The following is a 57,671-nucleotide window of genomic DNA, read 5'->3' on the forward strand; positions in this document are numbered from 1 at the left end:
TTCTTGATGAAATAGTAGCATGCTTTACTAATTTTGAGGAAAGAACAGAAAACGGAGATTATCTGCAAGCTCGTGAGGTTGTGCTTTTAATTCAGTCAAAGACAGATGAATTGAGCAAAAAGATGGATGCTATTCCAAATTTACTCATAGAATGCCAATCGAGTATTCCTTCAGAAATCGAGAATCTGAGAGACGGATTCCGTGAGATGTATAATCAAGGCTATCCTCTAGAACATCTTCATTTTGAAGAGGAGTTAGAAAAACTTCATACAGAAGTAAATGAATGTTTGGAGTTAATTGAACAAACCGAGATTGATGAGCTTCAAAAGAAAATAGATGAAGTAAAGGAAAAAATTGAAGTTATTTATGATCTATTGGAACAAGAGGTTAATGCCAAACGGTTTGTTATAGAAAACGAAGAGCCAACGAGAAGCATGTTATTTGCATTAAAAGAAGAAAATAATGTACTGAAGTATGAAGTGCAGGAAGTGCAGCAAAGTTATCACCTTGAAGAGAGCGAAGTAGAGGGGCAAGCGCAGTTTGAAAAGAAACTTGCTCAGTTAATGAAACGCTTTGAAGTATTAGAACACAAAATTGTAGCTGATGAAACGGCTCTTACGATACTAAAGGATGAGCTAGCTGAGTTAAAGCTAGAGCTTGAAAAATTAAATCTAGAGCAAAAAGAATACGCTGAAAGACTACAAACACTTAGAAAAGATGAAATTGCCGCACGGGAGACAGTAGTTGAACTTTCCAAAAAAATTGCTGATTGCATTCGTCTTGTAAATAAAAGCAATATTCCAGGTCTTCCAGAAGAATATCGTTATTTATTAGAGGATGCAAGAGAGAGCATTTCTAATGTAAAAACAAAGCTAGAAGAAAAGCCATTAAATATACCTACCGTTCAAAAATATTTAGAGGTGGCTGTTATGACGGTAGATAAAGTATATGACCATACCTCTCAGCTCATTGAAACGGTTCTCCTATCTGAAAAGGTTATACAGTATGGCAATAGATACCGGAGCAGTTATCCGGCTGTACAAAAAGCTTTGGTAGATGCGGAAATTGCTTTTAGAAGCTATGATTATCAAGCGGCACTGGAAGTTGCTGCAACCTCCATTGAGGAAGTGGAGCCTGGTGCATTAAAGCGAATTGAAGCTTTATTACAAGAAAAGGTAGAGGTTTAAATGGAAAAGACCGCTTTTTTTGAAGCGGTCTTTTCCTATTCGTTTTCCTGATTGGCATTTATATGATAACATAATTAGTTGAGTTTACCCGTGAATGGTAAGATAAAGGGGTCTTCAGACATGATTTATTTTGATAACAGTGCAACAACAAAACCATTTCCAGAAGTTGTGGATTCATTTGTAAAAGTTTCAAGTGATTTTTTTGGCAATCCTTCGTCTATTCATCGATTAGGTGTTGAAGCGGAAAGTCTGTTAGCTCAAGCTAGAAAACAAATAGGTGAACTATTACAGGTAAATCCGAGCGAGGTTTATTTTACATCCGGAGGTACGGAGAGCAATAACCTAGCAATTAAAGGTACAGCTCTTATGTATCGAAACAGAGGGAAACATATTATTACATCAGCGGTTGAGCATGCTTCCGTAAGAGAGGCGTTTCAACAGCTGAAGGAACTAGGGTTTCGAATAACGGTCATTCCAGTTGATGAGGAAGGTAGAGTTTCTGTTTCCGAAATAGAAGATGCCATTTGTCACGATACGATATTAGTGTCGATCATGCATGTAAATAATGAGGTTGGGACAATTCAGCCTATTGAAGAAATCGGCAATATACTAAAAGGCTATTCAAAAATATTATTTCATGTGGATTATGTACAAGGGGTTGGAAAAGTAGCTCTCGATATTCAAAAACATCATATTGATCTGTGCTCGATATCAGCACATAAATTTCATGGGTTAAAGGGAACAGGAGTGTTAGTGGTTCGTGAGGGGGTCCAAATTTCTCCACTTTTTTCAGGAGGAAATCAAGAATGGAAGCTCCGAAGTGGGACGGAAAATGTTGCTGGTGCTGTTTCAATGGCAAAAGCATTGAGACTAACTTTACAAAGTTACGAAGCAAAGTTAAGTCAAATATTAGAAGTTCAAAGTTATCTTCTTAAAGAACTACAAACGCTTGAAGATGTCGTCATTCATACTCCAAGCAGGGGGCGAGCTCCTCATATCATAAATTTCTCTGTAAAAGGTTTTAGAGGAGAAGTATTTGTACATGCATTAGAAGAGAAAGGGTTAATCGTCTCGACGACAAGTGCATGTTCTTCAAAGAAGAAGGCCGTAAGCCATACGCTATTGGCTATGAATGTCTCAAAGGACGTCGCAGAAAGTGCGATTCGCATGAGCTTATCGTATGAAAATACTCTTGAAGAGGCAAGCAAGGCGATTTCAATCATACAAACAACAGTTACTGAACTAAGAGAGGTTATGCACTAATGAATTACGATCGAATTTTAATAAGGTACGGTGAAATATCAACAAAGGGAAGAAATCGTACGAAGTTTGTTGAAAAGTTGAAAAGAAGTGCAAAGCGTGCACTAGCAGAATTTCCTAACATCATTATTGAGACAACTAGGGACCGTATGTATATTTTGCTAAATGGGGAAAATGGTGAGGGAATTATTGAAAAGTTAAAAATCCTTCCCGGCATTCAATCCTTTAGTCCAGTCATTAAGACTAGCTTGGAGCTTGAGGAAATTAAGGAAGCGGCTTTACAATTATTCTTAAACAAATATAAAGTAGGAGATACTTTTAAAATTTCAACTAGACGAGCGAATAAGGAATATCCTCTTGATACGGGGCAACTAAATTATGCTCTTGGTTCTCATATTTTACAAAATGTCCCTGATCTAAAGGTAGATGTTAAAAATCCAACCATTGACGTTCAGGTTGAGGTACGTACAGAAGCTGTTTATCTCTCAATCGAAACGATTATGGGGGCAGGTGGAATGCCTATCGGATCTAGCGGGAAGGCCATGTTGATGCTATCTGGTGGAATAGATAGCCCAGTTGCTGGCTATATGGCAATGAAAAGAGGGGTTGAAATAGAGGCTGTTCACTTCTTTAGTCCCCCTTTTACAAGTGAGCGTTCCAAACAAAAGGTAGTTGAATTGGCAGAAAAGTTGTCATTACTAAATGGCGGGTACTTTACTCTCCATATCGTTCCTTTTACGGCTATTCAACAGCTTATTCAAAAGCAAATACCTGAAAACTATACAATGACGGCAACAAGACGGATGATGCTTCGTATAACAGATGAAATTCGCCGCAAATTTGAAGGGTTAGCCATCGTTACGGGAGAAAGCTTGGGCCAAGTAGCAAGTCAAACCTTAGAAAGTATGCTAGCGATTAATGATGTTACATCTACACCGATATTAAGACCTTTAATCACTATGGATAAATCCGAAATAATTAATATCGCAAAAACGATTGATACCCATCATATTTCGATTCAGCCTTATGAGGACTGCTGTACCGTCTTTGTCCCTGCTGCTCCCAAAACAAAACCAAAGCTTGAAAAGGTTCAATACTACGAAAGCTTTGTAGACTTTGAGCAGTTGATTCAAGAAGCGGTTGATAAAGTTGAAACCATTCAAATAAAACCAGATCACAATATAAGGGATCAAGTATTTGGAGAATTATTCTAACGTAATTGTGAACAATTTCCAAGTAATTATTTGAATGAAGGCCATGTGTTTGACACATTCTATACTCACAAGGAGGTGATTCACATGGCAAACAACAACAATTCAAATCAATTACTTGTAGCAGGTGCTCAACAAGCTATCGACCAAATGAAGTACGAAATCGCTACTGAGTTTGGTGTTAACTTAGGTGCTGAAACAACTTCTCGTGCTAACGGATCTGTTGGTGGAGAAATTACAAAACGCCTAGTTTCTTTTGCTCAACAATCTATGAGCGGAAGACAATAATCACTCCAACTAAATAGAGAAATGGCTACAGAGGCATTCCCTTAACCGGGGTGCCTCTTTTATTTGTTATAAAACAATTTTAAATTTTTCAATAATTTTGTATAATAACATGTGTGACATCAGGGACATTACATAGAAAATATTTTAGGGGGAGAGGCAGTGAAACGGGAAAATTTACTAGCACCTGAAAAATATAATTTAGTAAGTGAAATGGAACAATTTTCTGACGATCACGAAAGAGTTGCTCTTATTTGGGAAGATGAGCAGGGACGTAAACAGCAAATCACTTATCAACATTTATTAGTGAATGCAAATAAAATTGGAAACGTTTTCTTGGATGAGGGTTTAAAACAAGGCGATGTTGTTCTCATTGTTGTGCCTAGATTAATTGAAGCCTATGAGGTATATATTGCGGCACTTAAAGTTGGACTTGTCGTTATTCCAAGTTCTGAAATGCTGCGTACGAAGGACCTACAATACCGTATTCAACATGGAGACGTAAGGGCAGTTGTAAGCTATTATCCTTATATTGACCAATTTAGTGAGATAGATGAGTGTAGCGGTATCCCTCGTTTTGTCATTGGTGGAAAAGCGGATGGGTGGAAGACGTTAGAAGAAGAAATGAAGACGGCTTCTGCAGAGCTCAAATTAGCATCTACAAGAAGTGATGATATGGCTTTCTTATCTTATACTTCAGGAACGACGGGGAATCCAAAAGGGGTTGTTCATACGCATGGCTGGGCTTATGCTCATCTGAGAACTGCAGCTCCTAACTGGTTATGTATTGAAGAAGGAGATCGTGTGTGGGCAACGGCAGGACCTGGATGGCAAAAGTGGATTTGGAGTCCGTTTTTATCGGTGTTAGGCTCAGGAGCAACTGGCTTTGTTTACAATGGAAAGTTTGATCCAAGCAAATACTTGACCTTATTGCAAGATTATAAAATAAACGTCCTCTGCTGTACTCCGACTGAATACCGGCTGATGGCGAAGGTAGAAAATATTCATGAGTATCAATTAAGTAACCTTCATAGCGCGGTGTCTGCTGGTGAGCCATTAAATAGAAATGTGATTGACACGTTTAAAAAGCATTTCGGGCTTGATGTTCGTGACGGATATGGTCAAACGGAAAACACATTACTTGTAGGAATTACAAAAGGAATGACGTTGAAAGCTGGATCAATGGGGAAACCGACCCCAGGAAATAGCGTGGAAATTATTAATGAATACGGTGAGATTTGTGAGATAGGAGAAGTTGGTGATATTGCAGTCCATGTCGATACCCCAGCCCTATTTAAAAATTATTACAAGGACGCCGAAAGAACCGCTATGCAGTTCCGTGGGAATTACTATATAACAGGTGACAAAGCTAAGAAAGATGAAGACGGGTATTTCTGGTTTGAAGGCCGAGGCGATGATATTATTATCAGCTCTGGATATACGATTGGGCCATTCGAAGTTGAAGACGCTCTTGTGAAGCATCCTTTTGTGAAAGAATGCGCTGTAGTAGCAAGTCCAGATGAAGTACGAGGAAGTATCGTAAAAGCGTTTGTCGTTCTAAAGGAAGGGATAGATGAAAAAGATCCACAGCTTATTAGCACCCTTCAGAACCATGTCAAAGAGTTAACAGCTCCATATAAATATCCAAGGAAAATTGACTTTATCAAAGAATTGCCGAAAACAACCTCTGGAAAAATCCGCAGAGTCGAGTTAAGAAAGAAAGAGCAAAAGCTGGCAAGTCAAAATTAAATAATAAGTAAGAGAGAAGAATCCAAGTTCTTCTCTTTTTTTTGAAAAAAATGTATAGCATGATTTGAATTTTCCCCTTATAATAAGTAAATGTTTCGAGTCTAGAAAGAATAGAGGGTACTCATGGAGAGAAATGAAATAAAAACAGGTGCGTTTCAAGCGGGCCTTTCGTATTTATTATGGGGAATTCTACCGATTTACTGGAAGCTACTTGACCATGTGTATGCAGAAGATATTTTAGCCAATCGTATCTTTTGGTCCTTCGCATTTATGATGGTGGTTTTATTTTTTTCAAAAAAGATCGGAAATTTATTTTCCGTCCTAAAAAGCTTTAAGCAAAATCGCAAAGAAATGTATGCACTAATTATTGCATCCTTTTTAATTAGTACCAATTGGTTTATCTATATATGGGCAGTGAATCATCATCAAATGATTGAAGCGAGTCTTGGCTATTATATTAATCCATTGGTTAGTGTATTGTTAGGAGTTATTTTCTTAAAGGAGAAGCTTTCTCCCGCTCAGACCGCGTCCTTTATTATCGCTGGTGTTGGAGTTCTTATTTTAGGTCTTTCATATGGGGAATTCCCATGGATTTCGATCGTTCTAGCTCTTTCGTTCGGAGTTTATGGACTAGCGAAAAAAATGATTAAAGTAGACTCTGCTGTTGGGCTAACACTAGAGACAATGGTTGTTACCCCGTTTGCCTTAGCTTATATGGTTTTTCTATTTTTTAATGGGGAGCATGCGTTATTCTCAGGTTCTGTTTCAACCGATATATTACTAATTGGAGCGGGAGCGGCTACTGCTCTGCCACTACTGTATTTTGCAAAAGGTGCCCAAAAGATTCCGCTATCCATGCTTGGTTTGCTCCAATACATTGCGCCGACAATCACTTTATTGTTAGGTGTTCTTGTATACGGAGAGCACTTTACCAAGCACCACTTACAAGCATTTATCTTTATCTGGTCTGCCTTAACGATATATTCACTATCCCGCACCAAACTATTTGCCAGCACCCCAGGATCATTCAGGAAACGATTTGGAGCATAAGAGGAGAAGAAGGAAGCTGACTGCCTTGGCAGTCAGCTTTTTTGTGTGAGACGGTGGCTTCTTCAGAGCAAATGGGGGGACGAATAGTGATAGGTTCAAATGTGACAGACTAAATGCCCGCTGAGATGGAAAAAGTGTGCAAGCGGTCAAATAGACGGTCTCTAATTGCCCGTTAAAGAGGTAAGAGTATGCCAGCGGTCAAATAGACGTTCTCTAATTGCCCGTTAAAGAGGTAAGAGTATGCCAGCGGTCAAATAGACGGTCTCTAATTGCCCGTTAAAGAGGTAAGAGTGTACCAGTGGTCAAATAGACGTTCTCTAATTGCCCGTTAAAGAGGTATGAGAGTGCCAGCGGTCAAATAGACGTTCTCTAATTGCCCGTTAAAGAGGTAAGAGAGTGCTAGCGGTCAAATAGACGTTCTCTAATTGCCCGTTAAAGAGGTATGAGAGTGCCAGCGGTCAAATAGACGTTCTCTAATTGCCCGTTAAAGAGGTATGAGAGTGCCAGCGGTCAAATAGACGTTCTCTAATTGCCCGTTAAAGAGGTAAGAACACGCCAGCGGTCAAATAGACAGATCCTAATTGCCCATCAAGAAGAAAACAATGATCAAAGGTTAATTAGCTATGGTTTATATAAAGTAGGTATGTCTTTTTGAGCTTTGAATTTGGAAATTTTTCTTTAGGATCCGTCTAATCGTCTTTTCTGACACTATTCCCCGACACCATTCAAAAATTGCACTAGTAGTAAGCAATCCCTCTGGAAATAGCTTTTTGTATTCTGCAATATTTCTTAAAATCGCCTTCTCAAGATGTTCCTTACAACCGCAAGAGTTACATACAATATATGCTTGATTCAATAGATCAACAAACTTTCCACAACAACCACAACGAATCCCCTTCTCTAAGTCCTCATAGCTATAGGAAGGTAATCTAATGTAGGGTGATTTTTCAATATGGCATGCTGCAATTTTTTCAGCAATGATTTGACCTTTATTGGTCATTTCGTGGGTTTCCTGCTTCATTTTCTGAAGAAATCGCTTGAGCTGACTTGAGAGTAAGATGGAAGGATGAAATGGTGCGTTAAAAAGGGTGAACTCGGGGTTTACAAAAACGACATAAGCTTCCACAGGGATGTGAATGCCAAGATCTTTTAATAGGCGGCGGAAGCCGGTTTCGGTTCGTTGGAGTTGGATGAGGGGATTTTGGATTTCGGTTTTGGTGATGCTATACCATCTATCGTTTTCTAAAAAGTATTCACCGTCGTAATTTTTCACTTCAAAGATGGTAAATTTCTTTCTCAAAAACAAAGAATCAATCTGAAACATTTGTCCACCACTACTAGTGAGTAATAAATCATTTAACAGTAGGTAGCTAGAAGTGGTAAGTGCGTCTATAACAAAGGAGTCCCACTGCAACTCTCCAGCAAATCCTTTTTCTAATATCTTTAAGTGGTCTTCATCTAAATCTTTCAGCCGTCCCTGTAAGTACCTTAGTATCAATAGCTCCTCCGGGATGGGGCGTTGCTTCAAAATCATCTTTATCATCCTTTCTAAAACTAGGGGGCATGTCCACCAATTGACAAACACGCCCCCATTAAAAATTATAAGAATGTTCTCTTTACTTTTTCCCAGAACGAATTGTCCTTTAGTTTCACCGTTTTAATTCTCTTTTCACTAAGTTGGATATCCACTCTCTCAACATGTTGTAAGCTGAGGGCCTCATTGTCCATGCCCATTGTTGGGTGATCGTTTCCATCTTGTACGACTCTTAAAGAAAGTTTTCTTTCTCCGCTTAAGATAAAGGGAGATCCTAATGTGCGGTAATAATTCGTATTTAAGGACGCTAGCTCACTTACTTGCATCGACGGCAGGAATGGGTCTACAACGGCTCCATTGACCGATTTGCTGTATGCTGTACTTCCTGTCGGTGTGGAAACGATCATCCCGTCTCCACGGAAGGTTTCGAAATGAAGATCATCAATAAATACTTCTAGAACGAATGTCTTAATAATAGATGAGCGAATACTAAACTCGTTCAAACATTGGAACGACATTTGTCCATCCACCAAAACATCAATGGTTGGATAGCGTCTTACTTCTATTTGTTCATTTGTCATAGCCTCAATCATTTTATCTGTTTCATTGATATGGAAGTCACAATAGACTTTTAAACTTTCACTTGTGGAAATACCTGCATATAGGCAGTCCTCACGAAAGCCAGTCTTTCTAACAGCTTGTAGGAATGTTCCATCTCCACCGACACTTACGATAATATTTGCGTCTTTATGGTCTTTGACTACCGTAAACCCTTGTTTGGCTGCAAGCTCATAAAGTGGTGAAACCGTTTCTAACATATCCGAATCTTTTTTGTGATATAAAAAAATATTTCGACGGTTAGGCATTGTAAATTCCTCCAGACAATTTTTAAATTTACCATTATATCTTTATTTTGTTAAAATGTAGGCTATGGAATTTAGTTTACCTGTTTTTGAAACATTTTAAAAGGAGAACCGTAATAGTAGAGGAAGTGGAAAAAGGAGGATCATAGATGAATGGAAAGCGTTGGGCAGCACTCGGTATTGCTGTAGTATTATTAGTTTTTTCTTGGGTGACAAATGCACTCTCCTCGGTTGCTTTTAGCAACATCGAGAGCTCATGGACAGAGGTGTTTTCGGCCACAGAGGAACCTTTTATCGAGGAAGTAATTGAGGAAGGAAATGCAGCAAAGAAAATTGCTGTACTAGAAGTAAATGGAGCAATTCAAGATACAGGCGATGTAACGTCATTTTTCCAGTCACCTGGATATAATCATTCAGCTTTTATGGAGAACTTGGAACACGTGAAAGAAGATAAAGATGTGAAAGGTATCATTTTAAAGGTCAATTCACCTGGTGGCGGCGTGGTTGAAAGTGCAGAGATTCATGACAAGCTCGTTGAAATCTCTGAAGAAACAAAAAAACCAATCTATGTATCGATGGGTTCGATGGCAGCTTCAGGCGGGTATTATATTTCTGCCCCTGCTGATAAAATTTACGCAAGTCCTGAAACGTTAACGGGCTCATTAGGAGTAATTATGCAAGGAGTTAATTATGCGGGATTGGCAGAAAAATACGGTGTGGAATTTGTAACGATCAAAAGTGGTGAATTTAAGGACATTATGAGTCCTTCAAGAGAGATGACGGAAGAGGAAAAAAATATCCTCCAAACGATGATTAACAACTCATACGAAGGCTTTGTGGATGTGATTGCATCTGGTAGAGGATTGTCTGAAGAAGAAGTAAGAACGATTGCAGATGGTCGAATTTATGATGGAAGGCAAGCGAAAGAAATTGGTTTAATTGATGATTTTGGATATTTTGAAGATGTTACAGAAGCTATGAAGAAAAATGAAAAATTAGCTGGAGCACAGGTAGTTAGCTACAGTGAGAACTTTGGTTTTGGTTCATTATTCAGTATGGCAGCTAGTAAAATGGTTGGGAAAGATTTAGAGATGACTGGTCTAATGAAGCTATTGTCACAGCCTAATTCTCCAAGACTGATGTATATGTATGCGGAATAAGGAGGGTGACAATATGGATAACAATCAATTAGATAAGGAACGAATGGAATGGGAGGAACAACCAGCTCCCTCTCAAGCAGGCTATACCCTATTCTCGAATGCACGGTTCGCAGGCTTTTGGATGAGATTTTGGGCATACTTATTAGATCTACTTGTGATTGGAAGCATCGATCGAATCCTCATCAATCCGATCTTTCGCGCAATAGGGCTAGACTTGCATAGTGGTAACTTTTTTGCTCCAATTACAATCGCCACGGCTCTCACGTTTTATGGATATTTTGTATTAATGACAAAATTCTTCGGTCAAACATTAGGAAAAATGGTTTTTGGTTTACGGGTGATTCATTTACACGGTGAAAAGCTAACGTGGAGCACGGTGCTTTTTCGGGAGTGGATTGGTAGATTTATTTCCACGTTTATTGTTATTTTATATGTGCTTGTAGCGTTTCTTCCTAAAAAGCAAGGAATACATGATTTATTTGCAGATACCACTGTTGTTCACGAAAAATAATTAATAAACCTGTCAGCAAATCTGTTGGCAGGTTTATTTTTTTGTATATTGTCGATAATGGTAGGCGGAAGGGTGTGAGAGTAATGAAGTGGCTACTTTTAATCCTAATCATACTATTGCTTTTATTTTTGCTTATCATTTTTTTAAAACTAAAGGTGTTTATCCACTTCTATCATGGACAAGACGATGACCATTTAAGAATTAAATTCAAAGCTTTATTTGGTCTTATTCAATACAAACTTGAAATTCCAGTCATTCAAATAGATGATGATTCACCAACAGTTGTTGTAAAAACAAAAAAAGAGCCGGGTGCAAAAGAACAAGTGAAGGATGAAGAAACCAGTAAATATACACCAAAAGAGATCTTGAATAGCTTTAAAGATTACGAAACTTTAATAAAGCATGTTGTGGGGTTACATAGAATTGTTCGTAAGTTTCTAAAAAAAGTAACGATTACAGATATAAAATGGGACTCCGTTATTGGTGTTGGAGATGCTGCATTTACGGGGATGATTACTGGTGCATGTTGGGCAGCAAAAGGCAGTCTCATCGGCGTTCTAAGTACCTATATGCGAATGAGGAATCTTCCGCGTATAACAGTTACCCCTCACTTTCAAATGCCGATATCTCAAACGACCTTTACATGTATGATTCAATTTCGTATCGGGCATGCTATGTTAGCAGGAATTAAACTGATTAAATTTTGGAAGGGTGGACGGCCTAATTTTAAAACAAAGCCGTTATCTACTTTATCTAATGAAAAATCTAAATCCATATAAGGAGGAGTTTATATGTCTGAGCATCCAATACAAGGGTTAATGACAACAGCAATGGAAAATCTAAAGGAAATGATTGATGTAAATACAATCATTGGTGACCCAGTTGAAACCCCTGATGGCAGTGTAATCTTAACTGTTTCAAAGGTTGGCTTTGGATTCGCAGCAGGTGGTAGTGAATTTACTCTTGATAACGGGAAGGAAGAAGCTTCAAAGCACCCATTTGGTGGAGGTAGCGGTGGTGGAGTTTCTATTACTCCAATTGCTTTCTTAATTGTAAATTCCAAAGAGGTAAAAATGGTTCACCTTGATGAGAGTACACATTTATATGAAAAGATTTTGGATTTGGCTCCTCAAGCAGTAGACAAAATTCAACAAATGATGTCAAAAAATAAGGATCAAGGTCAAGGCAGTGGTGATAACCAACAGCCAAATCCGGATGAATATAACGGTCCTAAGCATGATTTACAAATATAAGATTAATGGGTTAACTTCCCTGATAGGGAGTTAACTCTTTTTCTTTGAAAAATGAGCGTAATTATTTGCAAAATTAAGTTGAACGGGCTATGATTTTTGTGTACATATACTGGAAAGGGAGGAATTTTTTTATGGCATCAATTACATTTAAGGGGAATCCTGTTACACTATTAGGTCAAGAAGTTAAAGTGGGTGACACGGCACCTGATTTCACAGTTTTAGCTAATGATTTATCACCAGTTACATTAGCTGATAGCAAAGGTAAAGTTCGTCTAATCAGTGTCGTACCATCCATTGATACAGGAGTATGTGATGCTCAAACTCGTCGTTTTAACGAAGAAGCAGCGAAGTTAGATAATGTACAAATTCTAACGGTTAGCGTTGACTTACCTTTCGCACAGAAGCGTTGGTGTGCTTCAGCAGGTATTGATAAGGTACAAACTGTTTCTGACCATAGAGATCTTTCTTTTGGAGAAGCATATGGCGTGGGAATCCAAGAGTTACGCCTTCTTGCTCGTGCTGTTTTTGTTATTGACTCTAATGACAAAGTAACTTACGTGGAGTACGTAAGTGAAGCAACAGATCATCCAAACTATGAAGCAGCAGTGGAAGCAGCGAAAGCAGCACAATAATAAAGATAAGAAAGCCTCGATCACATTCGAGGCTTTTTTACATCTCTTTAAAATTGCCTTCTTTCCTTATGCTAGATACAATAGAAGATATGAATTTTTCAGGAGGAAGAAATATGTCACCTTCTACTTTAGAAGATTTATTTACTTTGTTTAATGAGACGGCTTCTATTTTACAGGAGGAGCTAAATTGTACATACCTAGAGGCATTAGCTGAAACGGGTGAAAACCTATTTCAACAATCAGTATTACAAGAAGAATTAAGTGAATTAACACTTAAGAGATTAAAAAAAAGCTACGAAGCGTTTCGTCCAGATAAGTATTCAGCTGAAGAATTACGTAAGGCGTATCAATTAGCTATTTTAAAAGGGATGAAGGAAAGTGTACAACCAAACCATCAAATGACTCCAGATGCAGTAGGAATGTTGGTAGGTTATTTAGTGGATAAGTTTGTCCACTCGACAAACTTCCGATTGCTTGACCCAGCGGTTGGTACAGGGAACTTACTTACAACGGTGATGAATCATCAAGTGAATAAAAAGGTAACTGCGATTGGAGTAGATATAGACGATTTATTAATCCAACTTTCATTCGTGAATGCAAACCTTCAAGAACATCATATTGAATTGTTCAATCAGGATAGTTTAGAGCCGCTATTTATTGATCCTGTTGATGCAGTCGTGGCTGATTTACCAGTTGGCTATTATCCAAATGATGTTCGAGCACAAGATTATCAGTTAAAGTCATCTGAAGGGCATTCATACGCTCATCATTTGTTTATTGAGCAAAGTGTGAAACATACGAAAGCTGGCGGATATTTATTTTTTATTATTCCCAATGGTTTATTTGAAAGTGAAGAGGCGCCTAAGCTTCATGCTTTCTTAAAGGAACACGCTCATATCCAAGGAATCCTTCAATTACCAATGACAATGTTTAAAAATAAACAAGCAGCAAAAAGCATTTTAATCCTGCAAAAACTAGGTGGGGACATTTTGCCGCCTAAGCAGGTACTTCTTGTAAACATTCCGACACTTTCTAAAGGACAAGATGTGGAGCGAATGCTTAGAAACATTGATATATGGATAAAAGAGAACAAATAATAGGGAACCGATAGCTGATAAAAAGGCTATCGGTTTTTTGCCTTATTTTCAGAATATAATTACTTTATTCTGTAACCGATACCAAAATTAGCTTGTTCTTGAAATGTATGTGAGGCAGTGATTAAATGGGGAATGGAGAGATAGAAACGAACGTCTTAGTGCAAAATATATTTGTATTAGCGTATTGAGAGTTTCTTTAAAAAAGGAGCGGTACTTATAATATGTCAAAGGTAATTGCGATTAACGCAGGAAGTTCATCACTGAAATTTCAATTATTCGAAATGCCGAATGAAGATGTTATCACAAAAGGGTTAATTGAGCGTATTGGTCTTAAGGATTCTATTTTCACGATTTCTGTAAATGGTGAAAAAGTTGAAGAGGTTACAGATATTCCTGATCATGGTGTTGCAGTTAAAATGCTTTTAAATAAGCTAACTGAATCTGGAATTATTAAGTCACTTGATGAGATAAATGGTATTGGTCACCGTGTCGTACATGGTGGGGAAGAATTCAATGACTCTGTTTTAATTACAGATGAAGTGTTAAGTAAGATTGAAGACTTATCAGAGCTAGCACCTCTTCATAATCCAGCTAATATTACTGGAATTCGTGCTTTCCAACAGGTACTGCCAAATGTACCGGCGGTTGCTGTTTTTGATACAGCGTTCCATCAAACAATGCCAGAAAGCTCTTTCTTATACAGCTTGCCTTACGAGTATTATAAAGAATATGGCATTCGTAAATATGGTTTCCACGGTACGTCACATAAGTATGTGTCAGAGCGTGCAGCAGAGCTATTAGGTCGTCCACTTGAACAGCTTCGCTTGATTTCTTGTCACTTAGGAAACGGTGCAAGTATTGCAGCCATTGAAGGTGGTAAGTCTATTGATACATCTATGGGCTTCACTCCACTTGCTGGTGTAACAATGGGAACTCGTTCAGGAAATATTGACCCAGCGCTAATTCCTTTCATTATGGAGAAAACAGGAAATAGTGCTGATGAAGTATTGGATATCCTTAATAAAAAGAGTGGAATGTTAGGAGTATCAGGATTCTCAAGTGACCTTCGTGATATCGAGTTGGAAGCTGAGAAAGGGAATGAACGTGCGGAATTAGCGTTAGAAGTATTCGGTAACCGAATCCACAAGTATATTGGTTCTTATGCATCTCGCATGTATGGTGTTGATGCAATCATCTTTACAGCAGGTATTGGTGAGAACAGCCAGGCAATTCGTGCCCGTGTACTTCAGGGCTTAGAGTTTATGGGTGTATATTGGGATCCAGCTCTAAACAAGACACGTGGAGAAGAAGCGTTTATTAACTATCCACATTCTCCAGTAAAAGTAATCGTCATTCCTACGAATGAAGAAGTTATGATTGCACGTGATGTTGTAAAATTAGCTTAATAATATTCTTATACACAGGCAAATGCTGATTAGGCATTTGCCTGTTGCTTTTTTCTCCAAAAACAATGAGTATGCTATACTTAAGCTAGTTAAGAAGGAGGGAAGGCAATGGCTTTAACAAGTCGTGAAAAACAAGTGATGGCCTCGATTAAAGAATGGGAAGAGAGTCTTTACAGCTATTCTCCTAATGATCTTGAAGTAACGTATGATAAATACGTAGAGCGAGTTTTTTCCCTATTACCAGAAGAAACACAGAAGCAGTTTTACATAGCCTTAGATAGCTGGTTATTCCATTTACATGCATTAATACAAGGAAGTCAACTTCAGTTCGATGCAAAAGAGCGAATCCTATCTGCTGGAAGAGTATTCGACCAAAGTATTACACAAATTGAGGATTTAAAACATTTAAGCATTGATCAACTCCAGTACATTGCTGAACAACAAATTTCGAGACATAGACTATATTCCTTTGCTCAAGGAGGAATGTCTGGAACTGGTGGGGCTCTTTTATTAGGTGTGGATCTTCCTGCAGTTACAGTCATCAATCTTAGAGTGATTCAACTAATTGCTATGACCTATGGATACGAAGTTAATACTCCATTTGAAATGATGAATTCATTGAAAGTATTTCATGCGGCAATCCTTCCTGTCCGAATGCAGGTGTATAGCTGGGAGGAATTAAAGCAGGATATCGGGAAACATAGAGAATACTTTTATGAGGGAAAAGAAGAACTTACAAATATTACATGGATGGAACAACCTCTGAAGCAGATCTTTAAATCGATTGCGATTCTTTTCTTTAAAAATAAGACCCTTCAAGGAATTCCTCTCCTATCCATGGCCATTGGGGCAGGAAGCAATTATCAATTAACACGAAAAGTTACGGATTTTGCTCACTCCTATTATCAATTGCGTTATCTAGCAGAAAAGGAGAATACATACGATGAGTAAAGATGAGCATAAGCAAACTGCACCACGCTCTGTAACATGTAAAGTAATTACCGTGAGTGATACAAGAATAGAGGAAACTGATAAAAGTGGTCAGCTCATGATATCCTTATTGAAGGAAAATGGTCATGCGATTGGAGATTACGTGATTGTTAAAGATTCACGAGAGGAAATTACAAGGGAAGTTCTTCGGGGCTGTATCGATGACAGGGTCGATATCATATTAACAAATGGCGGTACTGGTATTGCAAAACGTGATGTAACGATAGAAACGGTTCAAGCGCTTTTTGAGAAAGAAATAAGTGGGTTTGGGGAATTGTTTCGAATGCTTAGCTATACAGAGGACATCGGCTCTGCTGCTATTTTATCTCGAGCGATTGCTGGTGTTATCCAAAATAAAGCGATCTTTTCTACTCCAGGTTCAACAGGGGCAGTGAGGCTAGCGATGAATAAGTTAATCTTGCCTGAGCTCGGCCATATAGTGAGAGAATTGAAAAAAGATTTGTGAAAAAGTGAGACGTTAGTTCTCACTTTTTTTGGTTAATTGAAGGGCACTTTGGGAAGAGTAATAAATCAATCACTTCTTACAGTAGAAGGTGGGTAGATGAGAAATTTATTCTTTTTCGTTATTTTTGCCTTTCTTATTGCATCACCTGCTGAGCAAATGATGGCAATAGAAGAGCCAGTTCCTCCGTCAATCGAGCTACGTATTCTAGAGACGACAGATCTACATAGTTATATGATGGATTATGATTATCGAAACAATCAAGAAACAGTGGAATTCGGATTTGCAAGGACAGCAAGTTTAATTAAAGAAGCAAGAAAGGAAGCAAAAAATGCGCTTCTATTTGATAATGGTGATTTAATTCAAGGAAGTGCATTAGGTGAGCTTGCTTCTAAAACGTATCAATTTGACCAAAGCTTTATACATCCAGCATTTAAGGCGTTAAATCGCCTCCGATATGACGGGGCAACACTTGGAAATCATGAGTTTAATTTCGGATTAAACTTCTTGCAAACGAGCTTACGGGGAGCTGATTTTCCATATGTGAACGCTAATATTTATGTGGAAGACCATAATTTACAATCATTTGATGATATCAACTATTTTAATCCGTACATCATATTAGATAAAAGATTTACAGATACAATGGGGGTTGAGCAAAATATCAAGGTTGGTGTACTTGGGTTGATTACTCCTATTGCAGCAAAGTGGGATGAGGAGCATTTTAAGGGGAAAATAAAAATAAAAAGCATGGTGTCATCAGCTAAGCATTTCATACCGATTATGAAGGGGAAAGGTGCTGATATCATTATTGTTCTAGCCCATGCTGGTCTGGCTGCCGATGAGGGTGTAGTAAACAAAAGTGAAAATAGTGTAATGGCATTAACAGAAGTGGAAGGAATTGATGCCATTCTATATGGTCATAGCCACTCTCTATTTCCTAACGATGATTATTTTTTACAGCAACAATTTATCAATATTGAAAAAGGCACCATCCATAATACTCCATTAGTTCAAGCTGGATATTGGGGGAATCATTTAGGGATTATTGATTTGTCAATCAGGAAGGTAAATGATGTGTGGAAGGTAGTAGACTCTCGATCTGAGGTGAGATCGATTTATAAAAAATCAGGAAAAGAAAAGGTGCCTCTTGTCCAGCCTGATGAGGAAATTATTGATGCATTGAGAAACGATCATTCAAACACGTTAGAGTATATAAAAAATAATAAAGAATAAAAGAGCCTTCAGGCGTCTGAAGGCTCTTTTTAATGGTGAACTTTCCCACCGATATCCTGGTTTGTTCGATACCATAGCCATAAATCATTAATTATGGAAGCGAGTTCAGCGATTTCGGTATTTAATTGGCATGATTTCTGAAAATCACTTTCATCTGATAAAGAGGCTTGCTTCTTATTAATATGTTCTTCTAGTTCTCTTATTCGATCAGGAATATGTCCCCTTATTTTCTCCCACTCCAACAGAATGCTTTGCTGTGTATGAAAGGTATAATCCTCCCAGTTTTTATGCAAAGTAGGGAGCTTGATTCCTAATCTCTCATTTAATTCAAAGTGTTTTTCCATTGAAAGCTCCTCCGTTTCATCTAATAACCATTCTACTACAGTCCATTCATGCCTTCCAGAAGGAAGCTGTATAAATATTTTAATAAATTTTTATACATTTTTAAGAATAAGTATTGAAAATAGGAAGAAAACTTGTTACATTTGTATACATATTATTAAAGTATAAAAATATAAATCATTTGAATATTTATTCGATATTAGGAGGATTACCATGTCAGTTCAAAAAGTTGTTCTTGCTTATTCAGGAGGATTAGATACATCAGTAGCAGTAAAGTGGCTTCAAGATCAAGGGTACGCAGTAGTTGCGTGTTGTTTGGATGTAGGAGAAGGTAAAGATTTAGATTTTATTAAAGAGAAAGCATTGCAAGTGGGTGCGGTATCATCGTACGTGATTGATGCAAAAGAAGAATTCGCGCATGAATATGCATTAATTGCACTGCAAGCACAAGCGATGTACGAAGATAAGTATCCTCTTGTATCAGCGCTATCTCGTCCTCTAATTGCGAAAAAATTAGTAGAAGTTGCTGAGCAAGAAGGAGCAGTTGCGGTAGCGCATGGTTGTACAGGAAAAGGAAACGATCAAGTTCGTTTTGAAGTATCCATTTCTGCGTTAAACCCTGACTTAAAGGTTCTTGCTCCAGTACGTGAGTGGAGCTGGTCTCGTGAAGAAGAAATTGAGTATGCAAAGAACAACGGAATTCCAATTCCGATTAACTTAGATAGCCCATATTCAATTGACCAAAACCTTTGGGGTAGAGCAGCTGAATGTGGAGTATTAGAAGATCCTTGGGCAGCACCTCCTGAAGGTGCATACGATATTACATTGCCTCTTGAGCAAACACCAGATCAAGCGGATGTCGTTGAAATTGAGTTTGTTAGCGGAGTTCCAGTTAGCCTAAACGGAAAAAGCTACCCACTTTCAGAGCTTATTTTAGAATTAAATGGATTGGCTGGTAAGCATGGTGTTGGTCGTATTGACCATGTGGAAAACAGACTCGTGGGTATTAAATCACGTGAAGTGTATGAGTGCCCAGGAGCAATGACATTATTAAAAGCACACAAAGAGCTTGAAGACTTAACACTTGTGAAGGAAGTAGCTCATTTTAAGCCAATTATTAGTAAGAAGATTGCTGAAGTGATTTATGATGGACTTTGGTTCTCTCCACTAACTACTGCTTTAAAAGCATTCCTTAAGGAAACACAAAAGTATGTAACAGGTACCGTTCGTGTGAAGCTATTTAAAGGCCATGCGATTGTTGAAGGAAGAAAGTCAGCGTACTCCTTGTATGATGAAAAATTAGCAACGTATACAGCAGAAGATCAGTTTGACCATCAATCTGCGGTTGGTTTTATTCAACTTTGGGGACTGCCAACTAAGGTGCAATCTCAAGTACAACAAAAGAAGGTGACTGTGTGAAAAAGCTTTGGGGAGGACGCTTTACTAAAACAGCAGAGGAATGGGTAGACGAATTTGGAGCCTCCATTTCCTTTGATAAAGAGCTAGTCCTAGAAGATATTCAAGGTAGTTTAGCACATGTAAGTATGCTCTCTTCGTGCGGTATTATATCGCACGAGGAAGCAGCTCAAATTACAGATGGGCTGAAGGTTTTACAAGAAAAGGCAATCAATGATGAGCTTGAATTCTCCGTAGAATTAGAGGATATTCACTTGAATCTTGAGAGTCAGCTTATTCAATTAATTGGTCCTGTTGGTGGAAAGCTCCACACGGGAAGAAGCAGAAATGACCAAGTGGCAACAGATATGCATTTGTACTTACGAAAGGAAACTTTGCATGTTGTTGAACTAATTGAAGGGCTGCAGCAAAGTCTGTTAGTACAGGCTGAAAAGCATGTGGAAACCGTCATGCCAGGCTACACACACTTACAAAGAGCGCAGCCTATCTCATTTGCTCACCATTTGCTTGCTTATTTTTGGATGCTTGAGCGTGACAAAGAAAGATTCCAGGAAAGTCTTAAGAGAATTAATAAATCTCCACTAGGTGCAGGGGCATTAGCCGGAACTACATTTCCTATTGACCGTGAACTTACAGCTAGCCTTTTAGAGTTTTCAAGTATTTATGAGAATAGTTTAGATGCTGTTAGTGATCGAGATTTTATATTGGAATTTATGTCTGGAAGCTCAATCTTGATGATGCATTTATCAAGACTTGCTGAGGAGTTTATTTTATGGTCAAGTCAAGAGTTTCGCTTTATTGAGCTTGATGATAGCTTTACGACTGGATCGAGCATTATGCCGCAAAAGAAAAATCCTGATATGGCTGAGTTAATCCGTGGAAAGACAGGAAGAGTATATGGCAATCTCTTTGGTTTGTTAACGGTTTTAAAGGGTCTGCCGCTTGCTTACAACAAGGATATGCAGGAAGATAAAGAAGGCATGTTCGATACGGTAAAGACAATTACTGGCTCGTTAAAGATTTTTGCTGGAATGGTTGAAACCATGAAAGTGAATGAGAACGAAATGGAAGTTGCTACAAAGCAGGACTTCTCTAATGCGACAGAGCTTGCTGATTATTTATCAGGGAAAGGTATTCCGTTCCGTGAAGCTCATGAAATCGTAGGTAAGCTAGTTCTTACATGCGTTCAAAGTCAATGTTATTTGGCTGATTTACCACTCGAGCAATATAAGGAAGCAAATCCATTATTCGAGAATGATATATATGAGGTGTTAAACCCAGTCACTGCAGTGAAACGTAGAAACTCAGCAGGTGGAACAGGGTTTGCTCAGGTCGAAGAGGCCATCGTTAAAGCAAAATCAAAGATAAAGCAAGAAAAGCACGCTAATGACTAATAGCGTGCTTTTCTGCGTTATTTATTCTTTTTCTGTACGTACAACCAAAACATCACAGCGTGCATAACGGGTAATATGTTCGGAAACGCTTCCGATTAAAAATCGTTCTACCGCATTCAATCCTGTTGCTCCACAAATAATTAAATCTACTTCATGCTTTTTCGCTAAGTCTTTAGGGATTTTCACCTTTGGAGAACCATAATCGATCTCGTAGGTTACATGTTGAACTCCTGCATTCAATGCCTGCTCTTTGTAGCTTTCCATTAGCTCCGTAGCAAACTTGTCTGCTCTTTCCGCAATCGTACGGTCATATGCTTCAACGGTTGCAAAAGTTCGAGTGTCGATGATGTGAGCTAATAAAATAGTTGCATTGTTCCGTTTGGCCACTTCGATTGATTTCTTAAAAGCCCATTCTGCTTCTTTAGAACCGTCCACAGCAACTAATATCTTCTTATACGTAAGACTCATGTTCATCTCCTCCTTTACTTTTATTATACAATACCCAATTCATGTATATCTGTAGCAAATTTTCGAAAAATAATATAGGCGGGAAAATACACTTTAAAGGAGCTCATAATCAATGAAAAAGGAAGAGATTAAAGGGCAATCGCATTATATTTACGACCAGCAAGGCGAGAGCAATGTTAGTGCACAAATCATGGATGCCTATAATAGTGGTGTCATTGATCAGCCAAACGGTCAGTTTGACAATGAAAAGTATGACAGCATGTTTGGGAATGACTCTGAATAAGCAATGAAAAAAGGAAGCTCAGCGCTTCCTTTTTTAACACAATTTACTGTTTAAGTTCTTGAAGTCTGTCTTTTAGTAATCCTCCGACAGTTTTTAAGTCTTCTTTCATTTTATCTATCACTTGGCTCCATTTTGAGCTCTCTTCTTTAATGACTTGCTCAATCTTTTCAGCTTTTTCCTTAATTGCTTCTTGGGTTTCTTCTGCGTCTTGTTCGCCTTGCATTCTAGCATTTACAGATTTCACCGTAAAGGAGGTTTGATCCGTATATGGAATGGCCGCCTCCATAATCTTCTTAAAGATTGGAACGACTGTTTCTGAACTTGAACCGGATAAATAATGGTCTTGGTCGGTTTGATCATAACCAATCCAAATGGCACCCACCAGGTCAGGAGTATACCCGACAAACCATTGATCCTTTGTACCATCAACGCCTGAAAAGCTTAGCTGGGTAGACCCTGTTTTCCCACCAATAGGTGATCCGTTAATTTGTGCAGCAGTACCCGTTCCTGATTCCACAACATTTAATAGCATGGAGGTCATTTCATTCGCAACTTTTTTGGTTGTCACTTGTACGACCTTATTTTTATGTTCAGCGATAATATTCCCTGTTGGACCTTCTATTTTTGTTATGAGATGATCATCAGCGCGTTTTCCTTTATTAGCAAAGGCAGAATAAGCGGCCGCTAATCGGAGTGGAGAGGTACCTTCGTTCATTCCTCCGAGTGCAATCGCCAAATGTTCATCCTCTTCCTGGAGTGGAATGCCAAATTTATTTAACGATTCTATTCCTTTGTTCAAACCAATTTGATCTAAAAGCCAAACGGCTGGGAGATTCAGAGATTCCTGCATCGCAACATACATAGGGACTTCACCTGCATATGTTTTATTATAGTTTTCAGGTTGGTAGTCACCAAATGCTTGTTGCTTATCTTCTAACACGGAGGATAAGGCATATCCTTCTTCTAGTGCAGGGGTATAAACAGCTAATGGCTTTAATGTTGATCCTGGCTGAGCCTTTAAATGGGTCGCTCGATTAAATCCACGGAAAACAGATTCTCCACGTCCTCCAACTAGGGCTCTTACCCCACCAGTCGACGGATCTAGAAGTACAGAACCACTTTGAACAATCGCATCATTCTTGCCTCTTGGGAAATTGTTGTTATTTGAATAGATGGTTTCAAGAGAGGATTGCAGGTTTTGATCCATTTCCGTATAAATTTTGTACCCTCTAGTTAAAATTTCTTCCTGTGTTAAACCATATTTTGATATCGCTTCGTCAAGAACTGCATCCGTATAGGAAGGATATATTCGATTTAGGAAGCTGCCGCCACCTTCTTCAAGAACAATCTTTTCTTCTAGGGCTTCGTTATACTCCTGCTCAGTGATAAATGTATTTTCCTTCATTTTTGCGAGTACAACATCCCTACGTTCAATCGCAGCATCGTAATTTTGAAATGGATTACGTGCAGAAGGTGCCTGAAGAAGTCCAGCAAGCAATGCGGATTCGCTAATAGTTAATTCACTAGCACTTTTATTAAAATATTTGGCGGCAGCTTGATCAATCCCCCATGCCCCATGTCCAAAATATACTTGATTAATATACATCTGAAGGATTTCTTCTTTTTCGTATTTTTTTTCGATTTCAAGGGCAAGAAATAATTCCTCAATTTTTCTTTTATACGTTCTCTCAGGGGAGAGTAGGGCATTTTTTGTTAATTGCTGAGTTAATGTACTACCGCCTCCGGTAATACGACCAGCCAGTAAATTTTTAAAGAATGCTCTAGTAATACCTTTCAAGTCAAATCCATTATGCTCATAGAAGCGGTGATCCTCTATAGCAACAACTGCGTTGCCAACATAATCAGGGAGATCTGAAATCTCCACGCCTTTGTTTCGATTTGTGCTAATCTCTGTAGCCACGTCTCCGTCTTTGTCGTAAATAACTGTTGATTGTTTTAACCCTTCCTTTAAGGTTTGTACATTTGCTTGGCTTGCGACGAAAGCAAAATAAATAATCGCAAATAATACAAAAACTAGAAGAAGTAATAATAAAAATTGGGTAATATGTGTGTTTCTCCAAAACCGAATGATTGCATTACGAAATGTTTCGAATCGTTCCATTGAATACCTATCCTTTAAAAATGAAATTATGACCATTATAACAGGAAATTATGTCAAAGGATGACAGAAATCTCTTTATTCCTATAATAAAAAAGTGGTATATTTATTATCGGCTTCATGATCACTGATTACATATTTTGGAGGGTAAGGCATGCGTATTGGAGTTCCTAAAGAAATAAAGAATAACGAAAATCGAGTCGCAATGACTCCTGCTGGTGTTATTAATTTAGTGAAGTTTGGGCATGTAGTACATATTGAAACAGGGGCTGGTCTTGGATCAGGTTTTAGTGACGCTGATTATGTGGATGCAGGTGCAATCATTGTTGAAAGCGCTTTAGAATCATGGTCGATGGATATGGTAATGAAAGTTAAAGAACCACTTCCAGAGGAATATCAGTATTTCCGAGAAGGATTGATATTATTTACATATTTACATTTAGCTCCAGAGCCAGAATTAACAAAGGCATTAATCGAAAACAAAGTAGTTGGAATTGCCTATGAAACGGTCCAACTTTCCAATGGAAGCCTTCCGCTATTAACTCCAATGAGTGAAGTAGCTGGACGAATGGCTACACAGATTGGTGCTCAATTCCTAGAGAAGGTACATGGCGGGAAAGGAATTCTTCTTGCTGGTGTGCCAGGTGTGAATAGAGGAAAGGTAACCATCATTGGTGGTGGAGTTGCAGGAACAAATGCAGCAAAAATGGCGATTGGGCTAGGTGCAAGTGTCACGATTATCGATCTTAGTCCTGATAGACTTCGTCAGCTTGATGACATTTTCGGCAGTGATGTGACGACTCTTATGTCTAACCACTACAATATCGCTGAAGAAGTAAAAAGCTCTGACTTAGTCATTGGTGCTGTGTTAATACCAGGAGCGAAAGCACCTAAGCTTGTTACAGAAGAAATGATTCAGTCGATGTCACCAGGCTCGGTTGTAGTCGATATTGCCATTGACCAAGGTGGTATTTTTGAAACGACTGACCGTATTACCACACATGATAAGCCAACATATGAAAAGCATGGCGTTGTGCATTATGCAGTAGCAAACATGCCTGGGGCAGTACCACGTACTTCAACGATGGCTTTAACAAATGTAACGGTACCTTATGCACTTCAAATTGCAAACAAGGGCTACAAAAAAGCTTGTCTTGAAAATGAAGCATTATTAAAAGGAATCAATACCCTTGAAGGGTATGTCACATACGAAGCTGTGGCGGAAGCTCATGGATTAGAATATGCAGCTTCTCGTGAACTATTAGAAAAATAGAATACAAGAAAAACTCCTTGAAAAATGTTCAAGGAGTTTTTCTTTATCTTATTATTTGTAATTCCTTTGGAAACTTTGTTAAAATCTCAACCCCATTGGAGGTAACAAGCACGTCATCTTCAATTCTGACACCCGCTACTCCAGGAACGTAGATTCCTGGTTCGATCGTAAAGACCATGCCTTCCTCAAGCTGAAGCGAATTCGTTTCTGTGAGAGATGGATATTCATGAACACTTATTCCTAGCCCGTGACCGAGTCGGTGAGGAAAATATTCACCGTAACCGGCATTTGAGATAATATTTCTTGCTGTAAGGTCGATCGATTGACAAGTGACACCAGGCTTACTAGCTTCGATAGCTGAGGCTTGAGCTTTTAATACGGTATCATAGATGTCCTTTTGCTTGTCACTAATATCACCTAAAGCAACGGTACGAGTAATATCTGAGCAATATCCGTCAACAATGACTCCTAAATCAAAAAGAACGAGATCGCCTTTTTTCATTTTAGTCAATCCAGGGTTTCCATGTGGAGAAGCTCCATTTTTCCCCGTCAAAACCATGGTAGAAAAAGACATCTCTGAAACACCTTTTTTCTTTAATTCATATTCAATGGCCGCTAATACTTCCAGTTCTGTTTTCCCTTCCGCAATTTCGGAACAGCCTACTTCAATTGCGTAATCAGCCAGGGAACATGCCTCGCGAATCGCAGAAATTTCGCTCTCGCTTTTTACCATCCGTAATTTGCGGAGCTTTTCCTCTGCAGAAAGAAAGGTAGCTTGTGGAAATAGTGAACGAATAAGCTCGTAGCGCTCCACATTCATATGTTCTTTTTCAATTGCTATTTTTTCTACAGAATTCGTTCGATCGTTACAAAGCTTATGTATCATTGTCCATGGATTTTCGATATCCGTATATCCGATAATATCATAGCCCCAGCCTGCCTTCTTTGCATCTTCCTTCTCCATGGAAGGACAAACAAGAAATGGGTCTCCACTTTGGAAAATACCTACACCTAGTAGTCTTTCATGGGGATCGCTTAAAAATCCACTTACATAAAACACGCTGTCAGGGTTCGTTAAAAAGCAAAAGTCAATTTGTTCTTGTTTAAGCCACTCTGCTATTGTGTTCAGTTTACCAGTCACAATTATTCCCCCTTTACTATAAATTTAGAGTAACAACAATACTTTTGAAAGTAAACTTATATTGGTAGTAAAATATGGGTATAAGGAAATTGAAAAGTCAAAAGGAGTGTGGAGAAATAAATGAAAATTAGCTTTCATGGACATTCAGTTATTTTAGTTGAGGCAAACGGAACGAGAATTCTTTTTGACCCTTTTATTAATGGAAATCCAGCAACCGATTTAAAAGTAGAGGAAGTAAAAGCAGATGTGATAATTGTAACTCATGGACATAATGATCATCTTGGGGATACGGTTGAACTGGCGAAGAAGAATAATGCGCTAGTGATCGGAACAGCAGAACTGGCAGATTATTTAAGTTTTAAAGGGGTAAGAACACACGGATTGCATATCGGAGGAGGATTTAATTTCGAGTTTGGTAGAGTAAAGCTAACCCAAGCATTTCACGGGTCAGGATACATAAACGAGAAAAATGAAATCGTTTATCTGGGTATGCCTGCCGGTGTCCTTTTAACGATTGACGGAAAGACGATTTACCATGCTGGGGATACAGGACTATTTTCAGATATGAAACTAATTGGAGACCGAAATGCAATTGATGTAGCTTTCCTACCGATCGGGGACAATTTCACGATGGGACCAGACGATGCTGCTTATGCGGCAGACCTTCTCCAGGCGAAGAAGGTTGTACCCATTCACTTTGATACCTTCCCATTGCTTAAGCAAGATCCACAAGCATTTGTTAACATGCTTCCAACAGGAGTTGGAGTTGTGCTTGAAGTAGGACAGTCAATAGAATTATAGAAAAAGTAGTCGGTGAATCGTCATAGGCGAATTCATCGACTACTTTTTATTTTTTTGCATACATTTTTACTAATTGGACAAGAAAGGAGATCTAAATATGAAAAAAAATCGATATTTATTTTGTTTGCTATCCTGTGGTGTAATGCTCTATTACGGAGTACCAGAATTATCAGCGTACAACGCAGGCTGGTCAGGTGTGTTCTCCGTGGCATGGTTACTATTAGCCATCTTCGTAATCGCTGGAAATTTGTCGGCCATCATGTATGCGCCTAAGAAGAAAGCCACTACTCATGCCCAATTATCAAAAAAACAGGTGAGAAAAAAAGTGCGAGCCTACTAATTACCTATCTGCAAAGAGAAATCAAATTGTAATCAAGCCCCTTCACGCTTTATAATAAAAGGATAAATACCAAACTAATAGAAAATACAGAATTTATAAAGGGTGAAGGTCTTGGCTACAAAACATGAACAAATTCTTCAATATATTGATGAACTACCGATAGGTGAAAAAATTTCAGTAAGGCAAATTGCCAAGGCGCTTAATGTGAGTGAAGGAACAGCGTATCGTGCCATAAAGGATGCAGAGAATAAAGGTTATGTGAGTACCATTGAACGTGTCGGAACGATTCGAATTGAAAGAAAGAAAAAAGAGAATATTGAAAAGCTCACATTTGCTGAAGTAGTAAATATTGTTGATGGACAAGTTCTCGGTGGACGAGCGGGTTTACATAAAACGTTAAATAAGTTTGTCATTGGTGCAATGAAGCTTGAACAAATGATGCGTTACACAGGTGCAGGCAATCTACTCATTGTAGGGAACCGGACAAAAGCTCATGAGTATGCATTGAATGCTGGAGCTGCCGTACTCATCACTGGTGGATTTGATACGGAGGATGAAGTGAAAAGGTTGGCCGATGATCTCCAATTGCCAATTATTTCAACTAGCTATGATACCTTTACGGTTGCTGCAATGATTAACCGTGCAATTTATGATCAGTTAATAAAGAAAGAAATTGTACTTGTTGAAGATATTTTGACTTCGATTAACGAGACAGTCTATTTAAAAACAACGGATACGATTGAAGATTGGCATGAAAAAAATCGTGAAACAAAGCATAGTCGTTTTCCAGTAGTCGACCACCAAATGAAGGTGCAAGGGATGGTTACTTCAAAGGACGTTATGGGAATTGCAGATACTACAAGCATTGAAAAAATCATGACAAAAAATCCGATGACTGTAACTGGAAAAACGAGTGTTGCCTCCTGTGCCCACTCGATGGTATGGGAAGGAATCGAGGTCCTTCCAGTTGTTGACGACAATAATCGCTTAGAGGGAATCATTAGCAGACAGGATGTACTAAAGGCTCTACAAATGATTCAACGACAGCCTCAAGTCGGAGAAACGATTGATGATATCGTTACAAATCAGCTCGTAGTCACGAAAGGAAAAACAAAGAACGAGGACGTTCTCCGCTGTGAAGTAAGCCCTCAAATGACAAACTCGATTGGGACGATTTCCTATGGTGTTTTCACTACTATTGTGACAGAGGCAGCTAATGGTGTTCTAAGAGGATATAAAAAAGGTGATCTAGTCGTTGAAAATATGACGATTTATTTTCTAAAACCAGTTCAAATGGATAGTGTATTAGAAATTTATCCGAAAGTGCTAGAGGTTGGACGTAAATTCGGAAAGGTCGATGTGGAAGTATATAACGAAAATGTATTAGTTGGCAAAGCGATGATGATGTGTCAGCTGATTGATCGACACTAGGAAAAAGGAGTTGTTCTATAAATGAACAACTCCCCTTCTTACATATGCTTTTTTAATTCAGTAGCTTCCTTTGCTGCAAGAGGAAGGAAATACTTATAAGCTTTTATTCCACCCCAAATATTGTATGCTCCAAGGGCGATAAAAATAGCTCCTATGATATACACTACAGTTGATTGAGAAATCATGATACGATTCATTCCAAAGGATGCAATAAATAGTCCTAGAGCAATATTGCTTTTTGCGGAAATCCATTTCTTTTCTGCCGGGCGGTTGGAACGAAAGAATTGGATTTTATAAAAAATATAAAACATAATAGATACTACAATAATAATGACAAAAATAGGCATATAATTCCCTCCAAGCTTCGACATTCTTCCATTATTCTACCTTGTATATAAAATAATTTCTACTTTTTCTCTTTTTGTGTTAAAAAGAGAGTATTAGGAAAAAAAGGAGATCAGCAATGAAAGATCAAATAATTGAAACGATTAAACAGTACGATACCATTATTATCCATCGACATGTGCGCCCAGATCCGGATGCGTATGGGTCACAAGGGGGCCTGGCAGAAGTTTTAAAGGCTTCTTTCCCGGACAAAACGATTTACACAGTTGGCCAAGAGGAGCGGTCTTTACAATATTTGAGAAGGCTTGATGAAATAAGCGATGATACATATAATGGGGCTCTAGTTATTGTGACAGATACGGCTAATCAAGAGCGTATTTGTGACCAAAGATACCTCTCTGGAGACAAATTGATCAAAATAGACCATCATCCAAACGAGGATCCATACGGAGATATTGTCTGGGTTGATACGACTTCTAGCTCAACAAGTGAAATGATTTATGAACTTTATTTGTATGGTCAAGAAAAGGGCTTACAAATGTCAGATCAAGCAGCTAGATTATTGTATGCAGGAATTGTTGGAGATACGGGGAGATTTCTTTACCCAAGTACGAATGATCGAACATTCCAATATGCTGGCGAGTTGATAAAATATAACTTCTCTCGTACAGAAGTTTATGACGGAATGTACGAACTACCAATGAATGTTGTTAAGTTGAATGGCTATGTCCTTCAAAATTTTGAAATGAACGAAAATGGTGTTGCATCCATGATCCTTCCAAAGGAACTGCTTGCTAAATACGATGTAAGAGCAGCAGATGCCTCTCTTCTTGTGAGTGCTCTAGGAAGTGTACAAGGAATTAAAGCATGGGCTTTCTTTATTGAGGAAAATGATCAAATTCGTGTTCGCCTTCGTTCAAAAGGTCCGGTTATTAATGGCATTGCAAAGAAATATAAAGGTGGAGGCCATCCTCTCGCAGCTGGAGCCTCCATCTATTCATGGGATGAAGTACCACATGTCATGAAGGATATTGAAGAAGTATGTAAGTAAAAGAAGAGGTAGGAACTCGTTTTTGTTTATTGTCTAGCTCCAGCGCCCTAGCGCCTAGTGTCCTTCGCTCTCCGCCCTACGATAAGTCAAGCACGAATGCGCCTCTGGCTCTTCGTGTTTCCTTTATCTCAGTTGGAGCGCTCCAGGCCTGTCGTGCGCTGACCAGGGCGCTTGCGCTTTTCTTACTACCTTAATTATTGGCTAATTGCATCTCAAGTTGTATGGATAACGTAGTATAAAACACAATTTCCTTTACTTTTAATTGGTATCTTTTATCATTTATCTTGTGTGTCCGATTTTCAATGACCTTTCTAACCCAATCACTACTTTTGTAAGCTGTATCAATATCCATCTTTAATAATGGATTGATATCCTCTTTAATGGCTTCTTCCACCTCATAAATGCTAAAGGAATCTAATTCGTATTTTTGATTTACTATAATTTTAATTTTAATATCTTGGACGATGAGAAGTTCTTCGTTTTTCTTATTTAGTTCACGGTAGTCATTTTGCCAAATATTCTTTTCTTTTTCTAAATCCTTTATACGTTCTTCTTGCTGTTTCAGCTCTTTTGAGTAGGTTTCTTGCCAATCTCCGTAAATATAAAGAAATACACACCAACTGATTACTCCACCTAACGCCATTCCTGCAATAAACTGCTGGACAGCACGAAGTCGGTAGAAAGGCGGGATTCTCATATTAAATATGCTCCTGAGTTAACCAGTTAATGATCGTTGCTCCCGTTTGTGCACCGCCCATAGCAGTAAGAATGAGCAGGAATTGTTTAAAGATATCCTTCGTACCCCCATCTAAGAAACCTTTTTCAAAGCTATAAACCGTATCAAATGTTCCGCCTATCGCAGCAATAATTGCCCAAATCCGTATTGAAGTTGATATTCGGTAAATTTCCGTTAGCATTGGTTTTCCGGTCAAGAATGCAGATAGCCCACCGATGAGCGCCCCGCCCAATAAAACACCTAGAGCTATAAAATAGGCATCTATTAAAATCGATATATAAGGTTGTTCGCTCACAACAATCATCCTCACATCAATAAAGTATTGATACATCATATGGACAAACTTTAAAAAATATGAGCTATCATGAAACGAACATATTTTCTTTTTTTCGTCTATGCCCATATAATAAAAGAAGAATGAAGCAGTTAGGGTGTGATATATATGTCTTTTGTTCACCTTCAAGTGCAAAGTGCGTTTAGTTTATTATCAAGCACAGCTTCCGTTGAACAATTGGTAAAGGGAGCAAAAGAAAAGGGATTTACGATGCTCGCATTAACTGATTACAATGTCATGCATGGTGCAGTCACCTTTTATAAGCAATGCTTAAAGCATGAGATGAAACCGATCATTGGACTTACAGTGGATGTTCAAAGTGAAATAACTTCCAATAGGGCGTACCCGCTTGTACTTTTAGCAAAAAATCAGGTGGGATTCCAAAACTTAATGAAAATTTCTAGTGTTGTACAAACGAAGTCAAAGGAAGGTATTCCATTAAAATGGCTTAGACATTACGCGACGGGATTATTTGCGATTTCTCCTGGCCGTACGGGAGAAATCGAATCATATTTAATAGAGAATAACGAAGAACAAGCAGCAAAATGTGTGGAGTTATATAAACATATATTTGGAGAAGATAGCTTTTATCTGTCCTTGCAAAATCATAACGTTCCTGCTGAAACAAGTCTTTTAAACCAAGTCGTCACTCTAGGGAACTCTCATTCGGTACAAACGGTCGTCACAAATGATGTTAGATATTTACAACAATCTGATTCATTTGCCCATGAGTGTTTGTTAGCCATAAAAAATGGGGAGAAGTTGCAGGATGATGACAGGGAACGTTTGGAGACAGACCAATATTATTTAAAAACGAGCTCAGAGATGGTTGAACTTTTTACAGACTTCCCTGAAGCGTTAGAAAATACTTGGCGAATTGCTGAAGAATGTAATGTTATGGTTGAGCTACATAAGCAAAAGCTTCCTAAGTACCCAACACCAGAGGGGGAAACGGCAGAAGGATTGTTAGAAAAGCTTTGCACGAAAGGACTTACTGAAAGGTACAGCCATGTAACCGATTCACACACAAATCGATTACGATACGAATTAAGCGTAATAAAGAAAATGAAATTTGCTGATTATTTTTTAATTGTTTGGGATTTTATGAGGTTTTCACGTGACCAGCATATATTAACTGGTCCAGGTAGAGGTTCGGCAGCAGGATCATTGGTGTCATATGTGTTGTACATTACGGATGTAGACCCGCTAAAATACGATTTGTTATTTGAAAGGTTTTTAAATCCAGAACGTATCACAATGCCTGATATCGATATCGATTTTCCGGATCATCGCCGAGATGAGGTGATAGAGTATGTTGCTAACAAGTACGGAGAAGCACATGTGGCTCAAATCGTTACTTTTGGTACGTTGGCAGCGAAAGCGGCCCTTCGTGATGTTGGAAGAGCCTTTGGATTGAATACAAAGGAGCTCGAAGGTCTGTCAAGAACGGTACCTTCGCAGCTGGGGATATCATTAAAAGACGCCTACGCTCAGTCGGAAAGGCTCCGTGCATTTGTCAATGAATCTTCTACAAACCAAAGACTGTTTGAGACAGCTGTAAAGTTAGAGGGTCTTCCCAGGCACACTTCCACCCATGCAGCTGGGGTAGTCATTTCTGAAGAACCGCTTGTTAACACTGTTCCCATAAGTGAGGGCAGTCAATCTGTATATCTCACTCAGTATGCGATGGACGATCTGGAAGAGGTTGGATTATTAAAAATGGATTTTCTGGGCTTAAGGAATTTAACTCTCATAGAATCTATTATTGATATGATTAAAAAGAGAGCAAGGATCAATCTCGATATAAAAACGATCCCTTTGGATGATCAGGATACGTTTTCCATGTTAAGCCGTGGAGAAACGACGGGTGTGTTTCAATTAGAGTCTGAAGGGATGAGAAACGTATTAAAACGGTTAAAGCCAACAAATTTTGAAGATATTGTTGCGGTAAATGCTTTATACCGTCCCGGACCTATGGAAAATATTCCGATGTTTATAGATAGAAAGCATGGGAAAGAACATATCTCGTATTTGCATGAAGATTTGAAGCCGATTCTTGAAAATACGTATGGGATCATCGTGTATCAAGAACAAATCATGCAAATTGCCTCAACGATGGCGGACTTTAGCTTAGGTGAGGCTGACTTATTGAGGAGAGCGGTTGGAAAAAAGAAAAAAGAAATTCTTGATAAAGAAAGACAGCATTTCGTTGAAGGTGCAATTACAAAAGGGTATGAGACAAGCATTGCCAATGAGGTATATGATCTTATCGTAAAATTTGCAAACTATGGATTTAATAGGAGCCATGCGGTTGCATATAGTGTGATTGCGTATCAACTTGCATACCTTAAGGCGAAATATCCTGTGTATTTTATGGCTGCGTTATTATCCTCAAGTATAGGGAATGAATCAAAAATTGCTCAATATATAAAAGAATGTCGAGAAATGGGTATTCAGATTTTGCCGCCAACCATTAACAAAAGCGGCTATACCTTCTTAGTGGAAAATCATGCGATTCGATATAGTCTTACAGCCATAAAGGGGATAGGTGTTGCTGCTTTAAAAGGCTTGTTCACTGCTAGAAAGAGCAAGAAATTTACGGACCTTTTTGATTTTTGTATTCGAGTGTCAGCTAAATCTGTTAACCGCAAGGCATTAGAATCGCTCATCCATTCCGGTAGCTTCGATGAATTCGGAGAAGACCGTGCCGTGCTGTTAGCTAGCCTTGACGTTGCTTTAGATCATGCACAGTTAGTAAATCCGGATGACGCCCATCAGGGGGATTTATTTTCAGATGATGAATTTTTCCTGAAACCAAAGTATGTAAAAGTTGATCCGATAAGGGCTGAAGATAAACTAATGCAGGAAAAAGAGGCACTAGGCTTATATCTTTCGGACCATCCCGTTTCGATCTATGAAAGAGAAGCAAAGTTGGAACAAGCAATGGCTATTTCCTCCATTTCAAACGAAGGAAGAAATGTAAGGGTTTTGGTGTATATTACTGAATTGAAGAAAATCCGTACAAAAAAAGGAGAAACCATGGCTTTCTTGACTGTATCGGATCAAAGTGGTGATATGGACGCGGTTGTGTTTCCTAATGTTCTTAAAAGATATTCGATTCTCTTACAACAAGGTAATATTGTGATTTTTGACGGGAAGATCGAAGAACGAAATGGAGCAAAGCAGCTCATTATATCATCGGCCAAGGAAGTAGTTAAAAACGAAGAAGTGGCGGAAGATAAAAACGTACTATACCTAAAAATACAGAAGCATCAAGAGCAAGGTGAATTCTTGCACATATTAAAGAAATTGTTAAACAGGTATAGTGGAGGAACACCTGTTATTCTTTACTACGAAGAAACTAGGAAAAGTATAAGGCTTGGTAAAGAGGATTATGTACAACCCACAACGGTTCTCTTAAGAGAAATCCAATCGCTGCTAGGTTCAGATAATGTCATTTTGAAATAATTAGCCTTTACATCCTTTTGTATTATGTTATATTGTTGTATTGTTGTAAGTATACGTGGTCTGACCACTAAATGGGGATGGAGAAAAGAAAGTTATTTTAACTAAGGGGTGGAATGCATTTTGACTTTACGTGAAGAAGCATTACATATGCACAGAGTAAACAAGGGTAAGCTCGAGTCAAAATCAAAAGTTCAAGTTAGGAATGCAAATGATCTAAGCCTTGCCTATTCGCCAGGAGTGGCCGAGCCTTGTAAAGAAATTTATGACAAGCCTGAAACGGTCTATGATTATACGATGAAAGGGAATATGGTTGCTGTTGTTTCTGATGGAACAGCTGTCCTTGGACTAGGAAACATCGGTCCAGAAGCAGCACTTCCGGTAATGGAAGGAAAGGCTGTTTTGTTCAAAAGCTTTGCAGGAGTTGATGCATTTCCAATCTGCTTAGGTACAACCGACGTCGAAAAAATTATTGAGACCGTCAAGTTATTAGAACCAACATTCGGGGGCATAAACCTTGAAGACATTGCTGCTCCTAATTGTTTTGTGATTGAGGAGAGGCTAAAAAAGGAAACAAATATACCTGTTTTTCATGATGATCAGCATGGTACAGCAATCGTTACAGTTGCTGGTTTAGTGAATGCGTTAAAGCTAGTTGGCAAATCAATGAATGAAATCAAGGTCGTAGCTAACGGAGCTGGTGCAGCAGGGATTGCTATTATGAAACTTCTATATACCTATGGTGTACGGGATATTATTATGTGTGACACTAAAGGTGCTATATATGAAGGCAGACCGTTTGGAATGAACGATATAAAAAATGAAATAGCCAAATATACGAACCGTAACCAAGAAACAGGTAGTCTTGCAGATGCACTAAAAGGTGCTGATGTGTTTATTGGAGTTTCTGTTGCAGGTGCCTTAACAGGTGAAATGATTCAAACAATGAATGAGGATCCAATTATTTTCGCTATGGCGAATCCAACACCGGAGATCATGCCTGAAGAAGCAAAAAAAGCTGGAGCGAAGGTTATTGGAACAGGACGTTCTGACTTCCCGAATCAAGTAAATAATGTACTAGCTTTCCCTGGAATCTTCAGAGGTGCTTTAGACGTAAGAGCCACTCATATAAATGAAAAAATGAAGGTGGCAGCGGTTGAAGCGATTGCTAGTCTTGTTTCTGGTGATGAGCTAAGCGCCGATTATGTGATTCCTGCACCATTTGATCCACGAGTAGCTCCTGAGGTAGCAGCAGCAGTGGCAAAGGCAGCGATGGAAACAGGTGTAGCCAGATTGAAGGTTGATCCTTCGGAGATTAAGGCTAGAACAATTGAGCTTTCTGTAATTGGAAAGAGCGAGTGATAACCAAGTGGGAATAGAACCAGTGGAACGAGGCTCAAAGGTTTATTTAGAAATTGTTAAACAGCTTCGCATCATGATTGAGCAGGATGGCCTAAAGCCAGGTGATAAAATTCCATCAGAGCGAGAACTTTGTGAGCGTCTTAATGTAGGACGCTCCTCTGTTCGTGAGGCTTTAAGAGCTCTAGAGCTTTTAGGACTTATTGAGACCCGGCGAGGAGAAGGTACATTTATACGGGATTTTCGTAGCAACCAGCTTGTACAGCTTCTTGGTACGTTTGTACTTCAAGATACAAAAGCAAAACAAGATGTGATTGAAACGAAATATTTAATTGAATTAGATTGTTTAAGACTCATTCTCCGAAGAAATAATGAAAAGCAACTAGAAAATTTAAAGGAATGGATTGAATGTTCCGAGTTTACAGATGATCAGTTTTTTATAAAAATTGTTGAATTAGCGGATAATCATCTTTTCTATCGTATTTGGTCGATATTAAATGATTATTATGATGCACTAAAGCTTCCGAAGATGGAGAGAAAAGATCCGTTCTACTCCTCAATCGTTCAAGCCTTACTAGGTGGGAATGAGGCGGAGGTTCTCCAATCTTATTATACCTTACGAAAACTGTCGAATGATTAACGACAAATATCTGCAGAATTTGTTGTGGCATTATACTAACATGATAAAAAGAACTAGACGAGCCTTCGTGTAATAAGGCATTATTTTTCATTATAGTGGTCTGACCACAGAGATTATACTAGAAACACATGGGGAGGTTTCAGCTTGCCAATTAAAGACCTATTTACAAAATCAAAGAAGAAAAAATATGCTACTATTCCAACCGAAGCAGCCAAGCAAGATGTCCCAGAAGGGATAATGACCAAGTGTCCAAACTGTAAAAAAATCATGTATTCCAAAGAGCTAATGAAAAATCTGAAGGTATGTGTTCACTGTGGATACCATCACCCGATGAATTCAAAGGAGAGGCTTAGTAGCTTCGTCGACGAAGGGAGCTTCGTTGAACTTGATCGTTACATGATTTCTGAGAACCCGCTTGGATTCCCCGATTATATAGAAAAGCTTGAAAAAGATCGAGAGAAAACCAATTTAAACGAAGCCGTTGTGACCGGTGTTTGTAAAGTAGAAGGCTATGATGCAGTAGTCGCAATTATGGATTCTACCTTTAGAATGGGAAGCATGGGCTCTGTAGTTGGCGAAAAAATTACGAGAGCGATCGAAAAAGCCGGTGAGCTTTCCATCCCGTTTATCATTTTTACTGCTTCTGGTGGAGCAAGGATGCAAGAGGGAGTATTAAGCTTAATGCAGATGGCGAAGACTAGTGTGGCGCTTAAAAAGTTTAGCGACGAAGGTAATTTGTTCATATCAATCATGACACACCCAACCACTGGTGGAGTTTCTGCTAGTTTTGCTTCTCTAGGTGACTATAATTTTGCTGAACCAGGTGCATTAATTGGATTTGCCGGTAGAAGAATTATTGAACAAACCATTAGAGAAGACCTTCCTGAGGATTTTCAAACAGCGGAGTTCCTTTTAAAGCATGGTCAGCTAGATGCTGTTATACCTAGAAATGACTTAAGGGATAAAATTTCAACATTGCTTGACATTCATAAGCCTGGAGGTGAAATAGAATGGTTGGAGAGCTAGAATTCGAAAAACCTGTTGTTGAGCTGAAAAAGAAAATTGCAGAGCTAAAAGAATTTACTATGAATGCAGAAGTAGATTTGTCAGATGAAATTGAAAAGCTTGAGGCAAGACTTCAAAAACTTGAAAAAGATATTTATGACAACATGAAGCCATGGGATAGAGTGCAAATTGCGAGACACCCTGCCAGGCCAACTACTCTTGACTATTTATCCATTATCTTTTCTGATTTTATTGAATGTCATGGGGACCGCTTTTTTGGAGATGACGAAGCCATTGTAGCAGGAGTAGCAAAATTCCAAGGGTTGCCTGTTACTATTATTGGTCATCAGCGAGGGAAAGATACGAAGGAAAATATCCGCAGAAATTTTGGCATGCCACATCCTGAAGGGTACCGTAAAGCATTGAGACTTATGAAGCAAGCGGAGAAATTCAATCGTCCGATTATTTGCTTTATAGATACAAAAGGTGCGTATCCTGGGAAAGCTGCCGAAGAAAGAGGTCAGAGCGAAGCGATTGCAAAAAACCTTTTTGAAATGGCAAGCTTAACCGTACCTATTGTTTGTATTGTCATTGGAGAAGGTGGAAGTGGTGGAGCACTAGCTCTTGGTGTGGGTGATCATATCCATATGCTTGAAAACTCAACGTATTCGGTTATTTCCCCTGAAGGAGCTGCAGCTATTCTATGGAAGGATGCCTCTCTTGCGAAACAAGCAGCGGAAACGATGAAAATCACTGCACCAGACTTAAAGGAACTTGGAGTAATTGATGAAATTATTTCTGAGGTTCGAGGTGGAGCCCATAAAGACGTAAATGCTCAAGCAGAAAGTATTAGGGAGACGATCCAGCAGTCATTAAAGAAGTTGTTACAACTAAAAGAAAATGAACTGCTTGCATTAAGATATGAAAAATACAAGAACATGGGTAAATATACATTTTTGCACGAATATATAGGTGTAAATGGTTGAGTGTGTTTCGACACACTCTTTCTTATTTTTTAAGAGAAATCCCAATTAAATGACAATGAAAATAGAATTATGAACTTTTTTAGAAAAAAAGGGTGGTATTAAGCGCTTTCAATAAAAAAACTATTTCGTCTATTGATTTTATGTTTATGATAGAGTTGAGAACATTGTTTCTTCATGGTATTTTAGAAATATTCCCGGGTATTCTGTAAATAATAGTAGTGCATCACGTGTCGTATTATTCATCTTCTAACTATACATAATACTTCAACAATCCAATACAGAGGTGATTTGCATTGAAAAGAATCGGTGTGTTAACAAGTGGTGGAGATTCACCAGGTATGAACGCAGCTGTACGTGCGGTCGTTCGTAAGGCAATTTTTCATGATATGGAAGTCTATGGAGTATATAATGGCTACTCAGGCTTAATTAACGGAAATATCAAGAAATTAGAACTAGGTTCTGTTGGTGATATTATTCATCGTGGAGGAACCATGCTTTATTCTGCTCGTTGTGAGGAGTTTAAAACAAAAGAAGGTCAGCAAAAAGGAATTGAGCAATTAAAGAAATTTGGTATTGAAGGCTTAGTTGTCGTTGGTGGCGATGGTTCCTACAGAGGTGCAAAAGCATTAACAGAGCAAGGTTTCCCTTGTATTGGTGTGCCAGGAACAATTGATAATGATATACCAGGTACAGATTATACAATTGGATTTGATACTGCTCTAAATACGGTTATTGATGCAGTTGACAAAATTCGTGATACGGCGACATCGCATGATAGAGCGTTTATCATTGAAGTTATGGGTCGAGATGCAGGCGATATTGCTCTTTGGGCTGGTTTAGCAGGAGGAGCCGAAACAATCATTATTCCAGAAGTTGGGTATGACATGGATGAGATTGCAGCTCGTTTGAGAAGTGGTCATGATCGTGGCAAAAAACACAGTATCATCATTGTTGCTGAGGGTGTATGCAGCGGTAATGAATTCAGTAAGAAAATCAAGGATGCAACCGACCTTGACACTCGTGTGTCTGTGTTAGGACATATTCAACGAGGTGGATCTCCTACTGCAGCAGATAGAGTACTTGCTAGCCGTCTAGGGGCATTTGCAGTTGAGTTATTGTTACAAGGCAAGGGTGGAAGAGCGGTAGGTATTGAAAAGAATGAGCTCATTGACCACGATATCATTGAAATTTTAACTAGAAAGCATACGGTAAATCAAAGTATGTACAACTTGTCAAAAGAGCTATCCATTTAACGTTTTTAAAATATTAGGAGGTCCACAATTGTATGCGTAAAACGAAAATTGTTTGTACTATAGGCCCAGCAAGTGAAAGCGTAGAAAAATTAACACAGCTGATTGAAGCTGGGATGAATGTTGCTCGTCTAAACTTCTCTCACGGTGACCATGAAGAACACGGTGCTCGTATTAGAAATATCCGTGAAGCTGCGAAGCAAACAGGAAAAACGGTTGCTATCCTTTTAGATACAAAAGGTCCAGAAATTCGTACGAATAATATGGTAGATGGTGCAATTGAGTTAGTTGCAGGAAACCATGTGATTGTTTCAATGACTGAGGTTGAAGGAACGGTCGATAAATTCTCGATTACTTATCCTGGATTACTTGATGATGTGAACGAAGGATCAAAAATTTTACTTGATGACGGTTTAATCGGCTTAGAAGTAACTAAGATTGACCGTAATGCTGGAGAAATTCATACCAAAATTTTAAATACGGGCACACTTAAAAATAAAAAAGGTGTAAACGTACCAGGTGTTTCTGTAAATCTGCCAGGAATAACAGAAAAGGATGCAAACGATATTATTTTTGGTATCGAGCAAGGAGTTGACTTTATTGCTGCTTCCTTTGTACGTCGTGCATCAGATGTACTAGAAATTCGCCGTTTATTAGAGGAACATAATGCAACACATATCCACATTATTCCTAAAATTGAAAATCAAGAAGGTGTTGATAAAATCGACGAAATTCTTGAAATCTCTGACGGGCTAATGGTTGCACGTGGTGACCTTGGGGTAGAAATTCCTGCGGAAGAGGTACCTCTTGTTCAAAAAAGCTTAATTAAAAAATGTAACGCACAAGGGAAGCCAGTTATTACGGCTACTCAAATGCTTGATTCTATGCAACGTAACCCTCGTCCAACAAGAGCGGAAGCTAGTGACGTAGCAAATGCCATCTTTGATGGAACAGACGCTATTATGCTTTCAGGGGAAACAGCTGCTGGTGTGTATCCTGTAGAAGCGGTTCAAACGATGCATAATATTGCATCTCGTGCAGAATCTGCATTAGATCATAAAGAAATCTTATCTAACCGTAGCAAAGACAATGAACATAATATTACAGATGCAATTGGACAATCTGTTGCACACACAGCATTAAATCTGGATGCTAATGCGATCATTGCTCCTACGGAAAGTGGTCATACGGCTAGAATGATCTCTAAATACCGTCCAAAAGCTCCAATCGTGGCTGTTACATCTGATGACGGTGTATCTCGTCGCTTATCACTAGCTTGGGGTGTGTATCCTCAAATCGGAAAAAAAGCCACTACTACTGATGAGATGCTTGATACAGCAGTAGAGGAAAGCTTAAACAGTGGTATCGTTTCTCGCGGAGATTTAGTGGTAATTACTGCTGGAGCGGTAAATGTTAAAGGTACAACAAACTTAATGAAAATCCATGTTGTTGGTGACGTAGTATTAAAAGCTCAAGGAATTGGAAGAAAAACAGCTTTTGGTAAAGTTGTGATTGCTAACTCAGCCAAAGAAGCATTAGAAAAAGTAACAGAAGGTTCTATCCTTGTTACGATTGGCTCAGATGCTGATATGGTTCCAGCAATTGAGAAATGCAGTGCGTTAGTTACGGAAGAAGGTGGCTTAACAAGCCATGCTGCAGTAGTAGGACTTAGCCTTGGAATTCCAGTAATTGTAGGCGCTGAAGGTGCAACTGCTAGCTTAAAGGATGGACAAGAAATTACAATTGACGCTTCACATGGTGTCATTTATAACGGTCACGCAAGCGTTCTGTAATAGAAGAGAAGAGGTAGCCTAATGGCTGCTTCTTTTTTGCTGTTTTTAAGGAATACACATATAATAAAAGGACAACTAGGAGGCGATTATTTTGCGTTATATCGTTTTACTATTAATTATTATACCGGCAGCAGAAATCGGTCTTTTGTTATTATCAGGTAAAACTATTGGTATCTGGACCACCTTAACTCTTATCATTCTAACTGGCTTGCTTGGTGCCTACCTAGCAAAGCAACAAGGACTAGACACGATTAGAAAGGCTCAACATCTCCTACAATCAGGTCAAATGCCTGGCGATGTTCTATTGGATGGAGTTTGTATTATTATCGGAGGCACACTTCTATTAACACCAGGTTTTATAACAGATGCAACGGGTTTCCTATTACTAGCGCCTCCAACAAGAAAATTTTTCAAAATTATACTCAGCAAAGCATTCCAAAATTGGATGAATAAAGGAAGAATTAAGATTATTAAATAAGAAAAGTCCATTCTCAGAAGAATGGACTTTTATGCTTCTTTCCCCTTAATAAAGGACCAAATATCTTTAAATACATTTGCTCGGTGCAGGGTTGTGATGATGACAAGGGTAACAGGTCCTGCAATTAACCCTAAAAAGCCAATTAATTTAAACCCAACAAATAACGCAATTAAAGTTGCAAGAGGATCAAGACCTATGTTTGAGGATAATACTTTTGGCTCCATGACCTGTCGTTGGACAAGCACAATGATATATAAAACTCCTAAACCAATTGCTATACTCATCTCTCCAGCAACTGCCTCATAAATAATCCACGGAACAAACACAGCACCTGTTCCTAGGTAAGGAATAATATCGACTAATCCTGTTACAAGTGCGATGGTAATCGCATAATCTACACGTAAAATCAAAAGCCCAATAAGGATGATCACAGTTGTAATAGAAATTAAAGTTAGTTGAGCTTTTATAAAGCCGAATAGCGCTTTTTTTAAGTCTTTAAGTACCCTCTTTGTGCTGCTTTTTGCACGGTTTGGAATGATCTTATTGCTAAACCGTGAGAGGCGATACCAATCTTTACTAATGAAAAAAGTTGCCAACAAGGAGAATATGACTACGGTTGCAGCATTTGGAAACCAAGATAGGATATTAGGTATATTTCCAAAGAAGCTTTGTACAAAATCTCCAATCGTAGATCCAATTGTTCTTCCGACATTTTGTATATTGGTTAAGATAGTGTCCTGCTGACCAGTATCTAATGAATTAAATAAGCTTGTTAATTGATTATAGAGAGGAATAATCTGACCAGCGATAAAGTCCTCAATAAAATTAATAAGAGTATCTAAATGTCTTGGTACGACATCAGCTAAATAGTCTGCACCAGACACAATTTCTGCAATTAATAAAGTAATGAATCCTGCAAATAATGCAAAAATAAAGATAATCCCTATTAAAACAGCAAGTGCTCTAGGTAACCGACCTTTGCTTTCTAAAAAATTTACAAATGGATTTAGCATAAAAGCAATTAAAAGGCCGATGATAAAAGGGTATGTAACCTTTGAAATTTGAATTAGGATAAAAACGGATAAAAGTACACTAACAATTACGATCATAAATCGCATAGTTCTAAATAAATAGGTGAGATTCAGATTAATCGTCCTCCTAATGGTAGAGTGAATGGTAGACTAGCTTACTCTTTATTTTACCTACGTATGAAGATTATGGAAAGTTTTGTTTATGGAGAATAATGTTTTACTTATTTTTCGACAAATCTAGTGGCTTTTCGGAAAGGATGGTTCGATTGTTTATTTGCTGAGTTTTCCTATGGTAAAATAACATCTATATGAAGGAGGCCTTGAGATTGCTAACACAAGCTAGCTTATTTTTGCTCATTTTATTACTAATTGGTTTTATCGCAAAAAACCAATCTTTAATAATTGCCGTTGGGGTACTATTGTTACTTAAAATAATTGGTGTGGATTCAAAAATATTTTCTTATATCCAATCAAAAGGAATTAACTGGGGAGTAACGGTCATCACTTTCGCTGTATTAGCTCCTATTGCAAGTGGTGAAATAGGTTTTAAAGACCTAACGGCTGCCTTTAAATCGCCATATGCATGGATTGCTTTAATATCTGGGATGGCGGTAGCGTTAATAGCCAAAGGTGGCATAACACTTTTAGCGAAGGATCCCCACATTACCACCGCGCTTGTGCTGGGAACGATCCTGGCTGTTTCTCTTTTTAAGGGTGTTGCTGTAGGACCTTTAATTGGTGCGGGTATCGCGTATTTAGCAATGAAATTTTTTGAACTCTTCTAAAAGGTGATAAGTTTTATGAATTACTAGACTTAAGTTTTTCTAATAAAATATTAATTTTTTCACATTTTAGGCGGTTTTCGTTCACAAATGTCAGATAATTGTTTATAATAGGACTTGTAAGCGCATCCTTTTTATGGGTGTGAAAAAATTTATAGTCTTATAGTTATCTATAATGTTAATATTTTAATAACTCAGAGAGTTTAGAAGGGTTAGCGAATCACTTTGTAAAGGAGAGGGTCAATATGACAGCAACACGTGGTCTTGAAGGGGTAGTAGCTACGACTTCCTCTGTAAGTTCAATCATTGATGATACACTAACATACGTAGGGTACGATATTGATGATTTAGCAGAGAATGCCAGCTTTGAAGAAGTAATCTATCTTCTTTGGCATAGAAGACTTCCTACACAGCAAGAACTAGCAGAGTTAAAAAGCCAATTGTCGGTAAATGCAGAGCTACCAAAACAAGTGCTTGAGCATTTTAAGTTATATCCAATTAATGAAGTACACCCAATGGCGGCACTTCGAACGGCTGTTTCGCTATTAGGTTTGTATGACGAAGAAAGCGATGTAATGGAAGAGCAAGCAAACTATCGCAAGGCAGTTCGTCTTCAAGCTAAGATGCCTGCAATTGTGACAGCATTTGCGCGTATTCGAAAAGGGTTGGAGCCAATTCCACCTAGAACAGACTTAAGCTTTGCAGCTAATTTCCTTTACATGCTTTCAGGAAAAGAGCCAGAGCCAATTGCAGTGGAAGCCTTTAACAAGGCACTTGTCCTTCATGCAGATCATGAATTAAATGCATCTACATTCACAGCACGTGTATGTGTAGCAACTTTATCGGATGTATACTCAGGTGTAACATCAGCTATTGGAGCATTAAAAGGTCCTTTACATGGTGGAGCAAATGAAGCTGTAATGAAGATGTTAACTGAGATTGGAACATTAGAAAATGTTGATACTTATGTTCGTGGCAAATTAGCGAACAAGGAAAAAATCATGGGCTTTGGTCACCGTGTTTACAGAAAAGGAGACCCTCGTGCAAAACACTTAAAGCTTATGGCAGAGAAACTCACTAACTTAACAGGCGAACCACATTGGTTTGAAATGTCTACAAAAATTGAGAGCATTGTAACCGGTGAAAAGAATCTTCCACCAAACGTAGACTTCTACTCTGCTTCTGTATATCATAGCTTAGGAATTGACCACGATTTATTTACCCCAATCTTTGCAGTAAGCCGCGTTTCTGGTTGGTTAGCTCATATTCTTGAACAATATGAAAATAATCGATTGATTCGTCCAAGAGCAGACTATACTGGTCCTGGAATGCAAAAATATGTAGCGATTGAGCAAAGAGGATAAAATTAAATAGAATACAGCATTTTACTTTTAGCTAAAATATTGCTGTAATAGAGAGAGGAGAGGTTAGAGGCATTTGGCTCTAACCTTTGATTCTGATGTTGCCCGCTATGGATAGAAATCTTTTATACATATTGATTGACCTTAAGTGAGGCACATCTTGTTAGACAAAATGGAGGGAGAATTATACTATGCAAGGTGAAAAAATTACTGTAACAAATGGAGTTTTAAATGTACCAAATCATCCAGTAGTACCTTTTATTGAAGGAGACGGCACGGGACCTGATATTTGGGCTGCAGCTTCTAAAGTGCTAGATGCTGCTGTTGAAAAAGCTTATAACGGTGAAAAGAAGATTGTATGGAAAGAAGTACTTGCAGGTGAAAAAGCGTTCAATCAAACAGGAGAATGGCTGCCAAACGAAACGTTAGAGTTAATTAACGAATATTTGATTGCTATTAAAGGGCCTTTAACAACACCAATTGGTGGCGGAATTCGTTCACTGAATGTTGCTCTTCGCCAAGAGCTTGATTTATATGTATGTTTACGTCCAGTTCGCTGGTTTGAAGGAGTTCCTTCACCAGTTAAACGTCCTCAAGATACAGACATGGTAATTTTCCGTGAAAATACAGAAGACATTTACGCTGGTATTGAGTATGCCAAAGGTTCGGATGAAGTGAAAAAGCTTATTTCTTTCCTTCAAAATGAAATGGGAGTAAATAAAATCCGCTTCCCAGAAACATCAGGACTTGGGATCAAGCCAGTGTCTGAAGAAGGAACTGCTCGTCTAGTTCGTGCTGCAATTGAGTATGCGATCAAAGAGGGACGTAAATCTCTAACTCTTGTTCATAAAGGTAACATCATGAAATTCACTGAAGGTGCGTTTAAGAACTGGGGTTATGAGCTTGTTGAGAGAGAATACGGAGATAAAGTGTTCACATGGGCACAGTATGACCGTATTAAGGATGAAAAAGGCACTGAAGCGGCTAACCAAGCTCAAGCTGATGCAGAAGCACAAGGAAAAATCATCGTGAAGGATGCAATTGCAGATATTTTCCTTCAACAAATTCTAACTCGCCCACGTGAGTTTGATGTAGTTGCAACGATGAACCTTAACGGAGACTATATTTCTGATGCACTTGCTGCACAAGTAGGTGGAATTGGAATTGCACCTGGTGCAAACATCAACTATGTAACAGGCCATGCTATTTTTGAAGCTACACACGGTACAGCACCAAAGTATGCTGGATTAGATAAAGTAAATCCTTCATCTGTTATTCTTTCTGGTGTATTAATGCTTGAACATCTAGGCTGGAATGAAGCAGCGAAGTTAATCATCGATTCAATGGAGAAGTCAATCGCTTCTAAAGTGGTTACTTACGACTTTGCTCGTTTGATGGACGGAGCAACAGAAGTGAAGTGCTCAGAATTTGGAGATGTGCTTATTAAGAACATGGGATAATTTGTTCTAGAGGCTGTTCTTTCTAGAACAGCCTTTTTATAATTGTTTTACCTTTTATGAAAAAGTGACCTAGGGCAATGACTTTTAAAATGTAGGGGGAAAAGGTTATGTCAATGATGCGTAAAAAGATCTCGGTAATTGGTGGGGGCTTTACTGGAGCTACAACAGCTTTTCTACTTGCACAAAAGGAACTTGGAGATGTCGTTTTGCTGGATATACCGCAAATGGAAAATCCAACAAAGGGAAAGGCTCTTGATATGCTTGAAGCAAGTCCGGTTCAAGGGTTTGATGCAAATATTACAGGTACAGCAGATTATGCAGATACAAAGGATTCTGATATTGTTGTTATCACCGCTGGAATTGCGAGAAAACCTGGAATGAGTCGCGATGATCTCGTTCAAACCAATCAAAGGGTTATGAAAGCTGTCGCATCTGAAGTAGCTAAGTACTCACCAAACTGTACGATTATCGTTTTGACAAATCCAGTGGATGCGATGACATATACTGTTTTCCAAGAAACTGGTTTCCCGAAAAATCGTGTCATTGGTCAATCAGGTGTTCTAGATACTGCACGTTTCCGTACATTTGTGGCCCAAGAGTTAAACTTATCTGTTAAAGACATAACGGGCTTTGTACTAGGTGGCCACGGTGACGATATGGTCCCTCTTGTTCGATACTCATATGCTGGTGGAATTCCACTTGAGACATTACTTTCGAAGGAACGCCTAGAGGCTATTGTTGAACGTACGAGAAAAGGTGGAGGAGAGATTGTTAACCTATTAGGAAATGGAAGTGCTTACTATGCACCTGCTGCTTCTCTAGTAGAAATGTGTGAAGCAATCTTAAAAGATCAGCGTCGTGTTCTCCCATCTATTGCTTACCTTGAGGGTGAATATGGATATAAAGGTATCTACCTTGGGGTACCAACGATCCTCGGAGCTAACGGAATAGAACAAGTAATTGAGCTTGAATTAACAGATGAAGAAAAGAGTGCTTTAGATAAATCAGCAGCTGCTGTACGAAATGTAATGGACGTCTTAGTTTAATAAAATCGAAAATTCGGGGGTTTTTCCCCGAATTTTTTGTTTTTCTATGCTTTTGCTATAATAAATGTATAAGATTCGAAATGAGAACGATTTCATTTATTGGAGGTATCGTCACCATGTTGTTAGGTAAAAAGAGAAAAATGGGCCGGAAAATTAATGAAATTTCTAGAGGAGAAAAACTTTCCCTGACAGAAAAGATTGAGGATAAGGACTTACTACTGTATCTTGGTCTAACGAATGATGCGAACCCGTTGTATATTCAGCATGATTATGCTTCACAAACTCCTTTTAAGAAGCCGCTAGTGCCAAGCATTATGCTCACCGGAATCGTTACTTCTGCTGTATCAAAATATTTGCCTGGGCCAGGTAGTCATATCCTAAAACAGGATATCGAATATATGAAACCAGTTTATCATTATGAAATGATTGATTTCATGTTCGAAGTGTCCGAAGTAAGTATAAGCAATCATACAATTGAAATTACAGTTGAAGGAAAAAATGAGGAGGGAGAACAAGTACTAAAAGGACTCCTTTTAGTTTGTCCTCCTCATCAACTTGAGGCATTAGATGGTAATGTTTTGGAAAATTTTTAACGAGAAATAGACGTGCTTTTTAAGAGTACGTCTATTTTTTATGAATTTTTTGTTATCTTTATTAAATGAATTTGTATTATAATGGATGTGGATGATGGGGTAATACTTGAATGTGGAGGCTTTTATGGAAAAAAGAGTGCTTGTAGTCGATGATGAGCAGTCAATTGTAACGCTCCTGCAGTACAATTTACAACAGGCTGGTTATGAAGTGTTAACTGCTGCGGATGGGGAAGAAGGACGAAATATAGCTTTGGAACAGGAGCTAGACTTAATTATTTTGGATTTAATGCTTCCGAAGCTTGATGGAATTGAAGTATGTAAACAGCTTCGTCAACAAAAAATCTTGACGCCTATTCTTATGTTGACTGCAAAAGACGATGAGTTTGACAAAGTTCTCGGACTTGAACTAGGTGCAGATGATTACATGACAAAACCGTTTAGTCCAAGAGAAGTCATAGCGAGAGTCAAAGCAATTCTTAGAAGAACCCAAGTACAACCAGAACCAGTTGTGGTACAAGAAGAGGAAAAAGATGTGCTTCAGGTGGCAGAACTGAAAATTTATCCTGAACAGTACGAGGCGTATTCTGGAGATATATTACTGGAGCTCACTCCCAAGGAATTCGAATTATTACTCTATTTAGCAAGACACAAAGGAAGAGTTCTAACACGAGATCAGCTTCTAAGTGCGGTATGGAACTATGATTTTGCAGGAGACACGCGAATTGTTGATGTTCATATTAGCCACTTAAGAGAGAAAATTGAACAAAATACGAAAAAACCAGTTTATATAAAAACGATTCGAGGCTTAGGCTATAAGATGGAGGAGCCTAAGGGAGAATGATAAAATTTCGAACGAGACTCTTGTTTGCCCTAATTATGCTTATTTTCATTGTTCTTATTGGGTTAGGCCTATTGTTAGGACAATTGTTCAAAGGATACTATATTGATTCCTTTGATGGGAGGATGAAGCAGGAAACAAAGTTAGTCTCTACGTATATTCAAGATACTGGTGGCATAGGTCATATTTCTAAAGATAGAATAAAGGATTTTAGTGATACGCTAAGTTCTCGAATTACTATATTAGAAAAAAACGGAAATGTCGTTTATGATAGTGGAGCCCTTGAAAATACGAGTAATAAGAGGCATGAAGGTGTCCTCCAGTCCATCTTCGAAAATCAATTAGAAAAAGAAGATGAAATCATTGAAGTAGGTGGGGGATATAATCTTCACTACTATTGGGACAATGTAGATTTTGATGGTGAGACTGAGGGAATCATTGTATTAAGCACGAAACTAACAGAAATAAAAAATGCATACGAACAGATCTGGTGGATATTAACGGTTTCACTCGGGATCGCGTTATTTGTCATTATTTTATTGGGTTTTAAAATAACGACCATGTACACAAAGCCGATTGAATCTGCTACCAATGTAGCTATTGAGCTTGCGAAAGGAAATTATCGTGCTAGAACGTACGAGGATCATGCTGATGAAACAGGTATGCTTAGTAGTTCAATTAATGTTTTAGCGCGAAACCTACAGGAGCTCATGAAGTCAAAGGAAATTCAACAAGATCGCTTAGGGACCTTGATTGAAAATATGGGAAGCGGACTTATATTAATCGATAGCCGTGGCTATATTAATTTGGTCAATCGGACGTATAAAGAAATTTTTCAAGTAGAATCAAATGAATATTTAGAAAAGCTTTACTACGAAGTGATTGACCAAAAAGACATTTGTGATTTGATAGAAGAAATTTTTATGACTGAGCACAAAATTAGAAAACAACTAATTGTACCTGTAGGGATTGAGAGAAGACACTTTGAAGTTTATGGTGTCCCAATTATCGGCTTAAACGATGTTTGGAAAGGGATTTTATTAGTTTTCCATGATATCACCGAGATTAAGAAGCTTGAACAAATGCGTAAAGATTTTGTTGCAAATGTTTCACACGAGCTAAAAACACCTATTACTTCTATAAAGGGATTTTCCGAGACCCTGCTAGATGGAGCCATGGAGGACAAGCAGACTTTAGAGGCTTTCCTAACCATAATCTTGAAAGAAAGCGATCGTTTACAAACATTAATACAAGACTTATTAGACCTTTCGAAGATGGAGAAGCAAGGCTTTCAATTGTCCATTCAAAAAATAAATATTGTTGATGTGTTACATGAAGTTCTTCCAATATTAGCAGGTAAGGCAATTGAAAAGAAAATTGACCTTCAATTTGAAGCGGAGGAAGAAGTGATCTTTGTTGAAGGTGACGTATATAGATTAAAACAAGTGTTTATTAATCTAATAACCAATGCCATTTCCTACACTCCAGAAGGGGGTTCGGTAAAGGTCGAGGTTCGTGAGAGGACAAGCAAGATTAGAATAAAGGTAATAGATACGGGGATTGGAATTGAGCGAAAGGAAATTCCACGAATCTTTGAACGTTTTTATCGAGTGGATCGTGCAAGAAGTAGAAACTCCGGTGGTACCGGTCTAGGCTTAGCCATTGTAAAGCATTTGATTGAAGCTCATAGAGGGAATATCCGAGTGGAAAGTAAGGTTGGAAGAGGGACCACTTTCATCATTGAACTATTAAAAGAGATTCCTAAGTAATACAGGTGACTTGGATACAAATTTTACAGTGCATTTACATTTATTATAATATTCCTTAATAATTGTTCTGTAATATCGTAAGGGAAAACCCCTTCATCCAAGGACCTAAAGAAAAGGTGAAAGCTAACCCCGCTTTCACCTTTTCTTTTTTATTGAAACCTTTTTCACGTACATTCGTATATCAATTAACTGTTCTTATTAAAGGGAAAGAGGTGAAGGGTGTTGCTTAGTTTAAAAAGAATTTATTCACTAGTAGGTCTAATATTTTTAATCATAGTATTAAGTTTTGTTGTTTTTACGACGTGGTATACCGTTGATGAATCAGAACAGGCTGTAATTTTAACCTTTGGGAAGGTAGAAGAAGGTATAACAGAACCTGGGTTACATTTTAAAATGCCTTGGCCAATTCAAAATGTAGAAAAGCTTTCGAAGGAAACGTTTAGCTTACAATTTGGTTATGAAGAAAAAGATGGGGAAATTGTTGAATTCGATAATGAGACAAAAATGATTACCGGAGATGAAAATATCGTTCTTGCTGATCTTGTTGTTCAATGGAAGATTACGACGCCTTCCAAATACCTATATAATGCGGATAATCCAGAAGAGATATTACGAGATGCCACTTCAGCTTCTCTTCGTAGTATTATAGGAAGTTCCAAAATTGATGATGCATTAACCTCTGGGAAAGGTGAAATAGAAGCAAGCGTCAGAGAGTTACTGTCGTCGTTAATGGATAAATATGATATAGGGATCACCATTATGGCGGTGAAGCTGCAAGATGTGGAGCTTCCAAATGAAGAAGTTCGGAAAGCATTTACCAATGTTACCGATGCTCGTGAAACGATGAATACAAAAATTAACGAGGCAAAGAAGTACCAAAATCAAAAAATCAATGAAGCAGAAGGGGAAAAGAAAGCCCTTGTTTCAAGAGCTGAGGGGGACCAAGCAGCAAGAATCGAGATTGCTAGAGGGGATGTAGCGGTTTTTAATAAACTCTACGATGAATATAAAAACAACCCTGAAGTAACTAGACAACGGCTTGTGTTAGAAACATTAGAGGAAGTATTACCAGGAACAGAAATTTATATTATGAATGATGATGGTGATACATTGAAGTATTTCCCGATTAGACCTCTAGAAAAAGAAGAAGCAAAACCTCAGGCAGAAGGGAGTGGAAACAATGAGTGATGGAAATGTAATCGATATGAAAGAGCGTTCTGGAGATGGTTTTAAGTGGCGGAATTATACCAAACTTGGATTGATTGCGCTTTTCATCCTTCTATTGATTGGAATCACTCTCACCAACTTATTTATTGTTAAAGAAGGAGAATACCGAGTTATTCGCCAATTCGGTGAAGTGGTTCGAATTGAGAGTACTCCTGGTCTAAGCTATAAAGTCCCATTTGTTCAAAGTGTTTCAACTCTACCAAAATATCAAATGACCTATGATGTAAATGAAGCTGAAATTAATACGAAAGATAAAAAACGTATGTTAATTGACAATTATGCTGTTTGGAAAATTGAGGATCCTAAAAAAATGATTTCGAATGCGAGAACGCTTGAAAATGCTGAGGGAAGAATGGAGGAGTTTATTTACTCAGTTGTTCGATCTGAGCTTGGAAAGTTAAACTACGAAGAAATCATTAATGATGAGGCGTCTACTAGAGGTTCTTTAAATGATAAAATTACAGAGAAGGTTAATGAGCTCCTCTCACAAGATAATTACGGAATCGTTGTAACGGATGTACGTATGAAAAGAACAGATCTCCCGAAGGAAAACGAACAGTCAGTGTTCACTCGGATGATCTCAGAACGTGAATCAAAGGCACAGGAGTATTTATCAATAGGAGATGCACAGAAAAATATTATAATTGCAGATACTGATCGCCAGGTAAAAGAAACGCTAGCGAAAGCGCAAGCAGATGCCGAAACGATTCGTGCGGAGGGAGAAGCACAAGCTGCAAAGGTGTATAATGAGGCGTTCTCAAAAGACCCGAGCTTCTATCAATTATTTAGAACATTAGAATCGTATAAAAAGACAATTAATGGTGAAACGGTTATTGTTCTGCCATCAGATTCACCTTATGCCCGTTTACTTATGGGATATACAGAGTAAATATGAAGCCGGCGTTTTCCTTTCCTATCATGGTCATGGTAGAATAAAGAAGGAAAACACTGGCTTTTTTACATATGACATGAGACAAGCTTTAGTTAGAAAGGGAGGCTTCCTTTGAAAAAGAAACTTGTATTAATTGATGGAAATAGCATTGCCTACCGGGCATTTTTTGCTCTGCCATTGCTAAACAATGATAAAGGAATTCATACGAATGCCGTTTATGGATTTACGATGATGCTCTTGAGGATATTGGAGGATGAGAAGCCATCACATATAATGGTTGCGTTTGATGCTGGAAAAACAACCTTCCGCCATAAGACATTTAGTGAGTATAAGGGAGGACGTCAAAAAACGCCACCTGAACTATCCGAACAATTTCCTTTTATTCGAGAAGTATTGGACGCATACCGAATCAAAAGGTATGAACTTGAAAACTATGAAGCAGATGATATTATTGGTACTTTGTCGAAGAAGGCAGAAGAAGATGGCTATGAAGTAAAGGTTATTTCGGGAGATAAAGATTTAACCCAGTTGAGTTCTGAAAAAACGACTGTTGCGATCACAAAAAAAGGGATCACGGAAATTGAGGAATATACTCCAGAGCATATCAAAGAAAAATATGGTTTAACACCAATGCAGATCATTGATATGAAAGGGTTGATGGGGGATACGTCAGATAATATTCCTGGTGTCCCTGGAGTTGGTGAAAAAACCGCTATTAAGCTATTAGCAGAGTTTGAGACACTCGAAAAACTGCTCGAGTCGATTGACCAAGTGAGTGGGAAGAAATTAAAAGAAAAGCTTGAGGAATTCAAAGACCAGGCAATTATGAGTAAAGAGCTTGCGACCATAACGAGAGAAGCTCCAGTTACGGTACAACTTGATGAATTCGAATATGACGAGTTTGACCGTGACAAGGTTGTTCAGTTATTTAAAGAATTAGGATTTAATTCATTACTGGATAAATTAGGGGACCACACAGGAGCTTCTGTGGAAGAACCGTTGGAGAGTATTGAATTTACAACTGTCCATGAGGTAACGGAAGAACTTTTTGCGGATGAGAATGCCTTATATATTGAAGTGTTAGATGATAATTATCATTATGCTGATATTGTGGGTATATCACTAGTGAATGAAAGGGGGAACTTTTTCATTCCTACCAATGTAGCAATGGAATCATCCGTTTTTAAAACTTGGGCTGAAAATGAAGCTTCTAAAAAAATTGTGTATGACGCGAAAAGGACAGAGGTATCACTAAGACATCACCATATCCACCTAAAAGGGATTGAGTTTGACTTACTGTTAGCATCTTATATTATGAATCCAGCCGAGTCAGTTGATGATATTTCAACGACTGCTAAACGCTATGGTTTTACGAGTATTAGTTCTGATGAGGCGTTTTACGGAAAAGGGGCTAAGAGAAAGATTCCTGAACCGGAACAGCTTGGAGAGCATCTCGTTCGAAAAGGACTTGTGTTACAGGATCTACGCGATAAGCTCGAACAAGAGTTAAAAGCAAATGAACAATTTGAACTTTATTATGATTTGGAGCTTCCTTTATCTTTAATTTTAGCGGATATGGAATCGTGTGGAATTATGATTGACCTCGACCGACTTCATGCGATGGGAGAAGCAATTACCAATCAACTAACTAATATTGAAGCTCGTATCTATGATCTTGCAGGTGAAAACTTTAATATTAATTCACCAAAGCAGTTAGGAGTCATTCTCTTTGAAAAGTTACAGCTTCCGGTAGCGAAAAAGACAAAAACTGGCTATTCTACCTCTGCAGATGTACTGGAGAAGCTTGAAGAAGAACACGAAATTATTCGAGAAATATTAAACTACCGTCAGCTTGGTAAACTTCAGTCTACTTATATTGAAGGATTACTTAAAGTAATTAATCCTTCAACTAATAAAGTTCATACAAGATTTAATCAGGCTTTAACTCAGACAGGAAGATTAAGCTCTACAGATCCAAATTTACAAAATATCCCTATTCGACTAGAAGAAGGTCGTAAAATTCGTCAAGCCTTTATTCCGTCAGAGGAAGGCTGGGTTATTTTTGCAGCCGATTACTCACAAATTGAATTACGTGTGTTGGCGCATATTGCAAATGACGAAAAGCTAATCGAAGCCTTTAAAGAGGGTCTAGACATTCATACAAAAACAGCGATGGATGTGTTTCATGTATCCAAGGAAGAAGTAACTTCCAACATGAGACGACATGCAAAAGCGGTTAACTTTGGAATTGTTTACGGCATCAGTGATTATGGGTTGTCACAGAGCTTAAATATTACACGAAAAGAAGCGGGTAGCTTTATTGAAAGATACTTAGAAAGTTATCCAGGTGTTAAAGAATATATGGAAGAAATCGTAAAAGATGCAAAGCAAAAGGGATTCGTGTCAACCCTTCTGCATCGTCGAAGATATATCCCGGAAATAACAAGCAGGAACTTTAACCTTCGTAGCTTTGCGGAACGGACGGCAATGAATACGCCGATTCAAGGAAGTGCAGCGGATATTATTAAAAAAGCGATGATAGATATGGCGGACAGGCTCGAAAAGGAAAAACTAAAATCACGATTACTGCTATCTGTACACGATGAATTAATATTCGAAGCACCAGAAGAAGAAATCGAGCGATTGAAGGAAATCGTCCCTGACGTTATGGAACATACAGTGGAGTTGAAGGTGCCACTTAAGGTTGATTATTCCTACGGTCCGACTTGGTTTGACGCGAAATAAAGGCAGTAGGGAGGAAGAATATTGCCAGAACTTCCAGAGGTCGAAACGGTTCGACGTACATTAGAAATGCTTATTTTGGATAAAGAAATCAAAAAGGTAACTGTTCTTTGGCCAAAAATCATTAAACATCCTGATGTAGATCAGTTTTGTGACGCTTTAATTGGCGAGAGATTTGTTCAGTTAGGGAGAAGAGGAAAATTTCTTATCTTATATACTGAAAAATTTGCGTTAATTTCTCATTTGCGTATGGAAGGTAGATATGCGCATTTTGAGGCTGTGGAACCAGTAGCTCTCCACACGCATGTAATTTTTACTTTTACCGACGGGACAGAGCTCCGCTACAAAGATGTACGTAAATTTGGGACGATGCACTTATTTGAAAAAGGAAAAGAGTTTAACCAGCCACCTTTATCGACTCTCGGACCTGAACCATTTGATCCGAATTTTACGTCATCCTATTTGCAAAAAAGGTTATCGAAAACACAAAGATCAATTAAAACAGCGTTGCTTGACCAAACGGTGGTCGTTGGACTAGGTAATATTTACGTAGATGAAGCCCTTTTTCGTTCGAGAATTCATCCTGAGAGAATTGCGAGCTCATTGAAGAAAAAAGAGTGGATCATCCTTTATGAACAAATAAAGGAAACGCTAGGTGAAGCGGTTGAAAAGGGTGGAAGTACGGTACGATCTTATGTAAATTCTCAAGGGCAAATGGGAATGTTTCAGCTTGAATTATTTGTTTACGGTAGGAAAGGTGAAAATTGTAAGTTATGTGGTACTCCTCTAGAAAAAATTGTTGTTGGTGGGCGTGGAACCATGTTTTGTCCAAAATGCCAAAAGAAGAAGTAGGTTGAACCTTGGATGGGCTCCTATCATATACTATCCTAGCTTTTTGTTAGGAAGGAGTCTTTCCAATGGTACTATCTGTTCCATTATTACTACTTGCATTAGCAGTTAGCATTGACAGTTTTAGTGTAGGTTTCACATACGGTCTGAGGAAAATGCGAATTCCTTTTAAGTCAATCGCGGTCATCTCTTTATGCTCTGCAGGAACACTCACTGTAGGGATGATTATTGGCCATTTCATTGAGTCTGTCTTATCGCCTGATATCGCTGAGAGTATTGGGGGAATAATACTCATTTTATTAGGGGCATGGGTTTTAGCTCAATTTTTTCGATCAGAGAAATCCGTCTCATCAGTGCTTCCCCATCCAAAAACGATCATTGATTTTGAGATTAAATCTCTTGGGATTGTTATTCAAATATTACGAAAGCCGATGTCAGCAGACTTTGATCAATCGGGTACGATCAATGGCATTGAAGCCTATATGCTTGGATTAGCGTTATCTTTAGATGCATTTGGGGCCGGAATAGGTGCTGCAATGCTAGACTTTTCTCCAAGCATTTTAGGGACTGCCGTTGCATTAATGAGCTTTCTCTTTATTTATGCGGGGTTACAGCTTGGGAAACATTTTTCTGAGAATAGTTGGCTTCAGCGCTTCGCCTTTTTACCTGGGGTATTGTTAATTATTATTGGAATATGGAAAATTTGAAGTGAGCCTCCTATTGTGGAGGCTTTTACTTTAAACG

At 38.4% G+C, this 57,671-nt stretch carries 54 protein-coding genes (1 of these 54 cut by a window edge); 44 read left to right on the forward strand and 10 right to left on the reverse strand.

Annotation, left to right across the window (positions count from 1 at the left end; all coding sequences use genetic code 11):
• From ezrA to rarD, 6 genes are all read left to right on the forward strand, one after another.
• Positions 1 to 1,187: the 3' portion of a septation ring formation regulator EzrA gene (gene ezrA, locus ACRX5O_RS00580; protein ID WP_433904174.1), read on the forward strand. 511 nt of this gene lie to the left of the window's left edge; the window shows 1,187 of its 1,698 coding nt (coding positions 512-1,698); the start codon falls outside the window, past its left edge; its stop codon occupies positions 1,185 to 1,187.
• Positions 1,188 to 1,307: 120 nt separating this feature from the next.
• A complete protein-coding gene (locus ACRX5O_RS00585; protein ID WP_433904175.1) occupies positions 1,308 to 2,450 on the forward strand; it encodes a cysteine desulfurase family protein in 1,143 nt (380 codons plus the stop codon).
• On the forward strand, positions 2,450 to 3,661 hold the full coding sequence (thiI, locus tag ACRX5O_RS00590; protein ID WP_433904176.1) for a tRNA uracil 4-sulfurtransferase ThiI: 1,212 nt from the start codon (positions 2,450 to 2,452) through the stop codon (positions 3,659 to 3,661). The genes ACRX5O_RS00585 and thiI overlap by 1 nt, the downstream gene beginning before the upstream one ends.
• Positions 3,662 to 3,745: 84 nt before the next feature.
• Positions 3,746 to 3,946 carry an alpha/beta-type small acid-soluble spore protein gene (locus ACRX5O_RS00595; protein WP_119709401.1) on the forward strand — a complete coding sequence of 67 codons (201 nt, stop codon included), beginning with the start codon at positions 3,746 to 3,748 and terminating at the stop codon, positions 3,944 to 3,946.
• Between the two features lie 159 nt (positions 3,947 to 4,105).
• Positions 4,106 to 5,692: an acyl-CoA synthetase MbcS gene (gene mbcS / locus ACRX5O_RS00600; RefSeq protein ID WP_433904177.1), complete on the forward strand. Its 1,587-nt coding sequence runs from the start codon at positions 4,106 to 4,108 to the stop codon at positions 5,690 to 5,692.
• 123 nt (positions 5,693 to 5,815) lie between these two features.
• Positions 5,816 to 6,742 (forward strand): EamA family transporter RarD, encoded by a 927-nt coding sequence (rarD, locus tag ACRX5O_RS00605; protein WP_433904178.1) that lies wholly within the window; start codon positions 5,816 to 5,818, stop codon positions 6,740 to 6,742.
• Positions 6,743 to 7,370: 628 nt separating this feature from the next.
• On the opposite strand, the gene ACRX5O_RS00610 is transcribed toward rarD, so the two are convergent.
• Entirely contained in the window at positions 7,371 to 8,276 is a 906-nt protein-coding gene (locus tag ACRX5O_RS00610) for a nuclease-related domain-containing protein (RefSeq protein WP_433904179.1), read from the reverse strand.
• A gap of 65 nt (positions 8,277 to 8,341) precedes the next feature.
• Positions 8,342 to 9,142, reverse strand: a complete 801-nt coding sequence (locus ACRX5O_RS00615; protein WP_433904180.1) for an NAD kinase — start codon at positions 9,140 to 9,142, stop codon at positions 8,342 to 8,344.
• A gap of 146 nt (positions 9,143 to 9,288) precedes the next feature.
• Here ACRX5O_RS00615 and sppA point away from each other — a divergent pair, with 146 nt between their 5' ends.
• The 10 genes from sppA to ACRX5O_RS00665 all read left to right on the forward strand — a co-directional run bounded on the left by sppA (position 9,289) and on the right by ACRX5O_RS00665 (position 17,887).
• Positions 9,289 to 10,299, forward strand: a complete 1,011-nt coding sequence (gene sppA / locus ACRX5O_RS00620; RefSeq protein ID WP_433904181.1) for a signal peptide peptidase SppA — start codon at positions 9,289 to 9,291, stop codon at positions 10,297 to 10,299.
• Positions 10,300 to 10,342: 43 nt separating this feature from the next.
• Complete coding sequence (locus tag ACRX5O_RS00625; RefSeq protein ID WP_433904738.1) at positions 10,343 to 10,810, forward strand: RDD family protein; 468 nt, start codon at positions 10,343 to 10,345, stop codon at positions 10,808 to 10,810.
• Between the two features lie 83 nt (positions 10,811 to 10,893).
• The gene (locus tag ACRX5O_RS00630) at positions 10,894 to 11,589 is read left to right on the forward strand and encodes a DUF2953 domain-containing protein (RefSeq protein WP_433904182.1); all 696 of its coding nucleotides are present in this window, start codon (positions 10,894 to 10,896) and stop codon (positions 11,587 to 11,589) included.
• Between the two features lie 12 nt (positions 11,590 to 11,601).
• Entirely contained in the window at positions 11,602 to 12,063 is a 462-nt protein-coding gene (gene ytfJ / locus ACRX5O_RS00635; protein WP_433904183.1) for a GerW family sporulation protein, read from the forward strand.
• A gap of 131 nt (positions 12,064 to 12,194) precedes the next feature.
• Positions 12,195 to 12,695 carry a thiol peroxidase gene (gene tpx, locus ACRX5O_RS00640; RefSeq protein WP_433904184.1) on the forward strand — a complete coding sequence of 167 codons (501 nt, stop codon included), beginning with the start codon at positions 12,195 to 12,197 and terminating at the stop codon, positions 12,693 to 12,695.
• Between the two features lie 113 nt (positions 12,696 to 12,808).
• Positions 12,809 to 13,792 (forward strand): class I SAM-dependent methyltransferase, encoded by a 984-nt coding sequence (locus ACRX5O_RS00645; RefSeq protein ID WP_433904185.1) that lies wholly within the window; start codon positions 12,809 to 12,811, stop codon positions 13,790 to 13,792.
• A 221-nt stretch (positions 13,793 to 14,013) separates the two neighbouring features.
• Positions 14,014 to 15,198: an acetate kinase gene (locus tag ACRX5O_RS00650; protein ID WP_433904186.1), complete on the forward strand. Its 1,185-nt coding sequence runs from the start codon at positions 14,014 to 14,016 to the stop codon at positions 15,196 to 15,198.
• 108 nt (positions 15,199 to 15,306) lie between these two features.
• Positions 15,307 to 16,149 carry an EcsC family protein gene (locus ACRX5O_RS00655; protein ID WP_433904187.1) on the forward strand — a complete coding sequence of 281 codons (843 nt, stop codon included), beginning with the start codon at positions 15,307 to 15,309 and terminating at the stop codon, positions 16,147 to 16,149.
• A complete protein-coding gene (locus ACRX5O_RS00660) occupies positions 16,142 to 16,654 on the forward strand; it encodes a MogA/MoaB family molybdenum cofactor biosynthesis protein (RefSeq protein WP_433904188.1) in 513 nt (170 codons plus the stop codon). The genes ACRX5O_RS00655 and ACRX5O_RS00660 overlap by 8 nt, the downstream gene beginning before the upstream one ends.
• 96 nt (positions 16,655 to 16,750) lie before the next feature.
• Entirely contained in the window at positions 16,751 to 17,887 is a 1,137-nt protein-coding gene (locus ACRX5O_RS00665) for a metallophosphoesterase (RefSeq protein ID WP_433904189.1), read from the forward strand.
• A gap of 29 nt (positions 17,888 to 17,916) precedes the next feature.
• On the opposite strand, the gene ACRX5O_RS00670 is transcribed toward ACRX5O_RS00665, so the two are convergent.
• Positions 17,917 to 18,231: a hypothetical protein gene (locus ACRX5O_RS00670; RefSeq protein ID WP_433904190.1), complete on the reverse strand. Its 315-nt coding sequence runs from the start codon at positions 18,229 to 18,231 to the stop codon at positions 17,917 to 17,919.
• A 211-nt stretch (positions 18,232 to 18,442) separates the two neighbouring features.
• Between ACRX5O_RS00670 and ACRX5O_RS00675 the strand changes: the two genes are divergently transcribed.
• Positions 18,443 to 19,648, forward strand: coding sequence for an argininosuccinate synthase (locus ACRX5O_RS00675; protein ID WP_433904191.1), 1,206 nt, complete (start codon positions 18,443 to 18,445; stop codon positions 19,646 to 19,648).
• The gene (argH, locus tag ACRX5O_RS00680) at positions 19,645 to 21,039 is read left to right on the forward strand and encodes an argininosuccinate lyase (protein ID WP_433904192.1); all 1,395 of its coding nucleotides are present in this window, start codon (positions 19,645 to 19,647) and stop codon (positions 21,037 to 21,039) included. The genes ACRX5O_RS00675 and argH overlap by 4 nt, the downstream gene beginning before the upstream one ends.
• A gap of 21 nt (positions 21,040 to 21,060) precedes the next feature.
• Here argH and ACRX5O_RS00685 read toward each other — a convergent pair whose 3' ends face one another.
• Positions 21,061 to 21,507: a universal stress protein gene (locus ACRX5O_RS00685; RefSeq protein WP_119709383.1), complete on the reverse strand. Its 447-nt coding sequence runs from the start codon at positions 21,505 to 21,507 to the stop codon at positions 21,061 to 21,063.
• Positions 21,508 to 21,619: 112 nt separating this feature from the next.
• Here ACRX5O_RS00685 and ACRX5O_RS00690 point away from each other — a divergent pair, with 112 nt between their 5' ends.
• Positions 21,620 to 21,790: a hypothetical protein gene (locus ACRX5O_RS00690; RefSeq protein ID WP_433904193.1), complete on the forward strand. Its 171-nt coding sequence runs from the start codon at positions 21,620 to 21,622 to the stop codon at positions 21,788 to 21,790.
• Between the two features lie 43 nt (positions 21,791 to 21,833).
• Here ACRX5O_RS00690 and ACRX5O_RS00695 read toward each other — a convergent pair whose 3' ends face one another.
• Positions 21,834 to 23,912, reverse strand: coding sequence for a transglycosylase domain-containing protein (locus ACRX5O_RS00695; protein ID WP_433904194.1), 2,079 nt, complete (start codon positions 23,910 to 23,912; stop codon positions 21,834 to 21,836).
• A 151-nt stretch (positions 23,913 to 24,063) separates the two neighbouring features.
• Here ACRX5O_RS00695 and ald point away from each other — a divergent pair, with 151 nt between their 5' ends.
• Positions 24,064 to 25,182, forward strand: coding sequence for an alanine dehydrogenase (gene ald, locus ACRX5O_RS00700; protein WP_433904195.1), 1,119 nt, complete (start codon positions 24,064 to 24,066; stop codon positions 25,180 to 25,182).
• A gap of 43 nt (positions 25,183 to 25,225) precedes the next feature.
• Here ald and ACRX5O_RS00705 read toward each other — a convergent pair whose 3' ends face one another.
• Positions 25,226 to 26,323: a M24 family metallopeptidase gene (locus tag ACRX5O_RS00705; RefSeq protein WP_433904196.1), complete on the reverse strand. Its 1,098-nt coding sequence runs from the start codon at positions 26,321 to 26,323 to the stop codon at positions 25,226 to 25,228.
• Positions 26,324 to 26,443: 120 nt separating this feature from the next.
• Between ACRX5O_RS00705 and ACRX5O_RS00710 the strand changes: the two genes are divergently transcribed.
• The 3 genes from ACRX5O_RS00710 (at position 26,444) to ACRX5O_RS00720 (ending at position 28,895) form a co-directional block, all read left to right on the forward strand.
• On the forward strand, positions 26,444 to 27,124 hold the full coding sequence (locus ACRX5O_RS00710; protein ID WP_433904197.1) for a metal-dependent hydrolase: 681 nt from the start codon (positions 26,444 to 26,446) through the stop codon (positions 27,122 to 27,124).
• A 97-nt stretch (positions 27,125 to 27,221) separates the two neighbouring features.
• A complete protein-coding gene (locus tag ACRX5O_RS00715) occupies positions 27,222 to 27,464 on the forward strand; it encodes a hypothetical protein (protein WP_433904198.1) in 243 nt (80 codons plus the stop codon).
• Between the two features lie 111 nt (positions 27,465 to 27,575).
• Positions 27,576 to 28,895: a DRTGG domain-containing protein gene (locus ACRX5O_RS00720; RefSeq protein ID WP_433904199.1), complete on the forward strand. Its 1,320-nt coding sequence runs from the start codon at positions 27,576 to 27,578 to the stop codon at positions 28,893 to 28,895.
• 38 nt (positions 28,896 to 28,933) lie between these two features.
• On the opposite strand, the gene ACRX5O_RS00725 is transcribed toward ACRX5O_RS00720, so the two are convergent.
• Positions 28,934 to 29,242, reverse strand: coding sequence for a YtpI family protein (locus ACRX5O_RS00725; RefSeq protein ID WP_433904200.1), 309 nt, complete (start codon positions 29,240 to 29,242; stop codon positions 28,934 to 28,936).
• A gap of 116 nt (positions 29,243 to 29,358) precedes the next feature.
• Here ACRX5O_RS00725 and ACRX5O_RS00730 point away from each other — a divergent pair, with 116 nt between their 5' ends.
• A complete protein-coding gene (locus ACRX5O_RS00730) occupies positions 29,359 to 30,291 on the forward strand; it encodes a DHH family phosphoesterase (protein WP_119709375.1) in 933 nt (310 codons plus the stop codon).
• A gap of 190 nt (positions 30,292 to 30,481) precedes the next feature.
• Here ACRX5O_RS00730 and ytrI read toward each other — a convergent pair whose 3' ends face one another.
• Together ytrI and ytrH are read right to left on the reverse strand one after the other, a co-directional pair.
• Entirely contained in the window at positions 30,482 to 30,988 is a 507-nt protein-coding gene (gene ytrI, locus ACRX5O_RS00735) for a sporulation membrane protein YtrI (protein WP_433904201.1), read from the reverse strand.
• Between the two features lies 1 nt (position 30,989).
• Complete coding sequence (ytrH, locus tag ACRX5O_RS00740; RefSeq protein WP_160546715.1) at positions 30,990 to 31,331, reverse strand: sporulation membrane protein YtrH; 342 nt, start codon at positions 31,329 to 31,331, stop codon at positions 30,990 to 30,992.
• A gap of 138 nt (positions 31,332 to 31,469) precedes the next feature.
• Between ytrH and dnaE the strand changes: the two genes are divergently transcribed.
• The 8 genes from dnaE (at position 31,470) to ACRX5O_RS00780 (ending at position 42,337) form a co-directional block, all read left to right on the forward strand.
• Entirely contained in the window at positions 31,470 to 34,829 is a 3,360-nt protein-coding gene (gene dnaE, locus ACRX5O_RS00745; RefSeq protein WP_433904202.1) for a DNA polymerase III subunit alpha, read from the forward strand.
• A 120-nt stretch (positions 34,830 to 34,949) separates the two neighbouring features.
• Positions 34,950 to 36,188, forward strand: a complete 1,239-nt coding sequence (gene ystJ, locus ACRX5O_RS00750) for an NADP-dependent malic enzyme (protein WP_433904203.1) — start codon at positions 34,950 to 34,952, stop codon at positions 36,186 to 36,188.
• Between the two features lie 13 nt (positions 36,189 to 36,201).
• Positions 36,202 to 36,825: a FadR/GntR family transcriptional regulator gene (locus ACRX5O_RS00755; RefSeq protein WP_433904739.1), complete on the forward strand. Its 624-nt coding sequence runs from the start codon at positions 36,202 to 36,204 to the stop codon at positions 36,823 to 36,825.
• Positions 36,826 to 36,969: 144 nt separating this feature from the next.
• Entirely contained in the window at positions 36,970 to 37,851 is an 882-nt protein-coding gene (gene accD, locus ACRX5O_RS00760) for an acetyl-CoA carboxylase, carboxyltransferase subunit beta (protein ID WP_433904204.1), read from the forward strand.
• Entirely contained in the window at positions 37,836 to 38,816 is a 981-nt protein-coding gene (gene accA, locus ACRX5O_RS00765; RefSeq protein WP_433904205.1) for an acetyl-CoA carboxylase carboxyl transferase subunit alpha, read from the forward strand. Before accD ends, accA begins: the two co-directional genes overlap by 16 nt.
• A 293-nt stretch (positions 38,817 to 39,109) precedes the next feature.
• Positions 39,110 to 40,069, forward strand: coding sequence for a 6-phosphofructokinase (pfkA, locus tag ACRX5O_RS00770; protein ID WP_433904206.1), 960 nt, complete (start codon positions 39,110 to 39,112; stop codon positions 40,067 to 40,069).
• A 32-nt stretch (positions 40,070 to 40,101) separates the two neighbouring features.
• Entirely contained in the window at positions 40,102 to 41,859 is a 1,758-nt protein-coding gene (gene pyk, locus ACRX5O_RS00775) for a pyruvate kinase (protein ID WP_433904207.1), read from the forward strand.
• A gap of 91 nt (positions 41,860 to 41,950) precedes the next feature.
• The gene (locus tag ACRX5O_RS00780; protein ID WP_433904208.1) at positions 41,951 to 42,337 is read left to right on the forward strand and encodes an FxsA family protein; all 387 of its coding nucleotides are present in this window, start codon (positions 41,951 to 41,953) and stop codon (positions 42,335 to 42,337) included.
• A 29-nt stretch (positions 42,338 to 42,366) separates the two neighbouring features.
• Here ACRX5O_RS00780 and ytvI read toward each other — a convergent pair whose 3' ends face one another.
• Positions 42,367 to 43,446, reverse strand: a complete 1,080-nt coding sequence (gene ytvI, locus ACRX5O_RS00785) for a sporulation integral membrane protein YtvI (RefSeq protein WP_433904209.1) — start codon at positions 43,444 to 43,446, stop codon at positions 42,367 to 42,369.
• Between the two features lie 248 nt (positions 43,447 to 43,694).
• Here ytvI and ACRX5O_RS00790 point away from each other — a divergent pair, with 248 nt between their 5' ends.
• From ACRX5O_RS00790 to ytaF, 12 genes are all read left to right on the forward strand, one after another.
• The gene (locus tag ACRX5O_RS00790) at positions 43,695 to 44,153 is read left to right on the forward strand and encodes a DUF441 domain-containing protein (RefSeq protein ID WP_119709365.1); all 459 of its coding nucleotides are present in this window, start codon (positions 43,695 to 43,697) and stop codon (positions 44,151 to 44,153) included.
• Between the two features lie 242 nt (positions 44,154 to 44,395).
• Positions 44,396 to 45,514: a citrate synthase gene (gene citZ, locus ACRX5O_RS00795; protein ID WP_433904210.1), complete on the forward strand. Its 1,119-nt coding sequence runs from the start codon at positions 44,396 to 44,398 to the stop codon at positions 45,512 to 45,514.
• A gap of 188 nt (positions 45,515 to 45,702) precedes the next feature.
• Entirely contained in the window at positions 45,703 to 46,971 is a 1,269-nt protein-coding gene (icd, locus tag ACRX5O_RS00800) for an NADP-dependent isocitrate dehydrogenase (protein ID WP_433904211.1), read from the forward strand.
• Positions 46,972 to 47,078: 107 nt separating this feature from the next.
• Positions 47,079 to 48,017: a malate dehydrogenase gene (gene mdh, locus ACRX5O_RS00805; protein ID WP_433904212.1), complete on the forward strand. Its 939-nt coding sequence runs from the start codon at positions 47,079 to 47,081 to the stop codon at positions 48,015 to 48,017.
• A 116-nt stretch (positions 48,018 to 48,133) separates the two neighbouring features.
• A complete protein-coding gene (locus ACRX5O_RS00810; protein ID WP_433904213.1) occupies positions 48,134 to 48,610 on the forward strand; it encodes a MaoC/PaaZ C-terminal domain-containing protein in 477 nt (158 codons plus the stop codon).
• A gap of 124 nt (positions 48,611 to 48,734) precedes the next feature.
• Positions 48,735 to 49,451, forward strand: a complete 717-nt coding sequence (locus tag ACRX5O_RS00815) for a winged helix-turn-helix domain-containing protein (RefSeq protein ID WP_433904214.1) — start codon at positions 48,735 to 48,737, stop codon at positions 49,449 to 49,451.
• Positions 49,448 to 51,217 carry a two-component system histidine kinase PnpS gene (gene pnpS / locus ACRX5O_RS00820; protein WP_433904215.1) on the forward strand — a complete coding sequence of 590 codons (1,770 nt, stop codon included), beginning with the start codon at positions 49,448 to 49,450 and terminating at the stop codon, positions 51,215 to 51,217. Before ACRX5O_RS00815 ends, pnpS begins: the two co-directional genes overlap by 4 nt.
• Before the next feature lie 222 nt (positions 51,218 to 51,439).
• Positions 51,440 to 52,405: an FtsH protease activity modulator HflK gene (gene hflK / locus ACRX5O_RS00825; protein WP_433904216.1), complete on the forward strand. Its 966-nt coding sequence runs from the start codon at positions 51,440 to 51,442 to the stop codon at positions 52,403 to 52,405.
• Positions 52,398 to 53,333 (forward strand): protease modulator HflC, encoded by a 936-nt coding sequence (gene hflC, locus ACRX5O_RS00830; protein ID WP_433904217.1) that lies wholly within the window; start codon positions 52,398 to 52,400, stop codon positions 53,331 to 53,333. The genes hflK and hflC overlap by 8 nt, the downstream gene beginning before the upstream one ends.
• 114 nt (positions 53,334 to 53,447) lie before the next feature.
• Entirely contained in the window at positions 53,448 to 56,081 is a 2,634-nt protein-coding gene (gene polA / locus ACRX5O_RS00835; RefSeq protein ID WP_433904218.1) for a DNA polymerase I, read from the forward strand.
• A 21-nt stretch (positions 56,082 to 56,102) separates the two neighbouring features.
• The gene (gene mutM, locus ACRX5O_RS00840; protein ID WP_433904219.1) at positions 56,103 to 56,930 is read left to right on the forward strand and encodes a DNA-formamidopyrimidine glycosylase; all 828 of its coding nucleotides are present in this window, start codon (positions 56,103 to 56,105) and stop codon (positions 56,928 to 56,930) included.
• Positions 56,931 to 56,995: 65 nt separating this feature from the next.
• On the forward strand, positions 56,996 to 57,634 hold the full coding sequence (gene ytaF, locus ACRX5O_RS00845; protein WP_433904220.1) for a sporulation membrane protein YtaF: 639 nt from the start codon (positions 56,996 to 56,998) through the stop codon (positions 57,632 to 57,634).
• The last annotated feature ends 37 nt before the right edge of the window (positions 57,635 to 57,671 follow it).

This window comes from Robertmurraya mesotrionivorans, from assembly GCF_050971805.1.
GTDB lineage: Bacteria > Bacillota > Bacilli > Bacillales > Cytobacillaceae > Robertmurraya_A.

Excerpts from the sequence above, each read along its gene's own strand:
- ACRX5O_RS00660 (WP_433904188.1), top strand. The coding sequence starts at position 16,142 with ATGAGTAAAGATGAGCATAAGCAAACTGCACCACGCTCTGTAACATGT.
- accA (WP_433904205.1), top strand. The coding sequence starts at position 37,836 with ATGGTTGGAGAGCTAGAATTCGAAAAACCTGTTGTTGAGCTGAAAAAG.
- ACRX5O_RS00810 (WP_433904213.1), top strand. The coding sequence starts at position 48,134 with ATGTTGTTAGGTAAAAAGAGAAAAATGGGCCGGAAAATTAATGAAATT.
- dnaE (WP_433904202.1), top strand. The coding sequence starts at position 31,470 with ATGTCTTTTGTTCACCTTCAAGTGCAAAGTGCGTTTAGTTTATTATCA.
- thiI (WP_433904176.1), top strand. The coding sequence starts at position 2,450 with ATGAATTACGATCGAATTTTAATAAGGTACGGTGAAATATCAACAAAG.
- ACRX5O_RS00730 (WP_119709375.1), top strand. The coding sequence starts at position 29,359 with ATGAAAGATCAAATAATTGAAACGATTAAACAGTACGATACCATTATT.
- ytvI (WP_433904209.1), bottom strand. The coding sequence starts at position 43,446 with ATGATCGTAATTGTTAGTGTACTTTTATCCGTTTTTATCCTAATTCAA.
- ACRX5O_RS00710 (WP_433904197.1), top strand. The coding sequence starts at position 26,444 with ATGAAAATTAGCTTTCATGGACATTCAGTTATTTTAGTTGAGGCAAAC.
- hflC (WP_433904217.1), top strand. The coding sequence starts at position 52,398 with ATGAGTGATGGAAATGTAATCGATATGAAAGAGCGTTCTGGAGATGGT.
- ACRX5O_RS00670 (WP_433904190.1), bottom strand. The coding sequence starts at position 18,231 with ATGGAAAAACACTTTGAATTAAATGAGAGATTAGGAATCAAGCTCCCT.
- sppA (WP_433904181.1), top strand. The coding sequence starts at position 9,289 with ATGAATGGAAAGCGTTGGGCAGCACTCGGTATTGCTGTAGTATTATTA.
- ytfJ (WP_433904183.1), top strand. The coding sequence starts at position 11,602 with ATGTCTGAGCATCCAATACAAGGGTTAATGACAACAGCAATGGAAAAT.
- ACRX5O_RS00685 (WP_119709383.1), bottom strand. The coding sequence starts at position 21,507 with ATGAGTCTTACGTATAAGAAGATATTAGTTGCTGTGGACGGTTCTAAA.
- ACRX5O_RS00650 (WP_433904186.1), top strand. The coding sequence starts at position 14,014 with ATGTCAAAGGTAATTGCGATTAACGCAGGAAGTTCATCACTGAAATTT.
- ACRX5O_RS00665 (WP_433904189.1), top strand. The coding sequence starts at position 16,751 with ATGAGAAATTTATTCTTTTTCGTTATTTTTGCCTTTCTTATTGCATCA.
- pyk (WP_433904207.1), top strand. The coding sequence starts at position 40,102 with ATGCGTAAAACGAAAATTGTTTGTACTATAGGCCCAGCAAGTGAAAGC.
- citZ (WP_433904210.1), top strand. The coding sequence starts at position 44,396 with ATGACAGCAACACGTGGTCTTGAAGGGGTAGTAGCTACGACTTCCTCT.
- pnpS (WP_433904215.1), top strand. The coding sequence starts at position 49,448 with ATGATAAAATTTCGAACGAGACTCTTGTTTGCCCTAATTATGCTTATT.
- ACRX5O_RS00595 (WP_119709401.1), top strand. The coding sequence starts at position 3,746 with ATGGCAAACAACAACAATTCAAATCAATTACTTGTAGCAGGTGCTCAA.
- ytaF (WP_433904220.1), top strand. The coding sequence starts at position 56,996 with ATGGTACTATCTGTTCCATTATTACTACTTGCATTAGCAGTTAGCATT.
- ytrI (WP_433904201.1), bottom strand. The coding sequence starts at position 30,988 with ATGAGAATCCCGCCTTTCTACCGACTTCGTGCTGTCCAGCAGTTTATT.
- ACRX5O_RS00630 (WP_433904182.1), top strand. The coding sequence starts at position 10,894 with ATGAAGTGGCTACTTTTAATCCTAATCATACTATTGCTTTTATTTTTG.
- ACRX5O_RS00615 (WP_433904180.1), bottom strand. The coding sequence starts at position 9,142 with ATGCCTAACCGTCGAAATATTTTTTTATATCACAAAAAAGATTCGGAT.
- ACRX5O_RS00725 (WP_433904200.1), bottom strand. The coding sequence starts at position 29,242 with ATGCCTATTTTTGTCATTATTATTGTAGTATCTATTATGTTTTATATT.
- ACRX5O_RS00655 (WP_433904187.1), top strand. The coding sequence starts at position 15,307 with ATGGCTTTAACAAGTCGTGAAAAACAAGTGATGGCCTCGATTAAAGAA.
- ACRX5O_RS00675 (WP_433904191.1), top strand. The coding sequence starts at position 18,443 with ATGTCAGTTCAAAAAGTTGTTCTTGCTTATTCAGGAGGATTAGATACA.
- ACRX5O_RS00695 (WP_433904194.1), bottom strand. The coding sequence starts at position 23,912 with ATGGAACGATTCGAAACATTTCGTAATGCAATCATTCGGTTTTGGAGA.
- ald (WP_433904195.1), top strand. The coding sequence starts at position 24,064 with ATGCGTATTGGAGTTCCTAAAGAAATAAAGAATAACGAAAATCGAGTC.
- ACRX5O_RS00625 (WP_433904738.1), top strand. The coding sequence starts at position 10,343 with ATGGAATGGGAGGAACAACCAGCTCCCTCTCAAGCAGGCTATACCCTA.
- rarD (WP_433904178.1), top strand. The coding sequence starts at position 5,816 with ATGGAGAGAAATGAAATAAAAACAGGTGCGTTTCAAGCGGGCCTTTCG.
- ACRX5O_RS00585 (WP_433904175.1), top strand. The coding sequence starts at position 1,308 with ATGATTTATTTTGATAACAGTGCAACAACAAAACCATTTCCAGAAGTT.
- ACRX5O_RS00715 (WP_433904198.1), top strand. The coding sequence starts at position 27,222 with ATGAAAAAAAATCGATATTTATTTTGTTTGCTATCCTGTGGTGTAATG.
- tpx (WP_433904184.1), top strand. The coding sequence starts at position 12,195 with ATGGCATCAATTACATTTAAGGGGAATCCTGTTACACTATTAGGTCAA.
- ACRX5O_RS00815 (WP_433904214.1), top strand. The coding sequence starts at position 48,735 with ATGGAAAAAAGAGTGCTTGTAGTCGATGATGAGCAGTCAATTGTAACG.
- ACRX5O_RS00690 (WP_433904193.1), top strand. The coding sequence starts at position 21,620 with ATGAAAAAGGAAGAGATTAAAGGGCAATCGCATTATATTTACGACCAG.
- icd (WP_433904211.1), top strand. The coding sequence starts at position 45,703 with ATGCAAGGTGAAAAAATTACTGTAACAAATGGAGTTTTAAATGTACCA.
- ytrH (WP_160546715.1), bottom strand. The coding sequence starts at position 31,331 with ATGATTGTTGTGAGCGAACAACCTTATATATCGATTTTAATAGATGCC.
- mdh (WP_433904212.1), top strand. The coding sequence starts at position 47,079 with ATGTCAATGATGCGTAAAAAGATCTCGGTAATTGGTGGGGGCTTTACT.
- ACRX5O_RS00610 (WP_433904179.1), bottom strand. The coding sequence starts at position 8,276 with ATGATTTTGAAGCAACGCCCCATCCCGGAGGAGCTATTGATACTAAGG.
- ACRX5O_RS00645 (WP_433904185.1), top strand. The coding sequence starts at position 12,809 with ATGTCACCTTCTACTTTAGAAGATTTATTTACTTTGTTTAATGAGACG.